We start from the raw sequence: 55,822 nt of genomic DNA, 5'->3' as shown, positions 1-55,822 counted from the left end.
AATACGGCATGCTGCCGCGCGCGACCTCGGAGCGCACCCGCCGCGAGGCCTCCGCCGGCAAGCAAAGCGGCCGCACGGTCGAGATCCAGCGCCTGATCGGCCGCTCGCTTCGCACCATCATCAATCTCGAAGCGCTCGGCGAGCGCCAGATCACGGTCGATTGCGACGTGCTTCAGGCCGACGGCGGCACCCGCACGGCCTCGATCACCGGCGCATGGGTCGCGCTTGCCGACTGCATCAACTGGATGAAGGCGCGCAACATGGTCAAGGCCAACGTGCTGCGCGACAACGTCGCCGCGATCTCCTGCGGCATCTACAACGGCACGCCGGTGCTCGATCTCGACTATGCCGAGGATTCGGAAGCCGAGACGGACGCCAATTTCGTGATGACGGGCGATGGCCGCATCATCGAGGTGCAGGGTACCGCGGAACGCGAACCGTTCACGGAAGCCGAGCTCCTGGCGCTCATGGCGCTGGCCCGCAAGGGCGTCGCGCGTCTGGTGGACTTGCAGAAACTGGCTGTGGCGTAGTCAATAGGCCATGCACCGCCGAATCACGGACAAGCTCGTCATCGCGACCCACAATCCCGGCAAGCTCGCCGAGATGAAGGAGCTGCTTGCGCCGTACGGTATCGCGGCGGTATCGGCCGGCGAGCTCGGCCTGACCGAGCCCGAAGAGACCGGCAACGATTTCCGCAGCAACGCCGCGATCAAGGCGATCGCGGCGGCGCAGGCAACCAAGCTTCCCGCCTTCGCCGATGATTCCGGCATCGTCGTCGACGCGCTCGACGGCGCGCCCGGAATCTACAGCGCGCGCTGGGCCGGCCCCTCCAAGGATTTCAACGCGGCGATGGCGCAGATCGAGCGCCTGTTGCAGGAGCGCGGCGCCACCACGCCGGACAAGCGCACGGCGCACTTCGTTTCCGCGCTCTGCGTCGCCTGGCCCGACGACCATCTCGAAGAGGTCGAGGCCCGCGTCGACGGAACGCTGATCTGGCCGCCGCGCGGAAATGCCGGATTTGGTTATGACCCGATGTTTCTGCCCGATGGTCACACGCGCACCTTTGGCGAGATGACCAGAATCGAAAAGCACGGCCTGCCGCCGCTCGGTCTCGGCCTTTCGCACCGCGCCCGCGCCTTCGTCAAACTGGCGGAGATCTGCCTTGAGCCGCGCTAGAGCGTTTTCGAGCGAAGTGGATACCGGTTCGCGCCAGGAAAACGCGTCGAAACAAGGATCCGAGGCCTTCGGCGTCTACGTGCACTGGCCGTTCTGCCTGTCGAAGTGCCCCTATTGCGACTTCAACAGCCATGTCCGCCACGCCGCGATCGACGAGGCGAGGTTCGCCTCCGCTTTTGCTCGCGAGATCGCAACGACCGCCGAGCGTGCGCCCGGCCGCCAAGTCACCTCGATCTTCCTCGGCGGCGGCACGCCGTCCTTGATGCAGCCTGCAACGGTCGGCGCGGTGCTCGACGCGATCGGCAAGCACTGGACCGTCGCCAGCGACGTCGAAGTGACGCTGGAGGCGAACCCGACCAGCGTCGAGGCCACGCGCTTCGCAGGCTATCGCAGCGCCGGCGTCAATCGCGTGTCGCTCGGCGTCCAGGCACTCGACGATGCCTCGCTGAAGGCGCTGGGTCGCATGCACAGCGCGCGAGAGGCGCTGGATGCCGTCGCCATCGCGCGCCGCTCGTTCGACCGCTATTCGTTCGACCTGATCTACGCCCGCCCCGACCAGACGCCGGCGATGTGGGCCGACGAGCTGCGTCTTGCGATCGATGAAGCGGCCGAGCACCTGTCGCTCTACCAATTGACGATCGAGGAAGGCACGCCGTTCTTCGGCCTGCACAAGGCCGGTAAATTGAAGACGCCGGACGAGGCGGTCGCGCGCGCGCTCTACGACGTCACGCAGGAGACCTGCGACAAGCTCGGTCTGCCAGCCTACGAGATCTCCAACCACGCCCGCCGAGGCGCCGAGTGCCGGCACAATCTGGTCTACTGGCGCGGCGAGGAATATGCCGGCATCGGCCCCGGCGCGCACGGCCGCCTCGACATCGAGGGCGTGCGGCACGCCATCGCCACCGAGAAGCGCCCCGAAGCCTGGCTGATGCGGGTCGAGACCGGTGGCCATGGCATCGTCACCGACGAGCTGCTCAACAGCGAGGAGCGCGCCGACGAATTCCTGCTGATGGGGTTGCGCCTCGCTGAAGGCATCGACCCCGAGCGCTACAAGGCCCTTTCGGGTCGCCCGCTCGACCCCAAGCGCATCGCGCTGCTGCGCGAGGAAGGCGCGATCACGGTGGACCCGACGGGCCGCCTGCGCGTGACCAGCAGCGGATTCCCGGTGCTGGATGCGGTGGTCGCGGATCTGGCGGCGTAAGCCTGAGCGCCTAAATCAGCGCTCCCTCGCCCGCTTGCGGGAGAGGTAAACCATCACGCCCCAAAGCTCTTCGGTGAGCCCGCGACCGCAACACCGCCACCTTGCGTCACCTTCATCACCGCGAGCCCGCGCTCGTTCGTGCCGTCGGCGCGGAAGCGGAACAGGCCGTCGATGCCGGCGAAGCCGGAAGGATTGGTGAGCACGTCGGACGAGAAGCGCGTGGTGCCTTGCGTGCGCGCGAGCGCGGCGACGAGAGCGACCGCATCATAGGCGAGCGTCGCGGTGCGGATCGGCTCTGCGCCGTATTTGGTACGGTAGCGGCCCGAGAAGGCGCGGAAGCCGGCCGGGTCGGGCGCGGCGTAGAGGCCGCCCTGAAGCGCCGGGCTCGCATAGACGCGCGGATTGTCCCACAGCCCGGTACCGAGCAGCTGGATGTTGCGCAGGTTTGCGCCTGCCGCCGTCATGGCATCCGCCACCGTCACGACGGCATCGCCGTCGTCGGCGATGAACAGCGCATCCGCGCTGCCAAGCTGCTGCGCCACGGTGCGCGCCGGGTTGGCGCGGTCGGCGCCATATCTCTCGAACGCGACGATGCGCCCGCCGCGCCGCGGCACCGCCGCCTTCACCGCGGCCTCGACGACATTGCCATAGGCATTGTCGGGCACCAGCACGGCGACGGATCGCTTTCCGATGCTGGCGGAATATTCGATGATGCGGTTGACGTCGGACTCCGGCAGGAAGCTCAGGAGATAGACACCGCGTCCGGCGATGCTGGAATCGGTCGAGAAGGCGATGACGGAAATGCCGCGCGTGCGCGCGACCTGCGCCACGGCCGGCACGGACTGTGCAAACAGCGGCCCCAGGATGATCTCGGCGCCTTCGTCGACCGCCTGCTGCGCACCGGCTTGCGCGCCTTGGGGGCTGCCATTGTCGTCCTTGATCAGGAGCTGGATGTTCGGATTCTGGAACTCGGCCAGAGCCATCTCGGCGGCGTTGCGCATGGATTGCGCGGCGAGGCCGGCATTGCCGGCCGCCGAGAGCGGCAGGATCAGGCCGACCTTCACGCCGCCGGTGCCGGCGGTCGTGGCCTGTTGCTGCGGACCCGCCGGCTGGGCCGGCGGCGCGGAACTCGAGAACGGATTGGAGAATTGGCTGAGGCTTTGCTGCACGCCGGCGCAGGCCGACAGCACGGGCGCGCCGAGCAACAGGCCGAGCGCACTCCGCCGGGTCGCTCCCGACGAGCGGAACCCCGGAACGGGAGACTTTGGATGACGCGGGCCCACCATGGCAGCTTCTCTTCTGACCGGCCGTCGCCAGCCGCTCATGACATTCCTTCCGCGACACAGGCCGCGGATTCAGGCATATAGTCGGCGAATAGTTAACCGAAACAAAAGGATAATAACCGCTTAACGCGGAAGCCTCCCCGTCCCGGCAACTGCTCGCCGTCTTCGTTCAGCATCAAGGCGGCGTTTCCGTCGTGAATATGGCGCGAAGGTCCCCATTCCCGCCCCGCGTGATCTTGATCGATCACATTCCCGTCCGTTATCCGCCCCACCTCGGCACCATCTTTTTCAGCCAGCCGGTTCCCAGCCCTGCGCATCATGCCTAAGTTGACCCATTATGCGCGCAAACCCGGCTCCGATAAATACGTCAGAAGCTCAGGACGCCGCCCCGCGCGGTTTCTCCATCGATGCCCATCGGCTCACGGCGTCGAAGGCCGCACCGGGCCTCCACCTGGTCGCAACCCCCATCGGCAATCTCGGCGACATCACGCTGCGCGCGCTGCAGACGCTCGCCGGCGTCGATGTCATCTTCTGCGAGGACACCCGCATCACGCGGCGCCTGACGGAGCGCTACGCCATTGCGGCCCAGCTCAAGCAATATCACGAGCACAACGCCGAAGCCGCGCGACCAAAGATTCTGGAAGCGCTCGCGGCTGGCGGCTCGGTCGCGCTGGTCTCCGACGCGGGCACGCCACTAATTTCCGATCCCGGTTTCAAGCTGGTGCGCGAGGTCTGCGCCGCCGGCCATGCGGTGCATGCGCTGCCCGGCCCGTCCTCGGTGCTGGCAGCCCTGTCGGTCGCCGCGCTGCCGACCGATCGCTTTTTCTTCGAGGGCTTCTTGCCGGCGAAATCCGCCGCGCGCCGCGCTCGCCTGGCCGAGCTTGCACGTATCGACGCCACGCTGGTGATGTTCGAATCGGGCAATCGGATGCAGGCCACCCTGACCGACCTCGCCGAGATCATGGGCGAGCGGGAAGCCGCAGTCTGCCGCGAGCTGACGAAATTGCACGAAGAGGTCAGGCGTGCGCCTCTGGCCGAATTCGCGCGGCAGGCCGACGCGCCTGAGACGCGCGGCGAATTCGTCCTGGTGATCGGCCCGCCTGCAGCCGACGCCGAGGTGCTGGCATCGGACGCACTCGACGATCTCTTGCGCGAGCAGCTTGCCGCTCACACCGTGAAGGACGCCGTGGCGCACGCGGTGGCGCTCTCGGGGCGGCCGCGCCGCGAGGTCTATGCCCGCGCGCTCGAGCTCGCGAAGGATCTGCGAGGCGGCGATGGCGAAGACTGAGAACCCCCGGGAACCAAAGGTCGCCTCGCCCGAGCGCGTCGCCGCGTTTCGCACCGGCATCTCCGCCGAGAGCCGCGCCGCGGCCTATCTGATGGCCAAGGGCTACCGCATCCTCGCCAAGCGCTACCGCACCCCGCATGGCGAGATCGACATCGTGGCGCGCCGACGCAATTTGATCGCCTTCGTCGAGGTCAAGGCGCGGGCGAGCCTGGACGACGCCGCGTTCGCCGTGACGCCCCGCCAGCAGCAGCGCATCATCGACGCCGCGCAAGGCTGGCTCGTGGCGCATCCCGAGCATGCCGAATTCGAATTGCGATTCGACGCCATGCTGATTGCGCCGCGCTCGCTTCCGCGCCATGTGTTGGCGGCATTCGACGCCTCGACCTGAAAGGCAGACCATGAAGCTCAACGTCGCCGTCCAGATGGACCCCATTGCCCGCATCAACATCAAGGGCGATTCCACCTTTGCGCTGCTTCTGGAGGCGCAAAAGCGCGGCCATGGCCTGTCCTATTACACGCCCGACAAGCTCTCGATGGTCGGCGATGAACTGGTCGCACCGGTTCAGCTCCTGACCGTGCGCGACGAGCCCGGCAATCACTTCACTCTCGGAGAGCCCAGGCGCGAAGCGCTGAACGGCTTCGACGTGGTGCTGCTGCGCCAGGACCCGCCGTTCGACCTCGCCTACATCACCTCGACGCATTTCCTGGAGCGCATCCATCCGAAGACGCTGGTGGTCAACGATCCCGCCTCGGTGCGCAACGCGCCGGAGAAGCTGTTCGTGATGAATTTTCCGCAGCTGATGCCGCCGACGCTGATCTCGCGCGACCTCGACGAGATCAATGCGTTTCGCGACAGGCACGGTGCCGTCGTGATGAAGCCGCTGCACGGACATGGCGGCGCGGCGGTGTTCCGCGTGATGCCGCAGGACATGAATTTCGGCTCGCTGTTCGACATGTTCTCGGTCACTTTCAAGGAGCCCTGGGTGATCCAGCAATTCATCCCGGAGGTGAAGCACGGGGACAAGCGCATCATCCTGGTCGACGGCGAGTTCGCCGGCGCGGTGAACCGCGTGCCGGCCACTGACGACCTGCGCTCCAACATGGTACGCGGTGGGGCGGCACAGGAGACCGAGCTTACGCCGCGCGAACGCGAGATCTGTGCGACGCTCGGCCCGGCGCTGCGCCAGCGCGGCCTGTTGTTCGTCGGCATCGACGTCATCAACGGCAACCTCACCGAGATCAACGTGACCTCACCGACGGGCATCCGCGCCATCGCGCGGCTCGGCGGCCCCGACGTCGCAGCGAAGATCTGGGACGTGATCGAGCACAAGCGTAAGAAGTAGCTTCTTGCGGCCCGGATGCGCGCGGCGACCTCGCGGTGCGCGCTAACCACCCGTTCACCATGGTGCCCCCGCGCCTCGCGCGGACGCGCGTGTCAAACTGCGTGAAACTACGGAGCCGCGCGCCGGTCGAATAACGCCGCGTTCACCATCTGCCGAAATCCGGCATCGCGACTGACGCGCGCGTTCCGCCTCGCAACACCCCTTATACTTTTACTCCCTACTCATCGACACGGGGGAACACGCCAGGTGCGGTTCGAGTACCCCGCGTAAGAGTAGAAGAGTATGAATACCGCACGCATTGTCGTTCTCGTCATTGCGCTGGGCGCCGGCGGCGTCGCTGCGTATCTGGCGAGCGGCTACCAGAACGCGCCCGCGCCTGTCCTGTCCGTCGCCGAGAAGCTGCCGACGGTCGAGGTCCTCGTCGCGAAGAACGACATCCAGCTTGGCCAAGCCGTCAAGCCCGACGACCTGCAATGGCAGGCCTGGCCGGCCGCGACCGCGAGCAGCGCCTTCATCCGCCGCGACAGCAGGCCCGAAGCGCAGACCCAGATCGCCGGCTCGATCGCACGCGTGCCTCTGATGCAGGGCGAGCCGATCCGCGAGCAGAAGCTGGTCAGGGCCGAGGGCTCCGGCTTCATGGCCGCAATTCTGCCGTCCGGAATGCGCGCCGTTTCCACCGAGATTTCCGCCGAAACCGGCGCAGGCGGCTTCATCCTTCCGAATGACCGCGTCGACATCGTGCTGACCCGCCGCCTGAAGAATCCGGATGGCGATAACGGTCCGACCGGCGGCAACGACCTCGTTTTGTCCGAGGTCATCCTCACCAATATCCGCGTGCTCGCGATCGACCAGGCGCCGAAGGAAAAGGACGGCCAGAACGCCGTGGTCGGCAAGACCGTCACGCTCGAGCTCCGGCCCGACCAGGTCGCCACGCTCTCGGCCGCACGCCAGGGCGGGACGCTGACGCTCGCGCTGCGCAGCATCGTCGATGCCAACGCGGTCGACGGCACGCCCGAGGATCAGGCGATCAGGCGAACGGGCGGCGTGAACGTGATCCGCTACGGCGTGCAGGCACGGCAACTGACGTCACAGAAGTGATGGGGACAGCATGAACTACGGGGGTGAAAGGTCGGGCATGCGCATTCGGGGGAAGCGCGCGCGCTCGTTCCTGGCGGGGACGGTGTTGATGCTGGGGCTGCTCGCGGCTTCCGATGTCGTCAGAGCCGCGGATGCGCCGGTCGGCGACCAGGCGCCGATGCAGGCGTCGGACCTTGGCCTGTCGCCGGTCGCGACCGTCGCCCCGGCGAGGACGCGCTTCCTGTCGCTCGGCGTCGGCAAATCCGTCGTCATCGACCTGCCGCGCGAGGTCAAGGACGTGCTGGTGGCCGATCCCAAGATCGCCAACGCGGTGATTCGCTCGGCCCAGCGCGCCTACATCATCGGCGGCCAGGTCGGCCAGACCAACGTGGTGTTCTTCACTGCCGACGGGCAGCAGGTCGCCTCCTACGACATCGCTGTGAAGCGCGATCTCAACGGCATGCGCACGGCGCTGCGCCAGTCCCTGCCAGGCGTGCAGATCGAAGGCGTCGGCGACAGCGTGATGCTGACCGGCTCGGTGTCGAGCCCGGTCGAGGCCCAGCAGGCCGGCGACGTCGCTGCAAAGCTCGTCGGCGGCTCGGACAAGGTCGTCAACAACATCGTCGTGCGCGGCCGCGACCAGGTCATGCTCAAGGTCGTGGTCGGCGAAGTCCGCCGCGATATCGTCAAGCAGCTGGGCGTCGATCTCAGCGCCAGCCTCAACGCCGGCACGGCGGTGGTGAATTTCAACAATTCCAACCCGTTCTCTGTCGCTGGCGGGCCGATCGTCGGCAGCAATGGCCTCGGCCTCGCCGGCGTTTCCAAGGGCGTCGCCACGGTCAGTGCCACGATGCGGGCGATGGAAAGCGCCGGTGTCATGCGCACGCTGGCCGAACCGAGCCTCACCGCGATCTCGGGCGAATCCGCAACCTTCATCGCCGGCGGCGAATTCCCGATTCCCGCAGGCTATTCCTGCGACCCGGTCACCCACGTCTGTACCACCCAGATCAGCTACAAGAAGTTCGGCATCTCGCTCAACTTCACCCCGGTCGTGCTCAGCGAGGGCCGCATCAGCCTGCGCGTGATGACCGAGGTCTCGGAGCTGTCGAATACGAACTCGATCACGTTGACGCAGGCGGTGTCCGCGACATCGAGCAACTCGATCACCATCCCTTCGATTCAGACGCGCCGCGCCGAGACGACGCTGGAAATTCCCTCGGGCGGCTCGATGGCAATGGCCGGCCTGATCCAGCAGCAGACCAAGCAGGCGATCAACGGCCTGCCCGGCATCGACCAGGTGCCGATCATCGGCGCGCTGTTCCGCAGCCGGGACTTCGTCAACAACGAGACCGAGCTGATGGTGATCGTGACGCCCTATGTGGTGCGCGCGGTCGCCCAGAAGGAATTGTCGCGTCCCGACGACGGCTTCGCACCGGCATCGGATGCGCAGACGGCGCTGCTCGGCCGCATGAACCGCCTCTATGGCGTCGCGCGCCGCGTCGATCCGATCAACGGCGCGCCCGATGATTTCGGCTTCATCATCGACTGAAACGAACGGTTTGGGGACCGGTAGGAACGGGGCAAGAGGGGACCAGGCGATGATGACAACATCAGCCGATCGACGTCGCAACCGACGGATCGCGCTGGCATTGACGGCCCTGTCCGTCATGCTCGGCGCCTGCAACACCACGGAGATCGTCACCCAGACGGTTCCGACCGACTATCGCCAGCGCCACCCGATCGCGGTGCAGGAAGGCAAGAAGTCGATCGTGATCTTCGTCGGCAAGGCGAGGGGCGGCCTCTCGGCCGCACAGCATTCGGACGTCGCCGGCATTGCCCGGGAATGGTTGCACGAAGGCACCGGCTCGATCGTCGTCGACGTTCCCGTCGACACCGCCAATTCGCGCGCGGCGGCCGCGACCTTTCAGGAGATCCGGTCCGTGCTCACGTCCGCGGGCGTGCCATCGCGTGCCGTCGTCCAGCATCCGTATCGCCCCGAGGACCCCGGGCTGCTGCCCACCATCCGCTTGAGCTATTCGAAGATCAAGGCAGTCGCGGGCCCCTGCGGGCTCTGGCCTGAAGACATCGGCCCCAACATCCTCGACCCCGGCTATAACGAGAACCGGCCCTATTTCAACCTGGGCTGCGCCAGCCAGCGCAATCTCGCAGCGATGATCGACAATCCGGCCGACCTCGAGCAGCCGCGCGGCGAGACGCCCGCCTATACCGCACGGCGCAACATCGCCTTCGAGCGCTACCGCAAGGGCACGCCGATCGCGACGCCCTCACCCGACGCCGACAAGGCCAAACTCAGCGATACCGGCAAATGACAGGCATCCACGACGACGCGGACGATCCGCGGCACCCCGAGGAACATATCGCACCGGTTCCCCGTATTTCGGTGCAAGCCTTTTGCGAGACCGAGCAGACGCTCGCTGCGGTGACCGCGGCGGGTCAGGATCGCCGGCTTGCCAAGGCCCACCTCACCGCGAAGGAGGGCGGCCTCGCCGCGGCGATCGAGGTCTATGAATCGATGCCGACCCCGAACGTGATCGTCATCGAATCCGACGGCACGCGCGACATCCTCGAGGGGCTCGACGACCTCGCCGGCGTCTGCGATCCCGGCACGCGCGTGGTGGTGATCGGCAACCCCAACGACACCGCGCCCTATCGCGAGCTGGTACGCCGCGGCGTCAACGATTACGTGGTCGGACCGGTCGAGACCCTCGATGTCGTCCGCTCGATCTGCAGCCTGTTCTCGGCCTCCGAGGCCATCATCACCGGCCGTGTGATCGCGGTGGTCGGCGCCAAGGGTGGTGTCGGTGCGTCCACCGTCGCGCATAATGTGGCCTGGACCATCGCCCGAGACCTTTCGCTCGATTCAGTCGTGATCGACCTCGACCTCGCCTTCGGCACCGCCGGCCTCGACTACAACCAGGATCCGGTGCAGGGCATCGCCAACGCGGTGCTGTCGCAGGACCGGCCGGATACCGCGCTGATGGAGCGGCTGCTCGCCAAATGCACCGATCGTCTCAGCCTCCTGGCAGCGCCCGCCACGCTCGACCGGGTCTACGATTTCGGCGCCGAGGCTTTTGACGCGGTGTTCGACACGCTGCGCATGACCACGCCCTGCATCGTGCTCGACGTTCCCCATCAATGGTCCGGCTGGACACGGCGCGCGCTGGTCAACGCCGACGACATCGTGATCGTGGCCGAGCCCGACCTCGCGAACCTGCGCAACACCAAGAACATGCTGAGCGTGCTGAAGGCAGCGCGCCCCAACGACCGGCCGCCGCTGTACTGCCTCAACCAGGTCGGCATGCCCAAGCGCGCGGAGATCGAGGTCAAGGCGTTCGCCAAGACCATGGAGAGCCAGCCGATCGCGGTGATCCCGTTCGACTCGAAACTGTTCTCGACCGCAGCCAACAACGGCCAGATGATCGCGGAGGTCGCCAAGAACCATCGCACCACTCTTCTGTTCCAGAACATGGCGAACCGTCTCGCCGGCCGCGGCGAGGTGAAGAAGCCGAAGCGCTCGCTGCTCGAGCCGCTGCTGAAAAAGCTGAAAGGCAGGCCGGGGCGTGGATCAGCGCCACATCGCAAGGCGTCGTAAGCGCACACCAAAAAACGCGGATTACCTGTCCGCCCGCTGCTGCTTCTTGGCCAGCAGCTGCCGCAGCGCGGTGACCTTGGCCGCTGCCTGGTCCGGCGGCAGATCGGCTTTCACGAGGATTTCGGCCTCGGCCTCGCGGCCCTGCAATCCCAGCACGAGCGCGAGATTGGCGCGGACCCGCACATCGCTCTGATTGCGCTGATAGGCGCGGCCGAGCACCTGTTCGGCCTTCGCCAGATTGTTTTGCAGCATATAGGATAGGCCGAGATTGGACAGCACGGTCGGCTCGTCCGGCACGATCTTCAACGCCGCGGCGTAATATTGCTGCGCCTCCTCGTTGCGGCCGAGCTGATCGAGCGCTGCGCCCTGCGCCGACAGGATTCGCCAGTCCGGATCCTCAGGCGCATGCGCACGGCCGAGCACGTCGAAGGCCCGCTGGAAGTTGCCGCTGTCGGCGAGCGCGCGGCCATAGCCGGCGAGCAGCGCCTTGTTGTTGGGATGGGCAAGCACGGCCTGCTCCAGCACCGCGACGGCCTGCGCGCGCTGGCCGGTGTCGCGCAGCGCCTTGCCATAGGCGAGCGCGACGCCGGGATCGCTCGGCTTGGCACGATAGCGCTCGCGCAACGCGTCCAGCTCCGGCTTGGCGTCGGACCTGGCGGCCGTTTCCGATTTGGCGCCGAGCGCGCCGGTCACATCCTCTATGCCATTGGTCTGGCAGCCGCCGAGGACAAGGACCAAGAACGCAGGAAGCAGGAATCTCGCCGAAGCAAGGGCGGGGGACGGACGCTTGGACATACTCTGATCACTCGGCGACTGATCAGAGATGCTGACCGATTAACGCTAAAGCCTCGTTAAAGAGGCGGTCCTCAAGACCTTAATCGACGAACTCGGCGCCGAACTCGCAGCCGATGCGCCAGCGCAGGCGGCATTGGCGGGAATAGTCGGGCGCGAAGATGATGGTGAACTGCGGCGGCACTTCCAGGAATTCCGCCACCACTTTCACGCCGCCATCCGAAATATCCGTGATCGTGCAATCCCGCGGCAGCGAGCCCGCGCCAAAATGGATCTTGGCGAGCCGGCTGCACACCCGACGTTCGCTTCTCCGGCGATTTACCAGCATGTTGCTACTTCACTTGTTAGACCACGGCCCATCCCGCACCCTCAGCAGTAGCGGACATTCGTTGGAATGTGCTGAGGACGGAAGCCCGCATTCGAAACGTAGTCTCCGCAACACGTTTACGATTGGTTAGGACTTGCATGGCTACGGCGAATTGTTCCCGTATTGTTCTTGCGAGGCGGGGGTCGTGCCTCAGTTTGAAATTTCTGCGGCTTGATCCCGCTTCTTGTAGGGGCCGCGCTTCTTCGGCGGGCCTTCGCGCAAGTCGATCAGTTGAACGATGTCCGTCATGGTCATGCGGTCTGAAACGAGACCGGCAGCCATCGCGGGCGTAGCGCCCTTAAGTGATTTGTGCGCCTTCACGAAATTATACCACACGAAGTAGAGCGAGAGCGCGTGATAGTGGTTCTCCACCTTTTTCGAAAAGGCGTTCGTGAGGCGAGTGAAGCGGCGCATTGACATGCGCATGGTGAGGTTCTGGCGCTCCACGTAAGACGTGGAAATGTGCGCCACGTCGGGCGAACCAAGGATCAAATCCTTATCGATGCCGATCAGCTTCGCCGGGCTGTAGCGCTTCTGCGGCTGCGGATCGCTGCCGTACAGCTTCACGAGCATTCCGTAGTCCACGCCATCCGGGCCGAATTCCTGGCTGACCGCGTGGAGGTAGGCCTTGTGGCCGTCCGTAGTGAGCTGCACGCGGTTCGCGAGGCGGGGCTTAAGGTCGGCAATGAAGGCGTTGGCGGCGCTCGCGTCGCGATCACCGACAAGCCAAGTCAGGATCAGCTTGGAGTCGGCATCAATAGCCGTCCACGTCCACACATCGCCGGAGCCGATCGGAGCGGCCTTGGCGCTCGCGACGTTCTTCGCCTTGGCATAGGCGAAGCTCCAGATTTCGTCGCATTGGATGCGCTCGGACTTCACGTTGCGAACGGTGGCGTCATGGAAGGCGGCGCAAGCGCTGCCGGCATCGACCAAGAGCTTCGTGACCGTGTTCAGGGAAACGTCCGTGACCCGAGAGATGGAGCGCATAGAAGAACCCTCGCAGAGCATCTGGAGGATTTGGGCGCGCTTCTCTGTAGGGAGTCTGTTCATGGACTGCATATGAACAGAACCCCTACAGATGTCAAGCATTTAGTTCAGTTTGGATTCCCTTGACTACTAAATCCTTGTAACCTTTTGGATTCGTAGGGTTTTTTAGTTGCGATGGGCGTAAAACTACCCCATAGTCATCCACGCGTGCCCCGGGTTGGACTCGAACCAACGTCCTCCGAGTTAGCAGCTCGGCGCTCTCTAGGCTTTTCACGGCTCCACTGAGCTACCGGGGCGCACGCAGACGAACTTGCGGCGGGTTTCCCCACCGCAAGCCGGTCACGATCAGAACTAGCTGGTGTCGTAGCGGTGCTTACCCATCGCCTTCACCTCCCTTCTAAGGACCCTGGTGTAGCAGCACCGGGGTCTTTCGCTTCTGCCGCCGACGGGACGAGGAACCAAGTTTGGCCCTCACGCCGCACCATCGGCGGTGTCTCCTTGGAGAGCCGATAGAGGCTCATCCCAATGGTTTTGTAGTGGATTTGGCGATTAAGGAAGGTCTCGACCTTCCGCCGCATCAGCGACGCTTTTTCGCCTTTGGCGCCGGCCTGCTTCAGGTAGAGCAGGATTAAGTCGCGGATTGACGGCTCTGCGCCCGCTGTGAGCGTCGTAGACGCTACGGTAGGCACGGGTGGGGCCGGAGGGGCTGGGTTGGGGATAGCTGCAGTGCCCACGATCCGCGGCGCAGCGTCCTCAAATAAGCTCGGCGCCTTTTCTGAAGGGCGCCACATGCTGGCCAGCCTATTCGAGTTCGGCGGTCTCACGATCATCGCCGGCTTCACGTCCTCCGGCAAAGCAATATCGACCCCGAATAGACGGCCGGCAGCGCGGCAATCGAACAAGGCGCGATCAAACCCACGAATTTCGCGGTCGATGTCAGACCGACGGCGAAGCGCGTCCGCGCGCTGCGTCATCAGATCGTTGTACTTATCGACGACCGCCTTGGCGGCAGTCCTGCGAACATCGTCGTCCATCTACGTCCACCCGATTCGACCGGATGGGTTCCTTGTAGATGTTCTACACAACGGATACAAGGGTAGGGTTTACGATTCCCAACGCTTTTGCGCAGCTTTCTTGCCAATCTCGCTCCGACGTTCGGGAGAAAGCGCGCCAGCCCGGGCTTTGCCGCCAACGGCGCCGCCCTTAGCCCGGTTCGGGGCCTTGCTAGGGGTGTCCTCCACCTCGCCGGTCGCGATCCTGCCGATCAGCATGGCGTTCTGTACGGTGTCGGCGTGGCGCTTCTCGCCTTTTGGACCCTTGGGCATGGAGCTTTCTCTAAGCCATTGATATTGGTTAACAAATTTTAACTTTTGGCGGTGCTTGAACCCTATTGCGGGTTTCTCGTTCTAAGCGTATATAGGCGGCTACCTCGCAGAACCTACTAGATTTAACAGGAACTGCGAGCATACAGAGGGCTCCTGCGGGAGCCCTTATTTATTTTTTGGGGGGGCGCGACATGAAACGAGGGGCGGTCTTCGTCGATGCGGGCTATCTGTTTGCCCAAGGCGGTGTGGCGCTCACGGGCAGTAAAAAACCCCGCTCCATTTTGGATTTGACGCCGGAAGCGGCCATTAGCGAGCTTCTCAGAGTTTTTACTGAGCGTGCGACGGACTGCGAATTGCTTCGCATCTACTGGTACGACGGAGCCAGCTTTAAAGGACCTACGATAGACCAAGACAGGATGGCGCACTTGGATAACGTCAAGGTGCGCTTGGGTTTACTCAACAGTGCTGGAGAGCAAAAGGGGGTCGATTCGCTGATCGTCACCGATCTAATCGAATTGGCTCGTCTGGGGGCCATAACAGATGCGGTTCTGTTGTCAGGCGATGAAGATGTTCGTGTTGGCGTTCAAATTGCCCAGAACTATGGCGTTCGCGTCCACTTGCTTGGAATAGAGCCAGCGCGAGGGTCACAATCTAAAGCTCTGATGCAAGAGGCTGATACAACATCCGTTCTGGAAAAAGCTGATGTCGCCAAGTTTCTTGTCGTGCGTCCGTCTGTACAATCAAGCGGGACATTAGGAGCTGCAACTGAGGCCTGGGCTGAAGTCGCTCACGTTGAAGTCCAAACCTCTTCTGGTGACGATCGAATCTCGCGTGTGGCCGCCTCCATCGTAGCGTCGATAGACGCCGAGGGAATTAAGGGCATTCATGAATACTGGGCCACGCAGCGTGGCGTCCCGCCGGAGTTTGATGGGAAGCTGCTTGGTCAATGCCGTGCTGAACTAGGCCGCGATCTTTCGCTTGAAGAGCGTCGCCAAGCGCGCGAGGCGTTCAGCAGCGCGGTTAGAAAAAACGGCTCGCCTCGGCGTGGCATGTTTTCCAGAAAGAACTAGCTCACAAATTCAAACTGAGGCACCACCGAGGCGGGGCGCTTGCTGCTACCCTCGATTGTGAAAGAACGGGCAGGCTGGTTCGAGCATGGTTCAGCGGGTTTCCACCGTCGCCTTTGAGGGGATCGAGGCCCGCGCGGTCGATGTGCAGGTTCAGGTCGCCCCCGGCCTGCCGGCCTTTGCCATCGTCGGCCTGCCGGACAAGGCGGTGTCGGAGGCGCGCGAGCGGGTGCGCGCGGCGCTGATCGCCTCGGGGCTGGCACTGCCGGCGCGGCGGATCATCGTCAATCTGGCCCCGGCCGACCTGCCCAAGGAAGGCAGCCATTACGACCTGCCGATCGCGCTCGGGCTGATGGCGGCGATCGGCGCCATCCCGCCGGATGCGCTGGCCGGCTTCACCGTGCTCGGCGAGCTCGGTCTCGACGGCTCGATCGCGCCGGTGGCCGGCGTTCTTCCCGCGGCGATCGGCGCCAATTCGCGCGAGGAAGGGCTGATCTGCCCCGCGGCCTGCGGCTCCGAGGCGGCGTGGGCGAGCCCGGACATCCAGATCATCGCGGCGAGTTCGCTGATCCAGATCGCCAACCATTTCAAGGGCACGCAGGTGCTGTCGCGGCCCTCGCCGAAGGTGCACGAGGCCGCCGCCTCCACGCTCGACCTGCGCGACATCAAGGGCCAGGAGAGTGCCAAGCGGGCGCTGGAGATCGCAGCCGCCGGCGGGCATCATTTGCTCATGATCGGCGCGCCAGGGGCCGGCAAGTCGATGCTGGCGGCGCGGCTGCCCTCGATCCTGCCGCCGCTGTCGCCGGGCGAGCTGCTCGAAGTCTCCATGATCGCCTCCGTGGCCGGCGAGATCGAGGGCGGCGCGCTGACGGCCAGGCGGCCGTTCCGCTCGCCGCATCATTCCGCCAGCATGGCCGCGCTCACCGGCGGCGGCATGCGCGCCAAGCCCGGCGAGATCTCGCTGGCGCATCAGGGCGTGCTGTTCCTCGACGAATTGCCGGAGTTCGATCCGCGCGTGCTGGATTCGCTGCGCCAGCCGCTGGAGAACGGCGAGGTCGCGGTGTCGCGCGCCAATCACCGCGTGACCTACCCCGCCCGCTTCATGCTGGTCGCCGCGATGAATCCCTGCCGCTGCGGCAATGCGTTCGAGCCCGGCTATGCCTGCAAGCGCGGCCGCATCGACCGCTGCACCGGCGACTACCAGGCGCGCATCTCCGGTCCCCTGATGGACCGCATCGACCTGCGCATCGAGGTGCCGGCCGTGACCGCGGCCGACCTGATCCTGCCGCCGCCGGCCGAAGGATCAGCCGAGGTCGCCGCGCGCGTGGCGGCGGCGCGCGACATCCAGCTCGCGCGCTATGCGGACGCGGGCCTGCCCCACATTCGCACCAATGCCGAGGCGCCCGCCTCCGTGCTGGAGGAGATCGCAAGGCCGGATGCGCAAGGCCAAAAGCTGCTGCGCGACGCCGCCGAAACCATGCGCCTGTCGGCACGCGGCTATCACCGCGTGCTGCGGGTGGCGCGCACCCTGGCGGACCTCGATCATTCCGACAAGATCGGCCGACTGCACCTCGCCGAAGCCTTGTCCTACCGCGCGCTCGCGGAGGATGTGCGGCAGATGGCTTGAGCGCCTTGCGCATCAACCCGGCGGTAACGAGTTTCCTTTACGCTCTGCAAACCATAAGGCCCAACGCGTTTCGGTCGTAAGTTCACAAGGGCCCGGCGAGTACAGCGTCATGTTGCGTTTCAAGTTCCTGGCCTCGGTCGTTCCCCTGTTGGCCGCTGCGGTGTTCGCCCGCGCAGAGATCGGGTCGGTTTCGCATCCCTGCATCGCGCTTGGCGAAACAACGGTGGAGCTCACGCCCCTGTTCTGGACTGCTGGCGTGCATGTCGCCTTCACCGACGATCCCGCGCGAGCCACGGTGCGGGTCCGGATCACCGACGACGCGGACACGGCGGACTTCACCGTGGTGGACGGCCTTGGTTCCGAGCCGGACTCCTGCCAGGCCAATCCGTCGACGCGACTCGTCTCGATTGCTGCCCAGCCCGTCGATGGCGGCCAGGTGATCTATCTCTCCAGCGAAGGACCGGCGGATTACCGCATCTATGTGCGCTCGAAAACGTTCTCGCAGCGCGAGGCGGCGGCACTGATCGTCGGCGCCCGCGGCGGCCAGCGCCATCTCCAGGCGGCCTCGCTGTAAAGCCGTTAACATCTCGTCAACCCTGTTTGGAGGCAGTGCGAAGGCCTCAAGTTGTTCGCAAGGTCGACGCGCCATCGTCGCCCGCGGCAGCGGGGTTTCAGGCGAGAGTCGGGGTCGATGGCGATGGGTCGGACGTTCCGGATCAAGGTGCGCATGCGCCGCTTCAGGCGCCAGCATCCCAGGCTGGCCTTCGCGATCCGCTCCTTCCTGATTTTCTCGGCGACGTTCGGCGGCGCTTATGGCTTCGTGTCCGGCAGCCGGTCCGAGAACGCCGGTTACGATCCGCACGCATTTGCGATCGGTGCGAGCTTCCTGTTCGCGCTCGCCTGCCTCGGCCTTGCGACGCTGAGCATACGTCTGCGCTTCGTCAACAAACGGCTGCGAACGCTCGCCGCCCACAATGAGGCGTTGATCGACCGCAATTGGGAGCTGAAGGAAGCGGAAGAACGAGCGCGCAGCCTGTTCGAGCAGCAGGGCGATCTCATCGTGCTGCGCGATACCAGCGGCCGCATCACCTTTGCCAACGAGGCCTATTGCGCACTCGCAGGACAGGCGCGCAGCGCGTTGGTCGGCACGCGGTTCGATTTCGACGTGCTGGAGCAGGGCGACAGCGCGCGCGAGAGCAACGGCACGCGCATCCACGACCAGAAGATCGCGACCCCGCTCGGCGCGCGCTGGATCGCCTGGCGCGAGGGCTATGTCCGCGCCGATGCCGGACAGCCCGCCGAACTGCAGAGCGTGGGGCGCGACGTCACCGACCGGACCGAGAGCGAACGCGCATTGTCCGACGCGCGCGACCAGGCCGATGCAGCCAACCGGGCCAAATCGCGCTTCCTCGCAATGGCCTCGCACGAGATCCGCACGCCCCTGAATGGCATCATCGGCATGGGCGGCCTCCTGCTCGACACCAATCTGACACCGGAGCAGGCGACCTATGCCAGGGCGGTGAAGACCTCGGGCGAAGCCCTGATGGCGCTGATCGAGGAACTGCTCGACTATTCCAAGATCGAGGCCGGCAAGCTCGACCTCGACCAACGTCCCTTCGGCCTCTCGAGTTTGGTCGAGGAGATCACCGAGCTGCTCGCGCCCCGCGCGCAGGCGAAGTCCCTCGAGATCGCAGCCTATGTCGACGAGCGCCTCCCGCTGGAGGTGGTCGGCGACGCCGCGCGGCTGCGCCAGGTGCTGCTCAACCTCGCAGGCAATGCCATCAAGTTCACCGCAAGCGGCGGCGTTGCGCTGATCGTCGAGCCAGGCATCTGGCCGAACGAGATCAGCTTCCTGGTCCGCGACACCGGCATCGGCATCGCAGCCGAGGCCCAGCAGCGCATCTTCCGCGAGTTCGAGCAGGCCGACGAGCGGGTCGCCCGCACCTATGGCGGCACCGGGCTCGGGCTTTCCATCAGCGAGCGCATCGTCAAGCGCATGGGCGGCCGGATCACGCTCGAAAGCGAACCGGGCAAGGGCTCGACCTTCGAGGTCGCGGTGCCGCTGCCGTCCTCGCAGGCCAACGCCGCGCAGACGGCTTTTCCCAGCCCCGACCTCTCTGGCAAGTCAATCCTCCTCGTCGCCGCCGGCATCGAGGCATCCTTGATCGCGCGGCGGCTCGAGCGCTGGGGCGGCCAGACCTGCATGGTTGCAGATGCGGCGGTCGCCGAGGCATTGCTGCCGGAACGCTCATGGCATGCGGTGCTGATCGATCGCGAGATCGGTCCTGCCATTGCCGACCGTCTGGGTGAGGCGGCCCGCGCGCATGCTCTGCAGCGCCTCGTGCTGCTGACGCCGAGCTCGCGCCACGACAAGCTGTCGCCGGCGTTCACCGGCTTCCTGGTGAAGCCGCTGCGCGCGGCCTCGCTTGCCGCACGCCTCGCCCTGACGGCTGAGGTCGCCTCGCCCGATCTCGCGCCGGAACCGCCGGCGTCGTCCGCCGGCATAGCACCGGCGAAAGGCCTGGCGATCCTCGTCGCCGAAGACAACGAGATCAACGCATTGCTGATGCGCTCGCTGCTGACCAAGCTCGGCCACCGCGTCGTCATTGCGATCAACGGCGAGACCGCGCTGGAATCCTGGCTCGCTGCCTCGTCCGCCGGCACGCCCTACGATCTCGTGCTGATGGACATTCAGATGCCGCAGCTCGACGGCATCGAGGCCACAAAACGCATCCGGGCCCAGGAGGCCGCCACCGGCGGCCACCAAACACCGATCCTGGCGCTCACCGCCAACACGCTCGTGGAGGATCGCTATGCCTGCTTCGAGGCCGGCATGAACGGATTCCTGATCAAGCCGCTCGATCGCGAAAAGCTCGAGGAGGCGCTGGCGGGGCTGGCGGCGTCCCGGCCGGTGGCGGTCCCGAGTCCGGCGGGAACCTGATCTCGACCGACAATCCGTAATTGAAATCGGCCACGTTGCGCGTCAACATCCTCCGGGGCATTTTGCAATAGAGGATATTGCGCATGAACGTGCTTTGCCGCCTCGCACTCATTGCTCTCTTCGCCGGCATCTCCCAACACGCCGCAGCCGATACGCCGGAACTCATCTCTTCCCTCAAGCAAGGCGGCTACGTCCTGATCTTCCGGCACACGGCGACCGACGACACCCAGAAGGATGTCTATCCCTTCAAGTTCGACGACATGAGCGCCCAGCGTCAGCTCAGCGACAAGGGCAGGGACATGGCGCGCCAGATCGGAACAGCTATCAAGGACCTCGCGATCCCGGTCGGCGATGTCTACACCAGCAGGCTGAACCGCGCGGTCGAGGCCGGCAAGCTGATCTCGGGCCGGGAGGTCAAGCCGGTGGATGCGCTCACGGACAGCAGCAACGCCAGCGCATCCGGAATGGCAAACCCGACTGGTACCAATGCTAAGGCCGGGCAGGCCGTGCGCCAGCTCGTCGATGCACCGCCGAAGCCAGGCACCAACACATTCCTGGTCACCCACAAGACGAACATTGCCGACGCCTTCGGCAAGGAGGCCGGCAACGTGCAGGAAGGCGAAGCTTTCGTCTACAAGGCCAGCGATTCCGGGCCCGCCGGCTTTGCGGGACGCATCAAGATCGTGGATTGGACCGCGAAGCCCGGCCAGTGATGGGCGGCGTAGCTCCGCCCGAACGGCCGGCGCGAAGGAAAGTCCGGACCATCTCACGGCCGATCGCCGCAAGGACGTTCTGACGCACTGTCAGAGCTGGCGGGCTGGCGGCCAGCACCGGGCGGGTTCACGAGCGAATGTTCCGGCCAGATCTCGGCAAACCGGTGCCCAAACGCCGCGGCGACGCAGCGGAACAATCGGGCCGGCGTGACTTGCCGCTCCGCCACGATGCTGTGATACGGACGTGTCATGACGAGCGACCGAAAGGCTGGCGACCACGTGAGAACATCAGAAGACCGTTCATTCCTCATCTTGCTGGCGGCGATCTCCGTTGCTTTCGGGTGGGTGCTCTGGCCATTCTCCGGCGCATTGCTATGGGCCACGCTGCTGGCCATCATTTTCGCTCCGCTTTATCGACGCGTGCTGGAAACCCTCCCGGGAAGGGACAATCTCGCGGCGTTGTTCACGGTCATCGTCGTCATCGTGATGGTCCTGATACCTGTGGCGATCGTGGTCGCTTCGCTCGTCGACCAGGGAGCGGAGCTGTATCAGCGCATCCAAAGCGGGGAGATCAGTTTCGCTCATCCCCTGCAGCAGCTGAAATCCGCGCTGCCGGGCTGGGCTGCTTCCCTGTCGGATCGTCTGGTCGGCATTGATTTTTCGGCCCTTAGGGAACGCCTGTCGGGTCTGGTCGTCCCAGCCGGGCAACAGCTTGCCGGGCATGCGCTCAACATCGGACAGTTGACGGTGGAGTTCGTCGCAAGCCTGCTCGTGATGTTGTATCTGCTGTTTTTCCTGCTGCGTGACGGTGAAGAGCTCAACGCACGCATTCGCGACGCACTTCCGCTCCGCCCAGGCCACACCAACGAGATTCTCGATGCCTTCACCCTCGCGGTTCGCGGAACGATCAAGGGGATCGTTCTCGTCGCCCTCATTCAGGGTGCGCTGGGCGGGCTCATCTTCTGGCTGCTCGGGTTGACTGCGCCGCTGCTGGCCGGCGCGCTCATGGCGCTGGTCTCGCTGCTGCCCGTGCTCGGGTCCGCCCTGGTCTGGGTTCCGGTCGCGCTCTACCTGCTCGTGTCGGGCGCAGTCACGAAGGGTCTCATCCTGCTCGCTTTCGGCACCTTCGTGATTGGCCTTGCGGATAATTTTCTCCGCCCGATCCTGGTCGGCCAGTCGATCCAGATGCCGAGCTACGTCGTTCTGCTTGCCACCTTGGGCGGCCTTGCGAGTTTCGGCGCGAACGGCTTCGTCATCGGCCCGCTCGTCGCCGCGATGTTCCTGACGGCGTGGCACATCTATGTCGGCTCGAAAGTGCCGCAGGAGGCCCGGAAGTGACCGTCATTCCGCGGCGCGAACGGACGCTCGGCACCAGCCGGGTTTGGGATCCGCCCGATCCGGAATGATGTGGCGTTGGCGATAAACCGGGGCGCGGACAGCTTGTCGGGCGGCGCCTGGCTTCCTCGGAAGATGGTGTCTGCCTGCGCCGCGCGCTTGCAGTGCGGGCACACGAAGAGATGCGCGATGACCGGGGTTGGCTCGTCTGCGAGCAGTTCCGAGCGGAACCACTTCATCTCCACATGGCAGTCTGGGCAGGTCGGGGCTTCCAGCTGCTCCGCAGCGCTCCTGAGACGATCAACCATGGTGTCCTCCCCGCCGTTTTGCGAGAGTTAGCGGAATACCGTTGGCCGGTCTGCATCAAAAGATACTCTGACTGAACTGCCAAGACCCACATTCATCGCCGTGAATTACAGCCGCCTGAGCGCCACGCTCTCGACCGTGTGGTCGGCGCCCTTCTTGAGAATCAGCGTCGCGCGTGGGCGGGTCGGCAGGATGTTGTCCTCGAGATTGGCGAGGTTGGTGCGCTCCCAGATCGCGATCGCTGTGGCGGTGGCTTCCTCGTCCGACAGCAGCGCGTAGCGGTTGAAATAGGATTTCGGATCGGTGAAAGCGGTGTCGCGCAGGGCCAGGAAGCGCTTGATGTACCATTGCCGCAGCGCCACTTCGTCGGCGTCGATATAGACCGAGAAGTCGAAGAAGTCGGAGACGACAGGCACCGCCTTGCCGTCACGCGGCAGCTTGCCGGTTTGCAGCACGTTGACGCCCTCGACGATCAGGATGTCGGGCTGGTCGATCTCGGCCCACTGGTTGGGCACGATGTCATAGGTCAGATGCGAATAGACCGGCGCGCGCACATGGCGGCGCCCGGCCTTGATGTCGGAGAGGAAGCTGAGCAGCAGCGGCAGATCGTAGCTCTCCGGAAAGCCCTTCTTCTGCATCATGCCGTGCCGCTCCAGCACCGCATTGGGATAGAGAAATCCGTCAGTGGTGATCAGCTCGACCTTCGGACGCGGCGACCAGCGCGCCAGCAGCGCCTGGAGCACGCGGGCGGTGGTGGACTTTCCGACCGCGACCGAGCCGGCGACGCCGATGATGTAGGGCACCTTGCGGTCGCGGATGTTGAGGAACTGGCGCTCTGCGTAATACAGGCGCTGCATCGCATCGACATAGATCGACAACAAGCGCGACAGCGGAAGATAGATGTCCTCGACCTCCTGGAGGTCGAGGCGATCGTGCAGCGAGCGCAGCCGGTCGAACTCGCCCGGCTCCAGCGTCATCGGCGTATCATCGCGCAAGCGCGCCCACTGCTCGCGCGTGTAGACGCGGTACGGATTATACTGCTGCTCGGGTGCGCGGATATCCATGACGCGGTCTTTCCGTTGCGAACTGTTCGCCCTAGCCTAGCCGCCCTTGCGCGACGCTTTCTCTTCCAACCCCGACATCGAGGTCCGCTTCTCCAGCGCGGCCTCGACCTCCTCCAGCTTTATGCCGCGTGCCTTCAACAGCACAAGGAAATGATAGAGCAGATCGGCACTTTCAGCTATCAGATGCGCGCGATCGTTTTCGACTGCAGCGATTACAGTTTCGACTGCTTCCTCGCCGAACTTCTTGGCGCAATGCTCGGCGCCCTTGTCGAGGAGCTTGCGGGTATAGGACGCTTCGCCGCCGGAAGCCGCGCGGGCATCGATGGTCTCGGCCAGATCATGAATCGTGAAACGCTGCATCGGACTTACTCAAAAAACACACGGGACCACGGCGGCCGTTCGCGGCTGCGAGCGTAGCATTCTTATGAACCGGAGTCGTCAGGCATCGAGGCGCATCGGCAGTCCCCGTCGCGCCATGTGCTCCTTGGCTTCGCGGATGGTGAATTCCCCGAAATGGAAGATCGAGGCGGCGAGCACCGCGGTGGCGTGCCCGTCGCGGATACCGTCGACGAGATGATCGAGATTGCCGACGCCGCCAGAGGCAATGACGGGAACGGGAACGCTGTCGGCGATCGCCCGGGTCAGCGGGATGTCGAATCCCTGCCTGGTGCCGTCGCGATCCATCGACGTGAGCAGGATCTCGCCGGCGCCGAGCGAGACCACTTCCTGGGCATATTCGACCGCGTCGATGCCGGTCGAGTTGCGGCCGCCATGGGTGAAGATCTCCCAGCGGTCGCCGCCGGGGCGCTTGACGCGCTTGGCGTCGATCGCGACCACCACGCACTGCTCGCCGAATTTCTCGGCGGCTTCCTTGACGAACTCGCGTCGCGACACCGCCGCGCTGTTGATCGAAACCTTGTCGGCGCCGGCGCGCAGCAGCGTCTTGATGTCGTTGACCTCGCGCACACCGCCGCCGACCGTGACGGGCATGAAGCAGGCTTCCGCCGTGCGCCGGACCACATCGAGCATGATGCCGCGGTTCTCATGGGTCGCTGTGATGTCGAGGAAGGTGAGCTCGTCGGCACCGGCGGCGTCATAGGCGATCGCGGCCTCGACGGGATCGCCGGCATCCCTGAGATCGACGAAGTTGACGCCCTTGACGACGCGGCCGTCCTTGACGTCGAGGCAGGGGATCACGCGCACCTTGAACATCGGATGTCTCCTAGGCGGCGCGCGCGTCGCGGATCAGAGCGAGGGCGGCGGCGGGATCGAGCCGGCCGTCATAGAGCGCGCGCCCGGCGATCGCGCCGGCGAGCTTTTTCGCGCGCGGCATCAGCATGGCTTTCACGTCTTCGATCGAGGCGAGACCGCCGGAGGCGATCACGGGAATGGAGATGGCGTCGGCCAGCGCAATTGTCGCATCGAGGTTCAGCCCCTTGAGCAGGCCATCGCGCGCGATGTCGGTGAAGATGATGGCGGCGACGCCGGCGTCCTCGAACCGCTGCGCGATCTCGAGCACCGTCACCTGAGAGGTCTCGGCCCAGCCTTCGACCGCGACCTTCCCGTCGCGCGCGTCGAGCCCGACCGCGACGCGGCCGGGAAATTTCTTCGCCGCAGACTTCACCAACTCCGGATCGCGCACCGCGGCGGTACCGATGATGACGCGGGTGATGCCCTTGTCGAGCCAGGCTTCGACGGTCTTCAGATCGCGGATGCCGCCGCCGAGTTGAACCGGAATCTTGATCGTCTTCAGCATCGCCTCGACGGCTTGCGCGTTCACCGGCTTGCCGGCGAAGGCGCCGTCGAGATCGACGACGTGGAGATACTCGAAGCCCTGCTCGACGAAGCTCTGCGCCTGCGCGGCCGGGTTGAGATTGAACACGGTCGCGCGTGCCATGTCGCCTTGCTCGAGACGCACGCACTGGCCGTTCTTGAGATCAATCGCGGGAAAGAGGATCATGTCATACCTTTTGCCGTTCTCCTCGAGAGAACGGCGCTGCCACCCATGTACCCCGTGGAAGGCGTCGTAGTCGTCACGGTTTCCATCGCAGGAAGTTCGAGATCAGGGCCAGCCCGAACCGCTGGCTCTTCTCGGGGTGGAATTGCGTACCGATGGCCGTGTCCTTGCCGACGATGGCGGTCACGGGCCCACCATAATCGGCGCGCGCGAGCACGTCCGCCTCGCTGGCGGCATTGAGGTGATAGGAATGCACGAAATAAGCGTGCTGGCCCTTCGGGCCGAGCGGCAGCTTGTTCAGGACCGGATGCTCCTGCAGCACCTCCAGCGTATTCCAGCCCATGTGCGGGATCTTCAGGCTCTCGTCCCGCGGCCTGATCTTCTCGACGTCGCCGCCGATCCAGTTCAGGCCTTCGGTGATGACGTGCTCCTTGCCGCGGCTTGCCATCAGCTGCATGCCGACGCAGATGCCGAAGAACGGCCGCGCCTTGACGCGCACCGCCTCGTTGATCGCCTCGACCATGCCGTTGACGGCATCCAGCCCCCGCCGGCAATCGGCGAAGGCGCCGACGCCCGGCAGCACCAGGCGGTCGGCCTCGTAAGCCTGATCGGGATCGCTGGTGACGAAGACCTTTTGCGGGTTCTCCAGGCTGCGCGCGGCGCGCTCGAAGGCCTTCGCGGCGGAATGCAGATTGCCGGAACCGTAATCGATGATGGCAACGCTCATCTTGATCCTCCCGGTTCCGGAAACAATCCGATGATGCCGCCGGCCGGAATCGGCGGCGGGTTCGAGAATTGCTGACCCGGCGTGCTGCGGGTCGGCGGCGGGCCGCCGCGGTCGACGGCCCATTGGTCGTTGACGATGCCGTGCTGCTTCTGGCTCCAGCGCTCGAAGAAGCGGCGTTCGGCGGTGTCGCCGTTGTCGGCAATCACGACATCGAGCTGCCGCCACTTGCCGCGCGACAACGTCCAGCGGCGCAGGCTCGATGCCTCGAAGCCCATCAGCAGCGCGACCACGAGATTGGCAAAGACGATCGAGCTGCGGCCGATCCCGAGGCTGGACAGACCCGCGCTGAACGCGGCGGTGAAAAGCACCCAGCCAATCAGCGCCAGCCAGAGCCGGTTCCACAGCAGCCAGAACGGGCCGAAGATCATCGCCCAGAAATGGAAGCCGTCGCGCACGAACACGAACTTGTCGGTCGCGCGCAGATCGGCTCCGCCAGGGGAGGGAGCATGAACTGTGTAGACAGGCATGGTGATGCCCCGTTCTGAAGAAAATCAGTGATCCGCCGGCAGCGTTTCGTCAACCGACGGAGGTTCAGCCGCCGAGCGAGCCCTTGGTGGACGGGATTTCGCCCGCCGCCTTCGGATCGATCGCAACGGCGGTGCGCAGCGCCCGCGCCAGGCCCTTGAAGCAGGACTCGGCGATATGGTGGCTGTTATCGCCATATAGGGTCTCGACGTGGAGAGTCACGCCGGCGTTGATGGCGAAGGCCTGGAACCACTCGCGCACCAGCTCGGTGTCGAACTCACCGATCTTGTCGCGGGGGAAGTCGGCCTTGAACACCAGGAACGGGCGGCCCGAGATGTCGATGACCACGCGCGTGAGCGTCTCGTCCATGGGCATGTGCACGCCGGCATAGCGCGTGATGCCCGCCATGTTGCCGAGCGCCTGCTTGACCGCCTGGCCGAGCGCGATGCCGGTGTCTTCGGTGGTATGGTGATGATCAATGTGCAGGTCGCCCACCGCCTTGACCGTGAGGTCGATGCGGGAATGGCGGGCAAGGAGATCGAGCATGTGGTCGAAAAAGCCGATGCCGGTCGCGATGTTGGCCACGCCGGTGCCATCGAGGTTCACGGTGACCTCGATGTCGGTTTCCTTGGTCTTGCGCTTGATCGTCGCGGTGCGCATTGAAAGCTGGCTTTCATCCTAGCTAGGGAGCCGAAAACGGCGGTCTTTTAACAGCCAAATGACGCCTTCGCTACTGCGGGAACGCTGCGGCAGGCCGGCACTTGCGCCTATGGTGAGCGAAATCTAGGGCCGGAACGGCCCGTTGTGCCCGTGGCCCCCACCGCCTAAATCAGGCCGGACAACGAGGATCATTCATGCAGGCTTCCCAGAACAGCTCGCCCGTCTGGCACGGCACCACGATCTTGACGGTCCGCAAGGGCGGCAGGGTGGTGGTCGGAGGCGACGGCCAGGTCTCGATCGGCCAGACCGTCATCAAGTCCAACGCCAAGAAAGTCCGCAAGCTCGGCAAGGGCGACGTCATTGGCGGCTTTGCCGGCGCCACCGCCGACGCCTTCACCCTGTTCGAGCGGCTGGAGTCCAAGCTCGAGCAATATCCGGGGCAACTGACCCGGGCGGCCGTGGAGCTCGCCAAGGACTGGCGCACCGACCGTTACCTGCGGCGGCTGGAGGCGATGATGATCGTCGCCGACAAGGACGTCTCCCTGGTGCTGACGGGCACCGGCGACGTGCTCGAGCCCGAGGCTGGCGTGATGGCGATCGGCTCCGGCGGCAATTACGCGCTGGCCGCGGCTCGGGCCCTGCTCGACACCGACAAGGACGCCGAGACCATCGTCCGCCGCTCCCTCGACATCGCCGCCGACATCTGCGTCTACACCAACCGGAATCTGACCATCGAGAGCCTGGCAACGGGGTAGGGGCTGTGGCCGGACAGCGGAGCTCCGAACTGCCTGCAACCTCTCCCGCTTGCAAGCGGGAGAGGGGGCACAGCACGGCTGTGGTCGCTAGATGATTCAAAGCTACACCTTCCGCCCGATGACCTTGGCCGACATGCCGCTGATCCGGCGCTGGCTGGACGCCCAGCATGTCGCCGAATGGTGGCACGATCCGGAGACGCTCGAATTCATCGGCGGCGACCTCGATCACCCCGACCTCGCGCAGTTCATCGTCAGCCACAACGATCGGCCCTTGGCCTATCTGCAGTGCTACCAGCTCGGCGAATGGCACGTCAGCTTCGGTCCGCACCCGGCTGGCACGCGTGGCCTCGACCAGTTCATCGGCGAGGCTGACATGCTCGGATGCGGTCACGGCTCCGCTTTCATCCGCGCCTTCATCGACCATCTCTTCGCGCGCGACGTGCCGCGCATCGTGATAGACCCGAGTCCGTCCAATACACGCGCGATTCGTGCCTATGAGAAAGCTGGATTCGTGCCGAAGCACGAGATCGTCACGCCGGATGGTCCCGCGCTCCTGATGATCCGGGACCCATGACGCTCGCCGCAAGCCCCGCCGCCAGGACCGCATTTCCGCCGCTCGCCTGGGTCGGCATCGCGCTGCTGCTGCTGGCGCTGCAGGCCTCGATCCTGCTCTTGATGGGACGCGTGCCGATCTGCACCTGCGGCACCATCAAGCTGTGGCACGGCGTGGTGAACAGCTCGGAGAATTCGCAGCACGTCGCGGACTGGTACACATTCTCGCACGTCCTGCATGGCTTCCTGTTCTACGGCCTGACCTGGCTGCTGTTCGTGCGGCTGCCGTTCCTGCCCTTGTCCTGGCCCGTCCGGCTGATCATCGCCATGCTGATCGAGGGAGCCTGGGAGATCGTCGAGAACTCACCTTTCATCATCGAGCGCTATCGCGCCGGCACGATCTCGCTGGATTATTACGGCGACAGCATCGTCAATTCGGTCTCGGACAATCTGGCCATGATCCTGGGGTTCCTTGCCGCCCGCGCGCTGCCTGCCAGTGCGACCGTCCTGCTTGGACTTGCCTTCGAGATGGTGCTGGCGCTCCACATTCGCGACAATCTGACGCTCAACATCCTGATGTTGGTCCATCCGATCGAGGCTGTGAAGCAATGGCAATCCGGGCCCCCGATCATCTGACCCAAAATGCGGCTTGTCCCAGGCCGCCTCCCGCCCTAGCTAAGCAGACATGACAGACTTCTCCCCCCGCGAAATCGTTTCCGAACTCGACCGTTTCATCGTCGGCCAGGGCGACGCCAAGCGCGCCGTCTCGATCGCGCTGCGCAACCGCTGGCGGCGCCAGCAGCTCACCGGCTCGCTTCGCGAGGAGGTGCTGCCGAAGAACATCCTGATGATCGGGCCGACCGGCGTCGGCAAGACCGAGATCGCGCGGCGACTGGCCAAGCTCGCGAACGCACCGTTCCTGAAGGTGGAAGCGACCAAGTTCACCGAGGTCGGCTATGTCGGGCGCGATGTCGAGCAGATCATCCGCGATCTCGTCGAGGTCGCGATCGCGCAGGTGCGCGAGCGCAAGCGCAAGGACGTGCAGGCGCGCGCCCAGCTTGCCGCCGAGGAGCGCGTGCTCGACGCGCTGGTCGGCGCCAACGCGAGCTCCGCCACGCGCGAGTCCTTCCGCAAGAAGCTCCGCGCCGGCGAGCTCAACGACAAGGAGATCGAGATCGAGACGCAATCGTCCGGCGGCGGCATGCCGATGTTCGAGATTCCGGGCATGCCGGGCGCGCAGATGGGCGCCATCTCGATCGGCGACATCTTCGGCAAGCTCGGCGGCCGCAGCAAGACACGACGGCTGACGGTGGAAAGCTCGCATGAGATCCTGGTGAACGAGGAATCCGACAAGCTGCTGGACACCGAGCAGCTCACGCTGGAGGCCATCAGCGCGGTCGAGAACAACGGGATCGTGTTCCTCGACGAGATCGACAAGATCTGCGCTCGCGACGGCCGCGTCGGCGGCGACGTCTCGCGCGAGGGCGTGCAACGCGACCTCCTGCCGCTGATCGAGGGCACCACGGTCTCGACCAAGCACGGCGCGGTCAAGACCGACCACATCCTGTTTATCGCCTCCGGCGCCTTCCACGTCGCAAAGCCGTCCGACCTGTTGCCGGAATTGCAGGGGCGCCTGCCGATCCGGGTCGAGCTGCAGGCGCTGACCCGCGACGACATGCGCCGCATCCTGACCGAGCCCGAGGCCTCGCTGATCAAGCAATATGTCGCCTTGATGCAGACGGAAGGCGTGACGCTCGACATCACCGACGCCGCGATCGACGCGCTCGCCGACGTCGCGGTCGCCGTCAACTCCACGGTCGAGAACATCGGGGCGCGGCGGCTGCAGACCGTGATGGAGCGGGTGCTGGACGAGATCTCCTTCACCGCTCCGGACCGCAGCGGCGAGACGGTCAAGGTGGATGCCGATTTCGTGCAGAGGCACGTCGGCGACCTCGCCAAGAACGCGGACCTGAGCCGGTTCATTTTGTGATTTGGGGCGGTCACGCTATTGATGCGGCGTGACCGTACCCATCGTGCAAAATCCGTGGCGGCTTCTGCTCGCGATTAACGCGGCGGTCATCGTTGGCGTCTTCATCCACAAGATACAGCTGCCACCTTACGTCCCCTATATCCACCTCCTCGTTGACTATCATTTCGGCTTCATCAAGCGCGCGCTGATCGGCGCAGTGGTCGCGCTATTCACCGACAAGGTGCCGGTCTGGCTGGTGTTCGCGCTCGGCGGGGCGACGTGGCTGGTGACGCTCGGGCTATATGCCAAGCTGTTCCAGAAGACCTTCGGCTTCACCGCAGGAACGCTGCCGCTGTTCGTCTTCACCGCGGGCTCGCCGTTCTTTTTGAAGAACTTCATGCACACCCTCGGCCATTTCGACATCTTTGGCTGCGCGCTGGCGATCGTCCTGCTGCTGATGCCGGCGGGCTCGCTGCTGTTCGTGGCGACGGCCGCGCTGTTCTCTATCGTTCTCGTCCTGATCCACCACATTCATCTCCTGATGTATGTGCCGGCGATCGTCACCATCGTCGTGATCAGGCATTATCTCGCCTGCGGCTGCAATCGCAGGAACGTCGCGTTCGGCGCGACCGCGCTCGCCGTCGCGTCAGCACTCTTCTTTGCGGCGCAGTTCCTGGGGACAATGCCGGTCCCCGAAGCGGACTTCGTCGGGTATCTGAAAACCCGGATGGTCGATCCGTCGCGAACCGACCTGCTGCAGTTCAGCTACATCTGGTACCAGCCACTCGCGAAGGAGATCGCCGACACGTGGGGCCGCCTGCCGCACAACATTCTCGGCGTGCCGGTGTTCGCCCTGCTGATCTGGCTGCACACGCCGCTGTGGCGCTATCTTGCGCGCCTGATCGGCGCGCTCGCGAGCGAGACACACCGCCGCCTCGTCGTCGCGGCGCTGATCGGCATCGGCCTCGCCTATGTCGTGATGTTCGCGATGGTGTTCGACTATTCGCGCTGGATCTCGAACTGGGCGGTCTGCATGTTCCTGATCCTGCATGCGGTGAAGATGCTGCCGGCAAAGCAGGAAGCTGCGCTGATCCCGGCGGAGGACCGGAAGACGAGCATCTTCGGAGTGATCATCACGCTGATCCCGCGCGTCGGAATCATCCGGCCGTTCTAGGCGAGGCTCAGTCGCAACCTCGGAAGGTGCGCTCCCTCCCCCGCGTGCGGGAGAGGGTCGGGGGAGAGGGCTTTTATCCGCGATCAGAACCCCGAGGGGAGAGAACCCTCACCCGCCGCGCTTCGCGCGACGGCCTCTCCCGCAAGCGGGAGAGGCGAGAGAGCCCGGAGCTAGGCTCATTCCTAGATCCTCGCCCGCCGGATCCGCACATACAGCGCGCCCTCGCCGCCATGGCCGATCGCGGCTTGCTCGAAGCCGACGACGAAGGCGCGGAATTCCGGCAGGCTGAGCCATTCCGGCACCTGACGGCGCAGCACGCCGCTTTCGCCGCCGCTGCGGCCCTTGCCGGTGATGACGAGCACGAAGGTCAGGCCATCATGATGGGCGCGGTGGAGAAAGCCGGACAAGGCGCGATGGGCACGCATCTGCGTCATGCCGTGCAGATCGAGCCGCGCCTCGATCTCGCTGCGGCCGCGCGACAGCCTTGTCCGCTCGCGCTTGCCGATCGGCGCAAGCGGCGGGACAGACGGTTTTGGCAGGCGCGGCGCCGGGGCCGCGGCGACCGACCGTGGCGACGACGCGGATCGCTTGGCAGGCGCGGTGGGCGGCAATTCGGCGCGCGGCGCGGCATGCGCCTTTGCAGCGCGGTGCTTCTTCAGCGGCTTGACCTGCTTTGCCACGAGGTCCCACAGCTCGCGATCCTCCTCGCTCAGCGCGCGGCGACGCGGCGAGGGGCGAGGCTCCAGCGCGGGCGGACGGGACGACCGTTTCATTGCTGCCGATGCGGGCGATTCTTCACGGGCCGGCGCGGCTCTGGAGCCGACTCGATGGCGGGACGCGGCACCGGTAGCGGGACGGGACCGGCGATGGCAACCGTTTCGTTCTTGTCCTGGGACCCGGCGGCCGCAGGCGTTGCCGCCTTGGCCGGGAGGGTTTGCGGAAACAGCTTCGCAATCTTCTCGGAGGGCCGGGGGTCCGGGACCGGCAGCTTCGCGGCGCGCGGGGCAGGATCGAGGCTCTTCGGCACCAGCATCACGAATTGCATGGGATGGCGCAGCCGGCCGGAAATGCGGCCGGCTTCCGCGCCGGCGCCGAAAAACAGATCGGCGCGCGCGGGCCCGATGATGGCGGAGCCAGTGTCCTGCGCGATCATCAGCCGGCGGAACGGGGTCTTGGCGCGGTCGGACTCGATCGGCAGCTCGCCCTCGATGAAGAACGGCGTGCCGTAAACGTGCAGCGCCTTGTCGACCGCGATCGAGCGTCCCGCCGTCAGCGGAATGCCCTGCGCGCCCACCGCCTCGTCCTTGTCGGACAGGTTGACCTCGCGGAAGAAGATGTAGGCGCGGTTGGCGCGGCGCAGCTCCTTGGCGCCGTCAGGGTTTTGCGCCATCCATTCCCTGATCTTCTGCATCGACATCTCCTCTTTCGGGATGATGCCGCGCTCGATCAGGATGCGGCCGACGGCCGTGTAGGGATAACCGTTATAGGCATCGTAATTGAGCCGAACCGAGCTGCCGTCGTCGAACCTGATCCGCGCCGAGCCCTGGATCTGGGCGAACAGGAGATCGGTCGGGTCCTTCAGCCAGGCAATCTCCAGCCCGCGGCCGGCGATCTTGCCGTCCTCGATCTCGCCGCGGTCGTAGTACGGCACCAGCTTGCGGCGGCCGATCTTGCGATAGACCGGGCCCTTGTTGGGCAGGCTGAGCGAATCCTGCTTGTAGCCGCGCACGAACAGATTGGATGGACGGCGATAGACCGGCACGTTGTAGACGTCGGTCTGGGTGCGCGATCCCTCCAGCACCGGCTCGTAATAGCCGGTGACGAAACCATCCGGCTCGCCGAGGCGCGAGATCCGTACCGGTGCGAAATTCTCCTCGAAGAAGGTCTTCGCTTTGCCGTCGTCGGCGAGGTCGAGCGTTTTGGCAGCCCGGCAAGGCTCGCTGAGCGAGTTGCCCAGGGCCTTGGGCTCGGCCGCGCCGTTCTGCGCGTTGATCGGGCGGCAGCTGGCGCGGAAGGTCTTGTAGGCGGCGAGATGATTATCGTCGTCCCAACCCTTCACGTCCGTCCAGGCCAGCGGCAGATATTGCGCGCCGGGAATCTCCAACGGCAGGGGCAGCTGCGGATAGGGCAAGGCCCGCGGCGGAGCGGCGGGCATTCGCGGAAGATGATGGTGATGGTGATGGTGATGGCTGCGATGGTGGCGACGCGCCGCCTCGGCGCCGAGCGAAAACGCTGACAGCGCGACAGCACCTGCGCAAAGCGCCGTCGCGCTGGTCTTCAGAAAGATCTTAATTCGCGCTTCCGGTGCCAACCAGCTTCCAGTTCGGATCGCGAGAGGAGGTGTCGCGGGCGAAAGTCCAGATGTCGGTGATGTCGGCGACCGTGTCGGCGCTGCCGTCCACGATGTTGCCGGCCTTGTCGCGGGTGGCCGAGATCATCTGCGAAACGAAGCGCACGGTGAGCTGGGCAGTGCGGTCGCGCATCTCGGCGCCGACGAGCTCGGCCTTGTCGATAGAGACGAAGCGCGTCTCCGTCTTCTGCTCGTTCTTCTCGCGTTCCTTGATCGCGGCGTCGAAGCTTTCATAGACGTCCGGCGACAGCAGGTCGCGGAGCGCGCGGCGGTCGCCATTGGCGAAGGCCAGCACGATCATCTCATAGGCGCCGCGGGCACCCGAGATGAAATGGCGCGGATCGAAGCTGGAATCCCTCTCGACGATGGCGTCGAGGCCCTGTGCCAGCGCAGTACCCGGCTCGGCCAGCCCCTTCCACCGATCGGCGGGCGGGGTCGGCTCGGCCGTTGGCGCCAGCGGGGCCTGATCGATCACCTTGCCCGGCATGGTCACGACGTTGTTGTCCTGGGCACCCCCCAGCGCATTGCGGGCGGCGGTACGATCGAACGGTGGCCGTTCGTTGCCGGTGCGCTGCCCCAGCACGCTACGCAGTCTCAGAAAGATAAAGACTGCCAGCGCCAGGAATATGATGGTGTAGATGTCCACGTCGTATTCGCTTTCTGGTCTTTTCAGGGCTCGCTGCCGGGAAAATCAATCCGGCCAGTAGACCGTTCCCTACGGAAACGGCAAGTCCACATCACCATTTTGGATCCACGTCAGGTCCGTGGGATGTAGGCACGAAATCTTGCTCGGCCAATGGCGCCTTTTGGCACAGCACCAAGTCTAGCGCGTTTTATGCTTAAGGGGAAACCCGATCCTGAGCGGAAATCGCGCATCTTCAAACGTTTAGGGCACAATTTCGCGGAAAGGGCACGACGAGCGTCCAAGTTACGGGCGCGGCCCCGACCCTCACATCCGGGACCGTTCGTCCTTGTGGAACGAGGCGGCCCTATGTTAGCCAACCGCCGCGAAATTCAGCCCCAATCGGGTAAGGAGAGACTTTCATGACCAACGGTAACGGCACCCCTCCCGAGGCGGCCCAGGCTCCCCAGCTCAATGTGCTGGCGCAATACACTAAGGACCTCTCATTCGAAAATCCCAACGCGCCGAGCTCGCTCCAGCAGCAGAACCAGCCGCCGCAGATCAATATCCAGATCAACGTCAGCGCCAACAATCTCAGCGAACAGGAGTTCGAGGTGACGTTGTCGATCGAGGGCAAGGCCGAGGCCGCGGCCAAGGTGATGTTCTCCTTCGAGCTCGCCTATGCCGGCGTGTTCCGGATCGCCAACGTGCCGAAGGAGAACCTGCACCCGCTGGTCATGATCGAGTGCCCGCGCCTCTTGTTCCCGTTTGCACGCGAGATCATCGCGACCGCGGTGCGGGACGGCGGGTTCCCGCCGCTGATGCTGGACCCGGTCGACTTCGTCGGTCTCTATCGCCAGAACATGGAGCGGCAAATGGCCGCTCAGGGTCAAGCCGGTCAGGCCTGAGCGGCGACCGCCGCGGCTGGAGCGGGCAGGTACTCGTTCCAGATCGCCTTGTCGCCGAGGGTTGCGATGAAGGCCCGATGGGCTTCGCGCTCGGCTTCCGTAATGCGCGGCGCGAGCGGCACCAGACGCTGCCGCCGCGGCGCATCGCCCGCGCTGGCGACCCGGATCTCCTCGCCTTCCGCAGCCAGCAGCAGCTGCGACTGCCGCGCCCCGACCAGATCGACATAGACTTCAGCCAGCAGCTCGGCGTCCAGCAGCGCACCGTGCTTGGTGCGGTGCGAATTGTCGATCGCATAGCGCGAGCAGAGATCGTCGAGCCGGTTGGACACGCCGGGATGCTTGCGCCGCGCCAACAGCAGCGTGTCCACCAGCCGCTCGCGCGGGATTGCGGCACGCTTGATGCGGTCAAGCTCGGCATTGATGAAGGCGATGTCGAACGAGGCGTTGTGGATCACCAGCGGCGCGTCGCCGATGAACTCCAGAAACTCGTCGGCAATCTCGTGGAATAGCGGCTTCGTCGCCAGGAATTCGGACGATAATCCGTGCACCGCGAAGGCTTCCGCCGGCATGTCCCGTTCAGGGTTGATGTAGACGTGGAAGCTCTGTCCCGTCGGCATGCGGTTGAAGATCTCGACGCAGCCGATTTCGACCAGGCGATCGCCGCGGAGCGGATCGAGGCCGGTGGTTTCGGTATCGAGGACGATTTCGCGCATGTCTTTAGGAAGCCGTGTGCCGCGGCGCGAATCAGGCTCGCCGCTGCGGCATCTTAACGACCTCCGCCAGGATGTGCGCGATCTGCGCCCGCACCGGTTCAAGTCCGTGTGAGCTATCCACCACGAAATCGGCGCGCTTTCGCTTCTCGGCGTCCGGCATCTGCTTGGCGATGATGGCGTCCAGCTTTGCCTCGTCCATCGTCCCGCGCGCGAGCACCCGCTGACGCTGGAGTTCGGGCGAGGTGGAGACCACGACGACGGCGTCGACCCGCTTCTCTCCGCCGGTCTCGAACAGCAGCGGGATGTCCAGCACCACGACCGGCGCGTTGGCGGTCTCGGCATCGGCGAAGAATTTCTGCCTGGAAGCACCCAGCATCGGATGAACGATCTGCTCGAGCTGCTTGATCGCGGCGGGATCATGGACGACGCGCGCCGACAGTTTTTGTCGGTCGACCTTGCCGTTCGCGGTGGTGCCGGGGAAAGCGGCCTCGATCGCGGGCGCCGCCTCGCCCTCATAGAGCTGATGGACAGCGGCATCGGCATCGTAGACGGGGACGCCGGCCTCTGCGAATAATTTCGCGGTGGTCGATTTCCCCATCCCGATCGAGCCGGTCAGTCCGAGAATCCGCATCAGCTTCCAGCCATCTCAATCATTCACACCGCAACTAGCCGTTCGCGGCGCAGGAACGCAAGCAGCGACAGCAGCGGCAGGCCGAGAATGGTGAAATGATCGCCCTCGATCCGTTCGAACAGGTGGATGCCGAGACTTTCGAGCTGATACGCCCCAACACTGGTCGTGACGGCATCGCCGGCAGCGTCGAGATAAGCCGAAAGCTCGGCATCGGTCATCTCTCGCATGCTCATGCGGGCGACCGAGACATCCTCGAAAACGATCGTGCCGTCACGCGCGACGGCCACAGCGGCATTCAGCTCGTGGGTCTTTCCGGCAAGATCGCGCAATTGCGCCAGCGCTTGTGCGCGGCCCGAAGGCTTGTTGAAGAGACGCGTTCCAAGAGCCAGCGTCTGATCGGCGCCGATCACGTAGCTCCCGGGATGACCCGCCGAAACCGCCTTGGCTTTCTCGCCCGCCAGCAGCAGGCCAATCTCGCGCGGGTTCGACAGCCTGGACGCAGCTTGAATGCCGCGCTCGTCGATATCAGCCGTGATCGCCTTGAATTCGAGGCCAGCATTGCCCAGCAGCATCTTGCGAGCGCTGCTCTGCGAGGCCAGGATCAACGGAGATGTGCCGCGCCACAGACCCATCGCCGACCCTTACTCGGAGGGCCGGTTGCGCTGGCGATCACTGTAGAGCTTCATGATCGCCGCCGCAGTCTCCTCGATCGAGCGGCGCGTGACATCCAGCAACGGCCAGTCGTGCTTGGCACTCAGCTTGCGCGCGAACGCGACCTCCTCGGTAACCGACTGCTTGTCGGTATAAGTGTCGCTGCCGGAATCGGCGCCCATGGAAAGCAGGCGATTCTGCCTGATCTGGATCAGGCGTTCCGGCGTCGCATGCAGGCTGACCACCAGCGGTCGCGTCAATGTTTCCAGTTGCGAGGGTACCGGAATGCCTGGAACCAGGGGCACGTTGGCAGTGCGAATGCCGCGATTGGCAAGATAGATCGATGTCGGCGTCTTCGAGGTGCGGGACACACCGACCAACACCACGTCGGCCTCGTCGAGACCTTCGACATGCTGACCATCGTCATGGATCATCGTGTAATTCAAAGCGTCGATCCGCTTGAAATATTCCGCATTGAGGACGTGCTGGGCGCCCACACGACCGGTGGTCGCGGCCCCGAGATAGGCTTCGAACAGCTGCATGACCGGGCCGATGATCGACAGGCTGGGAACATTGATCTCCTTGCACTTGTCCTCGAGCCTGGAGACCAGATCCTTCTCGAGCAGCGTGAACAGGACGATCCCCGGCGCCTCCTCGATCTCATCGAGCACGCGGTCGAGCTGCTTCTGGCTGCGCACCAGCGGATAAACATGCTCGACCGGCGTCACGTTGGCGTACTGGGCCGCAACCGCCCGCGCCACGGTGATGAGCGTCTCTCCCGTGGAGTCCGAGACCAGATGCAGATGGAAATAATTGTTCGAGGTCGGCACAAAAACCCTTTGAATTTCGTTGGGGTGGTTTGTGGATTTCTGTGGAGCTTAACCCCTCGTAAAGGGGTGTGCGACACCAGGGGCGGGACAACGGCCAATTTTCTTCACACCGCTGCCCATCGGAACAAGTTCGGCGCCCTGCCGAGATGGAAGCGGGATTGCGCGGACAACTCTCTTGATAAGCTGCCGACAGGCGGGAGCAAGGTCTTGAGTCCGACCGGCTTATCGGAAATCGCCGGCGCGATCCGGGATATGTGGATGGATGTGAAAAAGCACGCGTGAACTCGCGGATGGAATTGCATGAGTCCAATCCACGGTCACATAGACTCAAACCTTAAGAATCTAAGATTCTAGATTTGAGGAAGGCCCTTGGGATGGATATGTGTGCGGGGTGAGACCTTAACGAGTTCTTACTATCCCCAGCGTTCTCCGAGCTGGCATCAATCCGGGCACAGAAAATGTTCGAAGACGTCTATCTCTGGATCAAGGCGCTGCACGTGATCGCGGTCATCGCCTGGATGGCCGGCATGCTCTATCTGCCGCGGCTGTTCGTCTACCATTGCGAGGCCGAGATCGGCTCGAAGCAGTCGGAGACGTTCAAGATCATGGAGCGTCGGCTGCTGAAGGCGATCATCAACCCCGCGATGATCGTCACCTGGCTTGCCGGGCTCTATCTCGCCTGGTCCGGCCATTGGTTCTCGTTCGGCTGGCTGCACGTAAAACTGGCACTGGTCCTCGCGCTGTCCGCGGTTCACGGCTTTTTTTCGCGCTGGCTGAAGGATTTCGCCGCCGACCGTCGCCCGCGAAGCCAGAAATTCTATCGAATAATCAATGAGGTGCCGACTGTTCTGATGATTTTCATCGTCATCATGGTGATCGTGAAGCCGTTCTAGGCGACACGCGCGACGATTAGCTCAGCGCTTCGGCTTGCGGAGCGGGGAGCGATTTTCTATATTGTCGACATCCCACCCAACGCAGGCGGATGTGGTTGTGTCCGAGCTTTCCAGAGGCCGGACACCGCATCAGGTTTGAAGCCTCACCGGCGCTCACCTTGCCAGACCTGCGGACCTTACCTGCACCTGCTCGCGTCCGCATTTCAGAGCCTCCTCGCACCCCCCTCTTTTCAGGTTACCCCACAGGACCACCCCAATGCGGGAAATTAAACTTCAGGACCTCAAGTCGAAGACCCCGGCTGAGCTTGTCTCGTTCGCGGAAGAGAATGGGGTCGAGAACGCCAGCACCATGCGCAAGCAGGAGCTGCTGTTCGCCATCCTCAAGCAGCTTTCGCTGGCCGAGACCGATATCGTCGGCGAGGGCGTCGTCGAGGTTCTCTCCGACGGTTTCGGCTTCCTCCGCTCGCCCGACGCGAATTATCTGCCCGGCCCGGACGACATCTACGTTTCGCCCTCGCAGATCCGCCGCTTCGGCCTGCGCACCGGCGACACCATCGAAGGCCATATCCGCAGCCCGAAAGAGGGCGAGCGCTATTTCGCGCTGCTGAAGGTCAACACGCTCAACTTCGAGGACCCGGAAAAGGCCAAGCACAAGGTCAATTTCGACAACCTCACGCCGCTGTTTCCGAATCAGCGTTTTCGCATGGAGATCGATGATCCCACGAGGAAAGACCTGTCTGCCCGCGTGATCGACATCGTCGCACCGATCGGCAAGGGCCAGCGCGCTCTGATCGTGGCGCCGCCGCGCACCGGCAAGACCGTGCTGATGCAGAACATCGCGCATTCGATCACGCATAACCATCCCGAGTGCTATCTGATCGTGCTGCTGATCGACGAGCGTCCGGAAGAAGTCACGGACATGCAGCGCTCGGTGAAGGGCGAGGTCGTGTCCTCGACCTTCGATGAGCCGGCGGTGCGTCACGTCCAGGTCGCCGAGATGGTGATCGAAAAAGCAAAACGCCTGGTCGAGCATGGCCGCGACGTCGTGATCCTGCTCGATTCGATCACGCGCCTCGGCCGTGCCTACAACACCGTGGTGCCGTCGTCGGGCAAGGTGCTGACCGGCGGTGTCGATGCCAACGCGCTGCAGCGCCCGAAGCGCTTCTTCGGTGCCGCCCGTAACATCGAGGAGGGCGGCTCGCTGACCATCATCGCGACCGCGCTGGTTGATACCGGCAGCCGCATGGACGAAGTCATCTTCGAAGAGTTCAAGGGCACCGGCAACTCGGAACTGATCCTGGACCGCAAGGTCTCGGACAAGCGCACCTTCCCGGCGATCGATATCTCGCGCTCCGGCACCCGCAAGGAGGAACTCATCACCGATCCGCAGGTGCTCAAGAAGATGTACGTTCTCCGCCGCATCCTCAATCCGATGGGCACGATGGATGCGATCGACTTCCTGCTCGACAAGCTGCGCTCGACCAAGAGCAATTCGGAGTTCTTCGATTCCATGAACACCTGAGTGCAGTGCAGCATATCCGAGGGCGCCTCCGAACGCCCTTTTTGCTGCGCGCTCTGCTGCAGCAATCATGCAGCACGAAGGACGGGGTAAGTAGGTCTGGTTATGTTGCACTGCAATAAATGCATGCTGCGGCAACTGCTCTGGATGATCTCAGGTCGGAGATTTGCCTTTTCATCGAGAGGCGGACAAATAGGCCATGCATCCGCGTGACCAGACGATCTTTGCGCTCTCATCCGGGCGGGCGCCCAGCGCGATCGCGGTGGTACGCGTCTCGGGCGCACAAGCTGGCTCGGTGTTGACGACGCTTGCTGGCAACCCGCCGCCGCCGCGACAGGCGAGCCGGAGGTTGCTTCGGGGCGGTTCGGGCCAGCCGATCGACGATGCCGTCGTGCTCTGGTTTCCGGGACCGGCAAGTGCGACCGGCGAGGATGTCGCCGAATTTCATGTTCATGGCGGACGCGCGGTGCTCGCGGCGCTCCTCGGCGAGATTTGCAAAATTCCGAATACGAGGGCGGCTGAGCCTGGAGAGTTCACGCGGCGCGCCTTCGAGAACGGAAAGCTCGATCTGACCGAGGCCGAGGGCCTCGATGACCTCATCCATGCCGACACCGATCGCCAGCGCCGCCAGGCGCTGCGCCAGCTGCAGGGCCTCCTCGGCAATCGCGCGCGTGACTGGCGCGAGCGCATCATCGAGGCCTCGGCGCTGATCGAGGCGGGCATCGATTTTTCCGATGAGGGCGATGTGCCCGCCGAGTTGAGGGCCCCGGCGGTCAAGGCGATCAAGGCGCTGCATGACGAAATCGCAGAAGTGCTTGCGGCGCAGGGACATTCTGAACGCTTGCGCGAAGGCCTTGTGGTTGCCATCGCCGGCGAGCCGAATGTCGGCAAGTCGACGCTGATCAACCAGCTCGCGCGTCGTGAGGTTGCGATCGTCTCGCCGTATGCCGGCACGACGCGCGACGTCATCGAGGTGCAGCTCGACCTCGACGGCTATCCCGTCACGGTGATCGATACCGCCGGCATCCGCGAGACCGATGATCCCGTCGAGCAGGAAGGTGTGCGCCGGGCGCGGGCGCGGGCCGCGGACGCCGATCTCGTGCTGTGGCTGGTGGAGGGGGGGCGAGCGGGCGATCCGGACGCGATGCGCCCGCTTCGGAGATCCGGCGCCGATGATCCGTCGTCCGGCGGCGCGGTCTGGATCGTCCGCAACAAGATCGATCTCGGCAGGAACCAAGGCGCCATCGCACCGGGTGAGTTCGCTATCTCCGCCAGTCGAGGCGACGGCATCGCCGAGCTGGTCGAAGCCCTCGTGAAATTCGCCGCCAGATTCTTCGGAATGAGCGAGGGCGCATTGGTCACCCGGGCGCGTCAGCGCGATCTTCTGCAGCAGGCGCTAGACAGCTTGCACCGCAGTCTGGACCTTGTAGAACACGGCGAGGAGCTCGCGGCCGAAGAGCTGCGGGCCGCCGCCTTTGCCTTGGGCCGGCTCTTGGGCCGGGTGGATGTCGAAGACGTCCTTGGCGCCATCTTCCAGAAGTTCTGTATCGGAAAGTAGCGCTAGGTCTTCACTCTAGATTAGCCCTTGTTCCATTTCTTGTGTTTCACGTGAAACGTGGGGGTTTCGTTTCACGTGCTAGGTGGAACGCCGTCATCTTGCCAACCGGGGCGGCTCTGTTTCACGTGAAACACGAGGATGTGGTCTGCAATCGACTTGAGGAGATCGACTGGCCTAGGTGGCATCGGCAGCGCTCCATTCACTCCTCGATGCTCGTCATTGCGCGCAGCCTTTGCGAGAAAGCAGTCCAGCTTCTCGGTGCGGAGGATCGGAGGATCCGGATTGCTTCGCTGCGCTCGCAATGACGCCCTCTTTCGTTTCACGTGAAACACCGGGTTTCCCGAGGCTCCCTCTACTGTGCATGGGGTTGTTTTCGCGAAAACATCCGCCACCCGCGTGGCTCGTGTTTCACGTGAAACAGCCGCTTCCAGTTTCCGCTTCCCGCTTTTCCGCCCCTGAGCTAGAAGTCCCCTATGCGAACAGAGCGAGCAAGTTTCGACGTCATCGTGATTGGCGGCGGCCACGCCGGCTGTGAAGCTGCGGCCGCTTCGGCCCGGATGGGCGCCTTGACCGCTCTGGTAACGCATCGTTTCTCCACCGTTGGCGCAATGTCCTGCAATCCGGCCATCGGCGGCTTGGGCAAGGGGCATCTGGTCCGCGAAGTTGATGCGCTCGATGGTCTGATGGGCCGTGTCGGTGACGCCGGCGGCATCCAGTTCAGGGTGCTCAACCGCCGGAAGGGTCCGGCCGTCCGCGGTCCCCGGGCCCAGGCGGACAGAAAGCTTTATGCGGCTGCCATGCAAGCCGCCATCTTGGAGACCGAGGGTCTTTCCGTCATTGAGGGGGAAGCCGACGAGCTGATTACGGCCGACGGCCGGGTGACCGGACTGCGCCTGGCTGATGGCCGCGAGCTCCGGGCAGGGGCCGTCGTAGTCACCACAGGGACCTTCCTCCGCGGTCTGATCCATCTGGGAGAAAAGAACTGGCCCGCAGGTCGGGTTGGCGAGGCGCCGGCGATGGGTCTTTCCGGCTCCTTTGAGCGCGCCGGCTTTACACTCGGACGCCTCAAGACCGGGACGCCGCCGCGCCTCGACGGCACCACGATCGACTGGTCTGCAGTCGAGATGCAGCCCGGAGACGATCCGCCAGAGCCGTTCTCGGTGATGACCGAACGGATCACGACTCCGCAAATCCAGTGTGGCATCACCCGGACCACAGCCGTCACCCACGAGGTGATCCGGGCCAATGTGCATCGATCCCCGATGTATTCCGGGCAGATCAAGAGCTCCGGTCCGCGCTATTGTCCTTCGATCGAGGACAAGATCGTCCGCTTTGGCGATCGGGATGGCCATCAGATCTTCCTGGAGCCGGAAGGGCTCGACGACAGCACGGTCTATCCCAACGGCATCTCGACATCGCTTCCCGAGGAAGTTCAGCTCGCGATCCTCGCCAGCATTCCCGGTCTGGAGCGGGTGAAGATGGTCCGCCCGGGCTATGCCATCGAGTACGACCACATCGATCCCCGCGAGCTCGATCCGACCCTGCAGACCAAGCGGCTGCGCGGCCTGTTCCTGGCCGGGCAGATCAATGGCACCACCGGGTACGAGGAGGCCGCCGGGCAGGGCATCGTGGCCGGCCTGAATGCGGCCTTGTCCGCCAGTGGGGCCGCACTGACGGTGTTCGACCGGGCTGACGGCTATCTTGGCGTGATGATCGATGACCTCGTCACCCGCGGGATCAGTGAGCCCTATCGGATGTTCACCTCCAGGGCCGAGTATCGTTTGACGCTACGGGCCGACAATGCGGACCAGCGTCTGACAGAGAAGGGCATCGCCTTGGGATGTGTCGGCAGGGCTCGAACCCGGCACCACCGCACCAAGATGGACGCCCTGAATGCGGCCCGAGCACTGTCGAAGTCTCTGACCATCACCCCGAACGAGGCGATCAAGCACGGCCTTTCACTCAATCGGGACGGCCAACGCCGCTCCGCCTTCGAGCTGATGGCGTATCCCGAGATCGGCTGGAGCCAAGTCCGCGCGATCTGGCCGGAGCTGGCCGCGGTTGATCCGGTTATCGCCACGCATCTCGAGATCGACGCCAAGTACGACGTCTATCTGGAGCGCCAGAGTGCCGACGTTGAGGCCTTCCGGCGCGACGAGGGGTTGGTTCTGTCGGAGGTCGATTACCAGATGGTCCCCGGTCTCTCCAACGAGGTCCGTGGGAAGCTGGAGAAGGCGCGCCCGTTCACGGTCGGCCAAGCTGGCCGGATCGATGGTATGACGCCGGCGGCGCTCGGTATCCTTGCGGCGTATCTCCGCCGTGAAGCTCGGAAGAATTCCAAGGCAATCGCATAGGCGTTTCACGTGAAACAGCGCGGACCGGGTGGGGAACGACCGCTCTCGCGGCGGCCAACGGCAGGCGAGGGCGCCGGTGGGCACGCTGAGCCAGGACCGCCCAGACCGAAGATCGAGAAGGCCAGCGCCAACGATCGATCGCTCGACGCGATCATCGCGGCCGACAAGGTCGCCGCGCTCAAGCTCGCGCCTGTTTCACATGAAACAGAGGTCCGCCTCGATCGCTACATCGCGCTGCTCCGCGAGTGGCAATCCAAGACCAATCTGATCGCGCCTTCGACACTGCCAAACCTCTGGACACGGCACATCGCCGACTCCCTTCAGCTCGTCGATCTCGCGCCGACCGCAAGACGCTGGGCCGACCTCGGCAGCGGCGGCGGTTTTCCAGGCGTGGTCCTAGCCTGTGTGATGGCGGGCAAGCCGGGCGCGAGCGTCCACCTCGTCGAGCGAATCGCGAAGAAGGCTGCCTTTTTGCGCGAAGCGATCCGCGTCACCACATCTCCGGGAGTCGTACATCTCGCTGAGATCGGGGATAATGTGGATAGAATCACCGGCCCCGTCGATTGCGTCACCGCGCGTGCACTGGCTCCGCTACATCAACTCATCGGCTTTGCGGAGCCCCTCATGCGCAAAGGCGCAAAGGCATTGTTTCCGAAAGGTCAAGATGTAGAGGCTGAATTGACCGAAGCCACTAAATATTGGAGTATCCAGCCCAAGCTGCATCCAAGCCGAACTGGGGACGGGTGGATCGTGGAGCTGACGTCCGCCGAACGGCAAGGCTGAGGCGTTCAGGGGTGAGTGGGGAATTGCGATGAGCGTGATTGACGAACCAGGCCAAGAACAGTCGGCCCAGGACAAGGCAGCGGAGGTCCCGCACGGCCACCCGCGCATCCTTGCGCTGGCGAATCAAAAGGGCGGCGTGGGAAAGACAACCACAGCGATCAATCTTGGCACGGCGCTCGCTGCAATCGGCGAGCGCGTCCTGATCGTCGACCTCGATCCCCAGGGCAACGCCTCGACCGGGCTCGGCATCGACCGCCGCAACCGCTCCCTCTCGACCTATGACGTGCTGGTCGGCGAAGCCGCCTTGCGCGAAGCGGTGGTCTCGACCGCGGTGCCGCGGCTGCACATCGCGCCTTCGACCATGGACCTCTCCGGCCTCGAGCTCGAGCTTGGCACCACACCCGGCCGCGCCTTCAAGCTGCGCGATGCGATCGGCGCGCTGAACAACAACGTCTCGCCGGACGCCGACTACACCTATGTTCTGATCGACTGCCCGCCTTCGCTCAACCTGCTCACCGTCAACGCGATGGCTGCGTCGGATGCGATCCTGGTGCCGCTGCAATGCGAGTTCTTCGCGCTCGAAGGTCTGTCGCAACTCTTGCAGACCGTTGAGCAGGTGCGCTCGACGCTCAACCCGAACCTGTCGATCCACGGCATCGTGCTGACCATGTTCGACTCGCGCAACAACCTCTCGAACCAGGTCGTCGCCGATGTGCGCCAGTTCATGGGCGAGAAGGTCTACAAGACCATGATCCCGCGCAACGTGCGCATCTCGGAGGCGCCGTCCTACGGCAAGCCGGTGCTGGTCTACGATCTCAAATGCGTCGGCAGCGAAGCTTACCTGCGGCTTGCGACCGAGGTGATCCAGCGCGAGCGCGAGCTGCGAACGACGCATTGAATCCAGACGTGTCATTCCGGACAATTTGCGGCACGCGAACTGAGCCGGAGTCCCGAGATTTGGAATTGAGCAACGCCGGGAGTCCGGGTTCGCACTTCGCGCACTCCGGAACGACGGGACCAGAGTAGCAGGAGCGTTCGAGTTGAATCCAAGGGAGCTGGCGATGGCCGACGAAGCGCGTTCGCGACTGGGCCGAGGTCTTGCGAGTCTGATCGGTGATGTCGGCGGCGAGGCTCAGCATGTCGATCGTCCGCGCGCGCAGCGCAAGGTGCCGATCGAATTCATCAAGCCCAACCCGCGCAATCCGCGCCGTACCTTTTCGGACACCGAGCTGAAGGAGCTCAGCGATTCGATCAAGCAGCACGGCGTGATCCAGCCGATCGTGGTGCGCCCGGTGAAGGGCGTGCATGACCGCTACGAGATCATCGCCGGCGAGCGGCGCTGGCGCGCCTCGCAGATGGCCGGTCTCCATGAGGTGCCGATCGTCCCCGTCGATATCAGCGACAGCGATGCGCTGGAGTTCGCAATCATCGAGAACGTGCAGCGCGAGGATCTCAACCCAATGGAGGAGGCGCAGGGCTATCACGCACTCGCCAACGAGTTCAAACGCAGCCAGGAGGACATCGCCAAGGTCGTCGGCAAGAGCCGCAGCCACGTCGCCAACATGATGCGGCTGACGAAGCTGCCGGCCGAGGTGCAGGCCTTCATCGCAACCGGCGAGCTGACCGCGGGTCACGCCCGTGCGCTGATCGGCGTGCCGGATCCGCTCGCGGCCGCCAAGCGCATCGTCGAAGAGGGCCTCAACGTTCGCCAGGCCGAGGCGCTGGCGCATGAAGAGGGTGTGCCCGAGCGCAAGCCGCAGAAGGCGCGCGCCAGCGGTGGCAAGGAAAAGGATCCTGACACGATCGATCTGGAGAAGCGCGTCAGCGACGCGCTCGGGCTCAAGGTCACCGTCAACCACCGCGATCCCGGCGGCTCCGTGCAGATCAACTACCGCAACCTCGATCAGCTCGACGAGGTGATGAAGCGGCTGGCCAAGGGCGCGCTGTAGCCTGGGTCGTCGTTCCGGGCCGGCGATGCGAGTCCCGGAATATCGCACGGCGTAGTCACGTCTTTCCCTCGTCCTGGGGGAGCCGCGGAGCGGCGTCTCGAGGCGAGGGAAAGAGACGGGCCTGCATCCTTCGAGACGCGCGCAAGAGCGCGCTGCTCGGGAAGAGGGGCCACGGCAGTCACCGTGACGCGGCATTCTCTCAACACGTCATTGCGAGGAGCGTCAGCGACGAAGCAATCCAGAATCCTTCCGCGGAGGGAGTCTGGATTGCTTCGCGGAGCCTGTCATCGGGCGGCGCTTCGCGCGGACCCGTTGGCTCGCAATGACGTGGAGAGAGTTGCGTCCGCAATGACGTGGCGCGAGAGCGGCGCCTAGCCCCGGCGCTTTGCATTCGCGGCGATCGCCATCAGCGCGCGTTGGGCGATGGCGGCGGCGAGCGTGGATTGCCTGCGGGTATCGAGCGCAGCGGTTGCGAGCTGCTCGATGATGGCGGCAAGCCGGGCTGGGGTGAAATTGCGCAGCGCGGTTTCGACCGCGGGCTTTCGCGAAAAATGCAGGCGCGGGAAGCCGCCGTCGAGCACGGCGGACGCAGGCGTACCGTCGGCGATCGCGAGCGCAGACTTGTGCAGCCACGCGGCCTGGCGTTGTGCGGCCGAGATGATCACGCCGGGATAGGTGCCGGCGATCATGGCCTTTGCGAACTCGCTTTCGACGATGTCGGGCCTTCCGGCAAAGGCGCCGTCGACGATCGGGTCGAGCTTCAGCTCGGAGGCGTCGGCGACCACGGCCATCACGTCCTCCAGCGTCACCTCGCCCTTGCCGTGGGCGTAGAGCGTCAGCTTGCGCAACTCGTTGCGCGAGGCCTGGCGGTCGCCGCCGAGGAACGACATCAGCGCCGCGCGGGCATCCTGCGCGATGCGCAAATTGGCGATGCGGAGTTCGTCCTCCATCAGCCTCGCAAGATCGCGCTCGGTGTCGGGATAGCAGCCGATCGCCACGGCGGTCTTGGCCTTCTCGCAGGTCTTGCGCAGTGGCGATTCGGGACGGAGCTCGCCGGCCTCGATCACGATGCGGCAATCCCTCACGCTCATCTCGGCCAGCGTCTCGATTCCGCTGGCAAAGCTGCGCGAACCGGCGCGAACGCGGATGGCGCGGCGGCCGCCGAACAGCGGCACCGTCATGGCCTCGTCGACGAGGCGAGAGGGTTCGGCCGAGAGCTCGTCGCCATCGAGCTTGACCAGCGAAAACGGATCGTTGGGATCGTCCACGGCCGAGGCGATCAGCGCATCGGCGCGCTCGCGCACGAGGCCGGCATCGGGTCCGTACAGCAGGATGATGGGGCGGCCCGCATCGGGACGGGCGAGGAAAGCGTCGATCTCTTTTCCGCGCAATGCGACCATGGTCCAGATCGTCATTCCGGGGCGCGCGCAGCGCGAGCCCGGAATCCAGAGGTTTGGGATCAAATCCCGGGTTCGCGCTGCGGGCGCCCGGGAATGGCGGGAATGACCTACGTGCCCGCGGTGAAGAACGAGGCGAGGCGGGTCGTGATGTTCTCGGCAATCTCGTTGGCGGCGCGATCTTCGGCATCGCGCACGGCGCGGGTGCGCGAGAAGCGCTGATAAGATCCCGGCATGTCGTAGGACACGCGCGAGAAGGTCGAGCCGGACATGACGGACTTGCCGGTCACGACTTCGACCAGGTTGTACTGGGCGTCGATGCCGAGATTCTCGCTGGTCGGCAGTCCCGTCGTGGCGCTGACGATCAGCGAGGAGCGGGTGGTGGTGAAGCGGATGTCCAGCCGGTGGGTCGGCGGCATGCCGGTCGCCGTGCCGTAAAGCTTGAAGGCCAGCGCGTTGCGGATCTCGACGCCGACGCGGGCTTCGCGGGACGCGTTGGGCTTGTTGATGGGGGGCAGCTCGACCCCCATCAGCTTCTCGCGCAGGCCGGGGGTCCCGTCGTTCCGCTCGGCGTACATCGGCTGGAAGCAGCCGGCCGTCAGCGCCGCCAGGGCGGCGACCGCCAGCAAGCGGGCTGCGATGCGGATCCTAGCCGACAACATTCACGATCCTCTTGGGGACGATGATCACCTTGCGGACGGGCTTGCCGTCCAGGGCCAGCTTTACCGCATCGAGGGCCAAAACGGCAGCCTCGATTTCCGGATTCTGGGCCAGTGTTGCAACTGTGACCTCACCCCGCTTCTTGCCGTTGACCTGGACCACCAGGGTCACGCTGTCTTCAACCAGCAGATCGCGTTCGATTTTGGGCCAATTGGCCTCCGAAACCAGCCCCTTCTGGCCGAGAACCTGCCAGCACTCCTCGGCCAGATGCGGCATCATCGGGGAGAACAGCTGGACCAGGATCTGGCTGGCTTCACCGATCGCCCAGGCGAGGTCCGGGGCGGGCTGGCCGGGGCGCTGCAGCACCTCGGAGAATGCATTGGTGAATTCGCGGATATGGGCGAGGCAGACGTTGAAGTGCAGCCGCTCGATCCCGGTGGTGACCTTGTCGAGCGCACCATGGGCGGCCTTGCGCAAGGCGGTGGCGTCCGGACCGAAGCTGGCCGGCCGGGCCGCCGGCGCGGCCTTGGCGAGCGCGACGCAATCGTTCACCAGGCGCCACAGCCGCTGCACGAAGCGCGAGGCGCCCTGGACGCGCTCGTCGCTCCAGATCACGTCGCGGTCGGGCGGTGAGTCCGACAGCATGAACCAGCGGGCGACGTCGGCGCCGTAGGTCTCGATGATGTCGTCGGGGTCGACGGTATTCTTCTTCGACTTCGACATCTTCTCGATCGGACCGATCTGGATGTCTTCGCCGGTGGCCAGCAGCGTCGCGCGGCGCCCGTTGCCGCCAACCTCGACCTTGACCTCGGCCGGCTGCACATAGGAGCCGTCGGCCTTCTGGTAGGTCTCGTGCACCACCATGCCTTGCGTGAACATGCCGGCGAACGGCTCGTCGAGCGCGATGTGCCCGGTCGCCTTCATCGCGCGGGTGAAGAAGCGGCTGTAGAGCAGATGCAGGATCGCGTGCTCGACGCCGCCGATATACTGGTCGACCGGCAGCATCCGGTTGGCCACCGCGGGCGTCGTCGGCGCATTCTCGTTCCAGGGATCGGTGAAGCGGGCGAAGTACCAGGACGAATCCACGAAGGTGTCCATGGTGTCGGTCTCGCGCTGCGCCTTGCCGCCGCATTTGAGGCAGGTGACGTGCTTCCAGGTCGGATGGTGGTCGAGCGCGTTGCCGGGCTTGTCGAAGGTCGCATCGTCGGGCAGCTTCACCGGCAGGTCGGCATCAGGCACCGGCACCACGTCGCATTTCGGACAGTGGATGACGGGAATCGGGCAGCCCCAATAGCGCTGGCGCGAAATGCCCCAGTCGCGCAGGCGGAAATTGACCTGCCGCTCGCCCACCGGCGCATTGCCGCGCAGCTCCGTCTCGAGACGCCTCGCCACCTCTTCCTTGGCCTGCTCGATGGTCATGCCGTCGAGGAAGCGCGAATTGATCATGCGGCCGTCACCGTCATAGGCGGTGTCGGTGATGACGAAGGACTTGGGATCCTGGCCTTCAGGGCACACGACAGGCGTGTTGCCGAGGTCGTACTTGTTGACGAAGTCGAGGTCGCGCTGGTCGTGCGCCGGGCAGCCGAAGATGGCGCCGGTGCCGTATTCCATCAGCACGAAATTGGCGACATAGACCGGCAGCTTCCAGCTGGGATCGAACGGGTGCACCGCGCGGATGCCGGTGTCGAAACCCTGCTTCTCCGCGGTATCGATGATCTCCTGCGCGGTGCCGATCTTCTTGATCTCCGCGATGAACTCGGCAAGCTCGGGGTTCTTCGCGGCTGCGGCCTGCGCCAGCGGATGATCGGCCGAGATCGCCATGAACTTCGCACCGAACAGCGTGTCGGGGCGCGTGGTGAAGATCTTCAGCTCGCTCTCGCCTGCCGGCGTCGTCGCTGCATCGAGCGCGAAACGGATCAGCAGGCCCTCGGAGCGGCCGATCCAGTTGCGCTGCATCAGCCGCACCTTGTCGGGCCAGCGGTCCAGCCCGTCCAGCGCGCTCAAGAGCTCCTGCGAGTACTTCGTGATCTTGAAGACCCACTGGTTCATCTCGCGCTGCTCGACCACGGCGCCCGAACGCCAGCCCCGGCCGTCGATCACCTGCTCGTTGGCGAGCACGGTCATGTCGACGGGGTCCCAGTTCACCTTGCGCTTCTCGCGCTCGGCAAGCCCCGCGCGCAGGAAGTCCAGAAACATCTTCTGCTGGTGCTTGTAGTAGGAGGGATCGCAGGTCGCGATCTCCCTGGACCAGTCCAGCGACAGCCCGATGGAGCGGAGCTGCTTCTTCATCGCGGCGATGTTGTCGTAGGTCCATGCCTTGGGCGCCACCTTGCGCTCGATCGCGGCATTCTCCGCCGGCAGGCCGAAGGCATCCCAACCCATCGGATGCAGCACGTTGAAGCCCTTGGCGCGCATGAAGCGGGCGAGCACGTCGCCCAGCGTGTAATTCCGGACGTGACCGATATGGATGCGCCCGGAGGGATAGGGGAACATCTCAAGCACGTAATATTTCGGCCGCGGATCATCGTTCTTGGAGACGAAGATCTTCTGCTCGTCCCAGAGGCGTTGCCAGCGCGGTTCGGCGTCGCGGGCGTTATAGCGTTCGGAGGTCATGGAATCGTTGGGCTTTTCGTGGGTTCGGCCGGCTTAAGACGGCGGACTAGGCCATAGAAGGCCTTAAGGGGTCAATGGGTTGCCGCATTCTGGAACTTTGGCCGGGTCTCCGCATAACTACGAGGGCCCGCGTTGGCGTGTGATTAAGGGGTCGATGCCAATTTGCGGCTCGACAAGACCGCGATACCGCAAATGTATTCCAGCTTCGACGATCCCGATTACGACTATGCCGCGTCCATCGCTGGACGTGCGATGCGGAGCATGGCTGAACAGCGGATTGCGCCGACGCCGGCCAATTTTGCCGTCTGGTTCCAGTATTTCGCAGGCGGTCATGACGATTTGCGCAACGCCATTGATCTCCTGATCGATCACAATCGGCCCTTCGACGCCCGAACCAACAAGGATCTGTTCGAGACCTACGTCGCGAACCAGGTGAGCGCCGCGGTGGTCGACACCTCGGAGCGGCTCCAGGCGCTCATGGGGGCCGCGAAGGAGTTTCTGGCGACTGCGATTGCCGACAATCATTCGCAGATGCAGGCCATCAGTGAGGTGGCGGATCAGGGCAGGGCCGGCGTCGATCCAAAACTGCTGGTGGCCCAGCTCATGAACGAGCTGGCGCGGGCCGCCACACGCGCGACCCGGCTCGAGGCGGGCTTTGCGGAGAAGACGCGCGAGCTCGACGTGATCCGCGACTCACTGTCGAGGTCCGAGCAGCGCGCCCGGACTGACATGCTGACCGGGCTGGCGAACCGGAGGGCACTCGACGAATTCCTGCGCAAGGCGCAGGCGACCGCTGAATGGGGCGAGCCGCTCTGCGTCCTGATGCTGGACATCGACCACTTCAAGTCCTTCAACGACAATTTCGGCCACGGCGTCGGCGACCAGGTGCTGCGCCTGATGGCCAAGGTGCTGCGCGAGAAGGTTCGCGAGCAGGATCTGCCGGCCCGCTATGGCGGCGAGGAGCTGATCGCGGTGCTGCCGGACGCCGATCTCGCGGCTTGTGCCGAGATCGCCGAACGCATCAGGCGCGCGATCGCCGAAGCCACGATCACGCGTCGCTCGACCGGCGAGATCCTGCCCAGCATCAGCGTGTCCATCGGCGCGGCGCAATACCGCGTCGGCGAGGCGATCAGCGATCTGATCGAGCGTTGCGATCGCGCGCTCTATCTCGCCAAGAGCAGCGGGCGCAACCGTGTGGTGACGGAGATCGAGGTCGAGCGCGCGGGAGCTGCCGGCTAGGCGCTGGCCGCAAATATCACCTCGGTCGTGCCAGTCTCGATCGCCTGCACACCGTGCTCCACGACGTTGTTGCGACCGCGGTGCTTGGCGGCATAGAGCGCGGCGTCGGCGGCTTCGATCAGATCGCCTGGCCGCAAGCTCTCATTGGGCTTCGTCGCGGCGACGCCGATCGAGACCGTGACGATCATGTGGTTCGAGGTGATGTGCGGGAGGCAGAGTTTCAGCACGGCCGCGCGCACCTGTTCGCCGATTTCGACGGCACGCATGACGTCCGTGTTCGGCAGCAGCAGGCAGAATTCCTCGCCGCCATAGCGTGCCGCGAAGCCCATCGTGTCAGCGGCAATGCCGGACAGTGATTCGCCGAGCCTGGTCAGGCAGGAATCGCCTTCGAGATGGCCATAGGTGTCGTTGAACAGCTTGAAGTGATCGACGTCGATCATCAGCAACGCAAGCTCGCTGCCATATTGCTGCGCACGCATCCATTCGAAGTCGAGCCGGCTCTGGAAGCCGCGGCGATTGGCGAGGCCGGAGAGCATGTCGATCGAGGCCATCACGGTCAGGCGATCGTTGCTTGCGATCAGCTCGCGTTCGCGCTGGCTCAGCTGCGCGGCCATCGCGTTGAACGCGCGCGCCAGCGGCACGAATTCGGCCGGCAGTCTGTTGCGGGCCGCGCGCGCCGACAGGTCGCCCTCGCCGAGACGTTTGGCCATGTCGACGAGCATCTCGATCGGCTTGATGACGAGTTTCTCCGCCGCGATCAGCGCGCCGAGCAGGACGAACACCACGACGAAAGCGAACTGCAGATAGGCGGTACGGATGTCGCGGCTGACGGCAGCGGACACCTTGTCCTCGTCGATGCTGGTGATCAGGCGAGCATTGGTCCCCGCAATGCGGATGTAGCTGACTGCCCGGCGAGAGCCATCGGCAGCGAGGAAAGACAGCGAGCCCTCGTCTTGATCGGACCGAAGCGCCTTGTCGGCGATCGCGGACATCAGCGGCATGTTGTCGAGGGGCCGGCCGACCGCGCTGCGCTGATCGGCCGGGGCGGCCAGCACGGTGCCCGCGCTGTCGACCAGCACGGCGGTGATGCCGGGGCGGCCGCCCAGATTGCTCATGACCTTCGACATCCAGTCGAGGTTGACGGTGGCGAGCACGACGGCATCGGGGACGCCGCTGAAGGCGGAGACTGGATAAACCGCCATCACCGTCGGCGACAGCACCGGTCGCGACATGATGAAGTCGCTCAGTATGAAGCGGCCGGTTTGCTGTGCCTGCTGGAAGTACGGCCGGTCACTCAGATCGAGGCCGACATACATGTTGTTGGTGGCGCATTGGATGCGACCGTCCTGGCCGGCGATCAGAAGCGTGCGTATCCACGGGAGGCTCGACGGCAGGCTCGCGCGCAGCACGTCGCAGCTCTTGCTGATGCCGCCGACGGAGGCGCGGATGAAAGCCTCCGATTTCAGGATGGTCTCGACGGACGAGATCACCTCGCGTTGCGCATCGGCGCTATGCCTCGCCACCGTGGTGAACTCAGCCGCGGCCTGCGCGATCTGGCGCGTACGCGTGTCCTCGAGCGAACGGATGCGGTCGAACATCAAAGGCGCCACGAGAATCACCGCGAGCAACGCAAGCCGCGCCCGGATTCCGAGAACCTGCTTGAGTTTCGCTCGCTTGCGGTTGAGACTGACGCTGGCCATCTTCGCTACCCACCCCGTGGCCCAAGGTAAAGCGAAGGGTTCAAAAACTGTTTCTTGAACTCGGTAAAATTGGACTTAACTCGGTTGGGAGCACAGCCAAGAGACGTCATGACGGAAGCCAACACCGCGCCGGTAACCGGCCATTCACCAAACGCGCTTGCCGCGGTCGAAGCCGAAATCGCGCGCGCCTGCAAGGACGCGGGGCGCGACCGCGCATCCGTGACGCTGATTGCGGTTTCCAAGACGTTCGTCGCGGATGCGATTACCCCGGTCATCGCCGCCGGACAGCGCGTATTCGGCGAGAATCGGGTGCAAGAGGCCAAAGGCAAGTGGCCGGCGCTGACGTCTGTTTACCCCGATATCGTGCTGCATCTGATCGGGCCGCTGCAATCCAACAAGGCGAAAGAGGCGGTCGCGCTGTTCGACGCGATCCATTCGGTCGATCGTCCGAGCATTTGCCAAGCGTTAGCCAAGGAAATCGAATCCCAGAACAAGCACCCGCAACTCTTCGTCCAGATCAATACCGGCGAGGAGCCGCAGAAGGCCGGCGTCGCACCCGACGAAGCCGATGCATTCCTCGCGAGTTGCCGGGACACCTACGGGCTGACAATCTCCGGCCTGATGTGCA

General features: G+C 64.6%; 56 protein-coding genes and 1 tRNA gene (2 of these 57 only partly in view). 31 read left to right on the top strand and 26 right to left on the bottom strand.

What is annotated here, in order from left to right; genetic code table 11:
• The 3 genes in view from rph to hemW are tightly spaced (at most 16 nt apart) and all read left to right on the top strand, a layout consistent with a single transcriptional unit that may run on beyond the window.
• Positions 1 to 530 carry the 3' portion of a ribonuclease PH gene (rph, locus tag ASG57_RS30950; RefSeq protein ID WP_057198797.1) on the top strand. It extends 184 nt beyond the left edge of the window, so only the last 530 of its 714 coding nucleotides appear in the window; the start codon falls outside the window, past its left edge; the stop codon is at positions 528 to 530.
• A gap of 10 nt (positions 531 to 540) precedes the next feature.
• Positions 541 to 1,176: an RdgB/HAM1 family non-canonical purine NTP pyrophosphatase gene (rdgB, locus tag ASG57_RS30945; RefSeq protein WP_057198796.1), complete on the top strand. Its 636-nt coding sequence runs from the start codon at positions 541 to 543 to the stop codon at positions 1,174 to 1,176.
• Positions 1,177 to 1,192: 16 nt separating this feature from the next.
• Complete coding sequence (hemW, locus tag ASG57_RS30940; RefSeq protein WP_057198795.1) at positions 1,193 to 2,377, top strand: radical SAM family heme chaperone HemW; 1,185 nt, start codon at positions 1,193 to 1,195, stop codon at positions 2,375 to 2,377.
• A gap of 53 nt (positions 2,378 to 2,430) precedes the next feature.
• Here the strand turns inward: hemW and ASG57_RS30935 are convergent, their stop codons facing one another.
• Complete coding sequence (locus ASG57_RS30935) at positions 2,431 to 3,663, bottom strand: penicillin-binding protein activator (RefSeq protein WP_057198794.1); 1,233 nt, start codon at positions 3,661 to 3,663, stop codon at positions 2,431 to 2,433.
• A 334-nt stretch (positions 3,664 to 3,997) separates the two neighbouring features.
• Between ASG57_RS30935 and rsmI the strand changes: the two genes are divergently transcribed.
• The 7 genes from rsmI (at position 3,998) to ASG57_RS30895 (ending at position 10,981) form a co-directional block, all read left to right on the top strand.
• Positions 3,998 to 4,948: a 16S rRNA (cytidine(1402)-2'-O)-methyltransferase gene (gene rsmI / locus ASG57_RS30925; protein ID WP_024338662.1), complete on the top strand. Its 951-nt coding sequence runs from the start codon at positions 3,998 to 4,000 to the stop codon at positions 4,946 to 4,948.
• Positions 4,935 to 5,336 carry a YraN family protein gene (locus ASG57_RS30920; protein WP_024338663.1) on the top strand — a complete coding sequence of 134 codons (402 nt, stop codon included), beginning with the start codon at positions 4,935 to 4,937 and terminating at the stop codon, positions 5,334 to 5,336. The genes rsmI and ASG57_RS30920 overlap by 14 nt, the downstream gene beginning before the upstream one ends.
• Before the next feature lie 10 nt (positions 5,337 to 5,346).
• Positions 5,347 to 6,291 carry a glutathione synthase gene (gene gshB, locus ASG57_RS30915; protein ID WP_024338664.1) on the top strand — a complete coding sequence of 315 codons (945 nt, stop codon included), beginning with the start codon at positions 5,347 to 5,349 and terminating at the stop codon, positions 6,289 to 6,291.
• 282 nt (positions 6,292 to 6,573) lie between these two features.
• The gene (gene cpaB, locus ASG57_RS30910) at positions 6,574 to 7,389 is read left to right on the top strand and encodes a Flp pilus assembly protein CpaB (RefSeq protein ID WP_024338665.1); all 816 of its coding nucleotides are present in this window, start codon (positions 6,574 to 6,576) and stop codon (positions 7,387 to 7,389) included.
• 10 nt (positions 7,390 to 7,399) lie between these two features.
• Positions 7,400 to 8,917: a type II and III secretion system protein family protein gene (locus tag ASG57_RS30905; RefSeq protein ID WP_057198792.1), complete on the top strand. Its 1,518-nt coding sequence runs from the start codon at positions 7,400 to 7,402 to the stop codon at positions 8,915 to 8,917.
• Positions 8,918 to 8,966: 49 nt separating this feature from the next.
• A complete protein-coding gene (locus tag ASG57_RS30900; RefSeq protein WP_024338667.1) occupies positions 8,967 to 9,698 on the top strand; it encodes a CpaD family pilus assembly protein in 732 nt (243 codons plus the stop codon).
• Positions 9,695 to 10,981 (top strand): CpaE/TadZ family protein, encoded by a 1,287-nt coding sequence (locus ASG57_RS30895; RefSeq protein WP_057198791.1) that lies wholly within the window; start codon positions 9,695 to 9,697, stop codon positions 10,979 to 10,981. Before ASG57_RS30900 ends, ASG57_RS30895 begins: the two co-directional genes overlap by 4 nt.
• 21 nt (positions 10,982 to 11,002) lie before the next feature.
• On the opposite strand, the gene ASG57_RS30890 is transcribed toward ASG57_RS30895, so the two are convergent.
• The 6 genes from ASG57_RS30890 to ASG57_RS30865 all read right to left on the bottom strand — a co-directional run bounded on the left by ASG57_RS30890 (position 11,003) and on the right by ASG57_RS30865 (position 14,452).
• A complete protein-coding gene (locus ASG57_RS30890) occupies positions 11,003 to 11,776 on the bottom strand; it encodes a tetratricopeptide repeat protein (protein ID WP_057198790.1) in 774 nt (257 codons plus the stop codon).
• Positions 11,777 to 11,855: 79 nt separating this feature from the next.
• Complete coding sequence (locus ASG57_RS30885) at positions 11,856 to 12,101, bottom strand: PilZ domain-containing protein (RefSeq protein ID WP_028145870.1); 246 nt, start codon at positions 12,099 to 12,101, stop codon at positions 11,856 to 11,858.
• A 189-nt stretch (positions 12,102 to 12,290) separates the two neighbouring features.
• The gene (locus ASG57_RS30880) at positions 12,291 to 13,190 is read right to left on the bottom strand and encodes a DDE-type integrase/transposase/recombinase (RefSeq protein WP_200948594.1); all 900 of its coding nucleotides are present in this window, start codon (positions 13,188 to 13,190) and stop codon (positions 12,291 to 12,293) included.
• A 145-nt stretch (positions 13,191 to 13,335) separates the two neighbouring features.
• Positions 13,336 to 13,423 (bottom strand) — tRNA-Ser (locus ASG57_RS30875).
• Between the two features lie 90 nt (positions 13,424 to 13,513).
• A complete protein-coding gene (locus ASG57_RS30870) occupies positions 13,514 to 14,161 on the bottom strand; it encodes a hypothetical protein (RefSeq protein WP_057198788.1) in 648 nt (215 codons plus the stop codon).
• A 69-nt stretch (positions 14,162 to 14,230) separates the two neighbouring features.
• Positions 14,231 to 14,452, bottom strand: a complete 222-nt coding sequence (locus ASG57_RS30865; protein WP_057198787.1) for a hypothetical protein — start codon at positions 14,450 to 14,452, stop codon at positions 14,231 to 14,233.
• A 191-nt stretch (positions 14,453 to 14,643) separates the two neighbouring features.
• Between ASG57_RS30865 and ASG57_RS30860 the strand changes: the two genes are divergently transcribed.
• From ASG57_RS30860 to ASG57_RS30835, 6 genes are all read left to right on the top strand, one after another.
• Positions 14,644 to 15,522 (top strand): NYN domain-containing protein, encoded by an 879-nt coding sequence (locus ASG57_RS30860; RefSeq protein ID WP_057198786.1) that lies wholly within the window; start codon positions 14,644 to 14,646, stop codon positions 15,520 to 15,522.
• 85 nt (positions 15,523 to 15,607) lie between these two features.
• Positions 15,608 to 17,146, top strand: coding sequence for a YifB family Mg chelatase-like AAA ATPase (locus tag ASG57_RS30855; protein WP_057198785.1), 1,539 nt, complete (start codon positions 15,608 to 15,610; stop codon positions 17,144 to 17,146).
• Positions 17,147 to 17,255: 109 nt separating this feature from the next.
• Positions 17,256 to 17,720, top strand: a complete 465-nt coding sequence (locus ASG57_RS30850) for a hypothetical protein (RefSeq protein ID WP_057198784.1) — start codon at positions 17,256 to 17,258, stop codon at positions 17,718 to 17,720.
• 123 nt (positions 17,721 to 17,843) lie between these two features.
• On the top strand, positions 17,844 to 20,087 hold the full coding sequence (locus tag ASG57_RS30845; protein ID WP_057198827.1) for an ATP-binding protein: 2,244 nt from the start codon (positions 17,844 to 17,846) through the stop codon (positions 20,085 to 20,087).
• An 83-nt stretch (positions 20,088 to 20,170) separates the two neighbouring features.
• Complete coding sequence (locus tag ASG57_RS30840) at positions 20,171 to 20,800, top strand: histidine phosphatase family protein (protein WP_057198783.1); 630 nt, start codon at positions 20,171 to 20,173, stop codon at positions 20,798 to 20,800.
• A gap of 312 nt (positions 20,801 to 21,112) precedes the next feature.
• The gene (locus ASG57_RS30835; protein WP_349510072.1) at positions 21,113 to 22,138 is read left to right on the top strand and encodes an AI-2E family transporter; all 1,026 of its coding nucleotides are present in this window, start codon (positions 21,113 to 21,115) and stop codon (positions 22,136 to 22,138) included.
• On the opposite strand, the gene ASG57_RS37300 is transcribed toward ASG57_RS30835, so the two are convergent.
• The 8 genes from ASG57_RS37300 to hisB form a co-directional block, all read right to left on the bottom strand.
• Entirely contained in the window at positions 22,099 to 22,443 is a 345-nt protein-coding gene (locus tag ASG57_RS37300; RefSeq protein WP_230646615.1) for a hypothetical protein, read from the bottom strand. The genes ASG57_RS30835 and ASG57_RS37300 overlap by 40 nt on opposite strands.
• A 105-nt stretch (positions 22,444 to 22,548) precedes the next feature.
• Positions 22,549 to 23,505, bottom strand: coding sequence for a type I pantothenate kinase (coaA, locus tag ASG57_RS30825; protein ID WP_024338679.1), 957 nt, complete (start codon positions 23,503 to 23,505; stop codon positions 22,549 to 22,551).
• A gap of 36 nt (positions 23,506 to 23,541) precedes the next feature.
• Complete coding sequence (locus ASG57_RS30820; protein WP_024338680.1) at positions 23,542 to 23,865, bottom strand: phosphoribosyl-ATP diphosphatase; 324 nt, start codon at positions 23,863 to 23,865, stop codon at positions 23,542 to 23,544.
• A gap of 78 nt (positions 23,866 to 23,943) precedes the next feature.
• Complete coding sequence (gene hisF, locus ASG57_RS30815) at positions 23,944 to 24,717, bottom strand: imidazole glycerol phosphate synthase subunit HisF (protein WP_057198781.1); 774 nt, start codon at positions 24,715 to 24,717, stop codon at positions 23,944 to 23,946.
• Between the two features lie 10 nt (positions 24,718 to 24,727).
• Entirely contained in the window at positions 24,728 to 25,465 is a 738-nt protein-coding gene (hisA, locus tag ASG57_RS30810) for a 1-(5-phosphoribosyl)-5-[(5-phosphoribosylamino)methylideneamino]imidazole-4-carboxamide isomerase (protein WP_057198780.1), read from the bottom strand.
• A gap of 73 nt (positions 25,466 to 25,538) precedes the next feature.
• Positions 25,539 to 26,189 (bottom strand): imidazole glycerol phosphate synthase subunit HisH, encoded by a 651-nt coding sequence (gene hisH / locus ASG57_RS30805; protein WP_057198779.1) that lies wholly within the window; start codon positions 26,187 to 26,189, stop codon positions 25,539 to 25,541.
• Positions 26,186 to 26,716, bottom strand: coding sequence for a DUF2628 domain-containing protein (locus tag ASG57_RS30800; protein ID WP_024338684.1), 531 nt, complete (start codon positions 26,714 to 26,716; stop codon positions 26,186 to 26,188). Before ASG57_RS30800 ends, hisH begins: the two co-directional genes overlap by 4 nt.
• Before the next feature lie 64 nt (positions 26,717 to 26,780).
• A complete protein-coding gene (gene hisB, locus ASG57_RS30795) occupies positions 26,781 to 27,374 on the bottom strand; it encodes an imidazoleglycerol-phosphate dehydratase HisB (protein WP_024338685.1) in 594 nt (197 codons plus the stop codon).
• Positions 27,375 to 27,568: 194 nt separating this feature from the next.
• Here hisB and hslV point away from each other — a divergent pair, with 194 nt between their 5' ends.
• From hslV to ASG57_RS30770, 5 genes are all read left to right on the top strand, one after another.
• A complete protein-coding gene (gene hslV / locus ASG57_RS30790) occupies positions 27,569 to 28,129 on the top strand; it encodes an ATP-dependent protease subunit HslV (protein WP_024338686.1) in 561 nt (186 codons plus the stop codon).
• Positions 28,130 to 28,220: 91 nt separating this feature from the next.
• Entirely contained in the window at positions 28,221 to 28,703 is a 483-nt protein-coding gene (locus ASG57_RS30785) for a GNAT family N-acetyltransferase (RefSeq protein ID WP_057198778.1), read from the top strand.
• The gene (locus tag ASG57_RS30780) at positions 28,700 to 29,317 is read left to right on the top strand and encodes a DUF2585 domain-containing protein (RefSeq protein WP_024338687.1); all 618 of its coding nucleotides are present in this window, start codon (positions 28,700 to 28,702) and stop codon (positions 29,315 to 29,317) included. Before ASG57_RS30785 ends, ASG57_RS30780 begins: the two co-directional genes overlap by 4 nt.
• Positions 29,318 to 29,366: 49 nt before the next feature.
• Entirely contained in the window at positions 29,367 to 30,671 is a 1,305-nt protein-coding gene (hslU, locus tag ASG57_RS30775; protein WP_024338688.1) for an ATP-dependent protease ATPase subunit HslU, read from the top strand.
• Between the two features lie 28 nt (positions 30,672 to 30,699).
• A complete protein-coding gene (locus tag ASG57_RS30770) occupies positions 30,700 to 31,824 on the top strand; it encodes a hypothetical protein (protein ID WP_057198777.1) in 1,125 nt (374 codons plus the stop codon).
• A 182-nt stretch (positions 31,825 to 32,006) separates the two neighbouring features.
• On the opposite strand, the gene ASG57_RS30765 is transcribed toward ASG57_RS30770, so the two are convergent.
• The 3 genes from ASG57_RS30765 to ASG57_RS30755 are packed head-to-tail and all read right to left on the bottom strand — an operon-like array spanning position 32,007 to position 34,820.
• Entirely contained in the window at positions 32,007 to 32,597 is a 591-nt protein-coding gene (locus ASG57_RS30765) for a Smr/MutS family protein (RefSeq protein WP_057198776.1), read from the bottom strand.
• The gene (gene mltA, locus ASG57_RS30760; RefSeq protein ID WP_057198775.1) at positions 32,594 to 34,135 is read right to left on the bottom strand and encodes a murein transglycosylase A; all 1,542 of its coding nucleotides are present in this window, start codon (positions 34,133 to 34,135) and stop codon (positions 32,594 to 32,596) included. The genes ASG57_RS30765 and mltA overlap by 4 nt, the downstream gene beginning before the upstream one ends.
• Positions 34,113 to 34,820, bottom strand: coding sequence for a Tim44/TimA family putative adaptor protein (locus ASG57_RS30755; RefSeq protein ID WP_024338692.1), 708 nt, complete (start codon positions 34,818 to 34,820; stop codon positions 34,113 to 34,115). The genes mltA and ASG57_RS30755 overlap by 23 nt, the downstream gene beginning before the upstream one ends.
• A gap of 398 nt (positions 34,821 to 35,218) precedes the next feature.
• Between ASG57_RS30755 and secB the strand changes: the two genes are divergently transcribed.
• Positions 35,219 to 35,704, top strand: coding sequence for a protein-export chaperone SecB (secB, locus tag ASG57_RS30750; protein WP_024338693.1), 486 nt, complete (start codon positions 35,219 to 35,221; stop codon positions 35,702 to 35,704).
• On the opposite strand, the gene dnaQ is transcribed toward secB, so the two are convergent.
• From dnaQ to ASG57_RS30730, 4 genes are read right to left on the bottom strand one after another with little or no spacing between them, the layout of a single operon-like run.
• Positions 35,695 to 36,417: a DNA polymerase III subunit epsilon gene (gene dnaQ / locus ASG57_RS30745; RefSeq protein ID WP_024338694.1), complete on the bottom strand. Its 723-nt coding sequence runs from the start codon at positions 36,415 to 36,417 to the stop codon at positions 35,695 to 35,697. The genes secB and dnaQ overlap by 10 nt on opposite strands.
• Positions 36,418 to 36,448: 31 nt before the next feature.
• Complete coding sequence (coaE, locus tag ASG57_RS30740) at positions 36,449 to 37,048, bottom strand: dephospho-CoA kinase (protein WP_024338695.1); 600 nt, start codon at positions 37,046 to 37,048, stop codon at positions 36,449 to 36,451.
• Positions 37,049 to 37,071: 23 nt separating this feature from the next.
• The gene (locus tag ASG57_RS30735) at positions 37,072 to 37,680 is read right to left on the bottom strand and encodes a Maf family protein (RefSeq protein ID WP_057198774.1); all 609 of its coding nucleotides are present in this window, start codon (positions 37,678 to 37,680) and stop codon (positions 37,072 to 37,074) included.
• Between the two features lie 9 nt (positions 37,681 to 37,689).
• Entirely contained in the window at positions 37,690 to 38,529 is an 840-nt protein-coding gene (locus tag ASG57_RS30730; protein ID WP_024338697.1) for a pyruvate, water dikinase regulatory protein, read from the bottom strand.
• A gap of 458 nt (positions 38,530 to 38,987) precedes the next feature.
• Between ASG57_RS30730 and hemJ the strand changes: the two genes are divergently transcribed.
• The 7 genes from hemJ (at position 38,988) to ASG57_RS30690 (ending at position 47,585) form a co-directional block, all read left to right on the top strand.
• The gene (gene hemJ / locus ASG57_RS30720; RefSeq protein WP_024338699.1) at positions 38,988 to 39,422 is read left to right on the top strand and encodes a protoporphyrinogen oxidase HemJ; all 435 of its coding nucleotides are present in this window, start codon (positions 38,988 to 38,990) and stop codon (positions 39,420 to 39,422) included.
• A gap of 256 nt (positions 39,423 to 39,678) precedes the next feature.
• Positions 39,679 to 40,944, top strand: a complete 1,266-nt coding sequence (rho, locus tag ASG57_RS30715) for a transcription termination factor Rho (RefSeq protein ID WP_011083462.1) — start codon at positions 39,679 to 39,681, stop codon at positions 40,942 to 40,944.
• Between the two features lie 196 nt (positions 40,945 to 41,140).
• Positions 41,141 to 42,499, top strand: a complete 1,359-nt coding sequence (mnmE, locus tag ASG57_RS30710; protein ID WP_057198773.1) for a tRNA uridine-5-carboxymethylaminomethyl(34) synthesis GTPase MnmE — start codon at positions 41,141 to 41,143, stop codon at positions 42,497 to 42,499.
• Between the two features lie 473 nt (positions 42,500 to 42,972).
• Positions 42,973 to 44,853: a tRNA uridine-5-carboxymethylaminomethyl(34) synthesis enzyme MnmG gene (gene mnmG, locus ASG57_RS30705; RefSeq protein WP_057198772.1), complete on the top strand. Its 1,881-nt coding sequence runs from the start codon at positions 42,973 to 42,975 to the stop codon at positions 44,851 to 44,853.
• Positions 44,854 to 45,003: 150 nt separating this feature from the next.
• Positions 45,004 to 45,636, top strand: coding sequence for a 16S rRNA (guanine(527)-N(7))-methyltransferase RsmG (rsmG, locus tag ASG57_RS30700; RefSeq protein WP_230646616.1), 633 nt, complete (start codon positions 45,004 to 45,006; stop codon positions 45,634 to 45,636).
• Between the two features lie 28 nt (positions 45,637 to 45,664).
• Positions 45,665 to 46,534, top strand: coding sequence for a ParA family protein (locus ASG57_RS30695; RefSeq protein ID WP_024338703.1), 870 nt, complete (start codon positions 45,665 to 45,667; stop codon positions 46,532 to 46,534).
• A gap of 163 nt (positions 46,535 to 46,697) precedes the next feature.
• Complete coding sequence (locus ASG57_RS30690; protein WP_057198770.1) at positions 46,698 to 47,585, top strand: ParB/RepB/Spo0J family partition protein; 888 nt, start codon at positions 46,698 to 46,700, stop codon at positions 47,583 to 47,585.
• Between the two features lie 371 nt (positions 47,586 to 47,956).
• Here ASG57_RS30690 and holA read toward each other — a convergent pair whose 3' ends face one another.
• The 3 genes from holA to leuS form a co-directional block, all read right to left on the bottom strand.
• A complete protein-coding gene (gene holA / locus ASG57_RS30685; RefSeq protein WP_024338705.1) occupies positions 47,957 to 48,985 on the bottom strand; it encodes a DNA polymerase III subunit delta in 1,029 nt (342 codons plus the stop codon).
• A gap of 107 nt (positions 48,986 to 49,092) precedes the next feature.
• Complete coding sequence (gene lptE, locus ASG57_RS30680; protein ID WP_024338706.1) at positions 49,093 to 49,644, bottom strand: LPS assembly lipoprotein LptE; 552 nt, start codon at positions 49,642 to 49,644, stop codon at positions 49,093 to 49,095.
• A complete protein-coding gene (gene leuS / locus ASG57_RS30675) occupies positions 49,631 to 52,255 on the bottom strand; it encodes a leucine--tRNA ligase (protein ID WP_057198769.1) in 2,625 nt (874 codons plus the stop codon). The genes lptE and leuS overlap by 14 nt, the downstream gene beginning before the upstream one ends.
• Before the next feature lie 192 nt (positions 52,256 to 52,447).
• On the opposite strand from leuS, the gene ASG57_RS30670 reads away from it, so the two are divergent.
• Entirely contained in the window at positions 52,448 to 53,494 is a 1,047-nt protein-coding gene (locus ASG57_RS30670) for a GGDEF domain-containing protein (protein ID WP_200948593.1), read from the top strand.
• Here the strand turns inward: ASG57_RS30670 and ASG57_RS30665 are convergent.
• Positions 53,491 to 55,194: a sensor domain-containing diguanylate cyclase gene (locus ASG57_RS30665; RefSeq protein ID WP_024338708.1), complete on the bottom strand. Its 1,704-nt coding sequence runs from the start codon at positions 55,192 to 55,194 to the stop codon at positions 53,491 to 53,493. The genes ASG57_RS30670 and ASG57_RS30665 overlap by 4 nt on opposite strands.
• Positions 55,195 to 55,302: 108 nt before the next feature.
• Between ASG57_RS30665 and ASG57_RS30660 the strand changes: the two genes are divergently transcribed.
• Positions 55,303 to 55,822 carry the 5' portion of a YggS family pyridoxal phosphate-dependent enzyme gene (locus ASG57_RS30660; protein ID WP_057198768.1) on the top strand. Its footprint extends 170 nt past the window's final position, so the window shows 520 of its 690 coding nt (coding positions 1-520); it begins with the start codon at positions 55,303 to 55,305; the stop codon falls past the right edge of the window.

The sequence above is a fragment of the Bradyrhizobium sp. Leaf396 genome (assembly GCF_001424605.1).
Classification (GTDB): domain Bacteria; phylum Pseudomonadota; class Alphaproteobacteria; order Rhizobiales; family Xanthobacteraceae; genus Bradyrhizobium; species Bradyrhizobium japonicum_C.
This window is presented reverse-complemented; position numbering and strand designations above follow the sequence as displayed.

Excerpts from the sequence above, each read along its gene's own strand:
- rdgB (WP_057198796.1), top strand. The coding sequence starts at position 541 with ATGCACCGCCGAATCACGGACAAGCTCGTCATCGCGACCCACAATCCC.
- ASG57_RS30935 (WP_057198794.1), bottom strand. The coding sequence starts at position 3,663 with ATGGTGGGCCCGCGTCATCCAAAGTCTCCCGTTCCGGGGTTCCGCTCG.
- rsmI (WP_024338662.1), top strand. The coding sequence starts at position 3,998 with ATGCGCGCAAACCCGGCTCCGATAAATACGTCAGAAGCTCAGGACGCC.
- ASG57_RS30920 (WP_024338663.1), top strand. The coding sequence starts at position 4,935 with ATGGCGAAGACTGAGAACCCCCGGGAACCAAAGGTCGCCTCGCCCGAG.
- gshB (WP_024338664.1), top strand. The coding sequence starts at position 5,347 with ATGAAGCTCAACGTCGCCGTCCAGATGGACCCCATTGCCCGCATCAAC.
- cpaB (WP_024338665.1), top strand. The coding sequence starts at position 6,574 with ATGAATACCGCACGCATTGTCGTTCTCGTCATTGCGCTGGGCGCCGGC.
- ASG57_RS30905 (WP_057198792.1), top strand. The coding sequence starts at position 7,400 with ATGAACTACGGGGGTGAAAGGTCGGGCATGCGCATTCGGGGGAAGCGC.
- ASG57_RS30900 (WP_024338667.1), top strand. The coding sequence starts at position 8,967 with ATGATGACAACATCAGCCGATCGACGTCGCAACCGACGGATCGCGCTG.
- ASG57_RS30895 (WP_057198791.1), top strand. The coding sequence starts at position 9,695 with ATGACAGGCATCCACGACGACGCGGACGATCCGCGGCACCCCGAGGAA.
- ASG57_RS30890 (WP_057198790.1), bottom strand. The coding sequence starts at position 11,776 with ATGTCCAAGCGTCCGTCCCCCGCCCTTGCTTCGGCGAGATTCCTGCTT.
- ASG57_RS30885 (WP_028145870.1), bottom strand. The coding sequence starts at position 12,101 with ATGCTGGTAAATCGCCGGAGAAGCGAACGTCGGGTGTGCAGCCGGCTC.
- ASG57_RS30880 (WP_200948594.1), bottom strand. The coding sequence starts at position 13,190 with ATGAACAGACTCCCTACAGAGAAGCGCGCCCAAATCCTCCAGATGCTC.
- ASG57_RS30870 (WP_057198788.1), bottom strand. The coding sequence starts at position 14,161 with ATGGACGACGATGTTCGCAGGACTGCCGCCAAGGCGGTCGTCGATAAG.
- ASG57_RS30865 (WP_057198787.1), bottom strand. The coding sequence starts at position 14,452 with ATGCCCAAGGGTCCAAAAGGCGAGAAGCGCCACGCCGACACCGTACAG.
- ASG57_RS30860 (WP_057198786.1), top strand. The coding sequence starts at position 14,644 with ATGAAACGAGGGGCGGTCTTCGTCGATGCGGGCTATCTGTTTGCCCAA.
- ASG57_RS30855 (WP_057198785.1), top strand. The coding sequence starts at position 15,608 with ATGGTTCAGCGGGTTTCCACCGTCGCCTTTGAGGGGATCGAGGCCCGC.
- ASG57_RS30850 (WP_057198784.1), top strand. The coding sequence starts at position 17,256 with ATGTTGCGTTTCAAGTTCCTGGCCTCGGTCGTTCCCCTGTTGGCCGCT.
- ASG57_RS30845 (WP_057198827.1), top strand. The coding sequence starts at position 17,844 with ATGGGTCGGACGTTCCGGATCAAGGTGCGCATGCGCCGCTTCAGGCGC.
- ASG57_RS30840 (WP_057198783.1), top strand. The coding sequence starts at position 20,171 with ATGAACGTGCTTTGCCGCCTCGCACTCATTGCTCTCTTCGCCGGCATC.
- ASG57_RS37300 (WP_230646615.1), bottom strand. The coding sequence starts at position 22,443 with ATGGTTGATCGTCTCAGGAGCGCTGCGGAGCAGCTGGAAGCCCCGACC.
- coaA (WP_024338679.1), bottom strand. The coding sequence starts at position 23,505 with ATGGATATCCGCGCACCCGAGCAGCAGTATAATCCGTACCGCGTCTAC.
- ASG57_RS30820 (WP_024338680.1), bottom strand. The coding sequence starts at position 23,865 with ATGCAGCGTTTCACGATTCATGATCTGGCCGAGACCATCGATGCCCGC.
- hisF (WP_057198781.1), bottom strand. The coding sequence starts at position 24,717 with ATGTTCAAGGTGCGCGTGATCCCCTGCCTCGACGTCAAGGACGGCCGC.
- hisA (WP_057198780.1), bottom strand. The coding sequence starts at position 25,465 with ATGATCCTCTTTCCCGCGATTGATCTCAAGAACGGCCAGTGCGTGCGT.
- hisH (WP_057198779.1), bottom strand. The coding sequence starts at position 26,189 with ATGAGCGTTGCCATCATCGATTACGGTTCCGGCAATCTGCATTCCGCC.
- ASG57_RS30800 (WP_024338684.1), bottom strand. The coding sequence starts at position 26,716 with ATGCCTGTCTACACAGTTCATGCTCCCTCCCCTGGCGGAGCCGATCTG.
- hisB (WP_024338685.1), bottom strand. The coding sequence starts at position 27,374 with ATGCGCACCGCGACGATCAAGCGCAAGACCAAGGAAACCGACATCGAG.
- hslV (WP_024338686.1), top strand. The coding sequence starts at position 27,569 with ATGCAGGCTTCCCAGAACAGCTCGCCCGTCTGGCACGGCACCACGATC.
- ASG57_RS30785 (WP_057198778.1), top strand. The coding sequence starts at position 28,221 with ATGATTCAAAGCTACACCTTCCGCCCGATGACCTTGGCCGACATGCCG.
- ASG57_RS30780 (WP_024338687.1), top strand. The coding sequence starts at position 28,700 with ATGACGCTCGCCGCAAGCCCCGCCGCCAGGACCGCATTTCCGCCGCTC.
- hslU (WP_024338688.1), top strand. The coding sequence starts at position 29,367 with ATGACAGACTTCTCCCCCCGCGAAATCGTTTCCGAACTCGACCGTTTC.
- ASG57_RS30765 (WP_057198776.1), bottom strand. The coding sequence starts at position 32,597 with ATGAAACGGTCGTCCCGTCCGCCCGCGCTGGAGCCTCGCCCCTCGCCG.
- secB (WP_024338693.1), top strand. The coding sequence starts at position 35,219 with ATGACCAACGGTAACGGCACCCCTCCCGAGGCGGCCCAGGCTCCCCAG.
- dnaQ (WP_024338694.1), bottom strand. The coding sequence starts at position 36,417 with ATGCGCGAAATCGTCCTCGATACCGAAACCACCGGCCTCGATCCGCTC.
- coaE (WP_024338695.1), bottom strand. The coding sequence starts at position 37,048 with ATGCGGATTCTCGGACTGACCGGCTCGATCGGGATGGGGAAATCGACC.
- ASG57_RS30735 (WP_057198774.1), bottom strand. The coding sequence starts at position 37,680 with ATGGGTCTGTGGCGCGGCACATCTCCGTTGATCCTGGCCTCGCAGAGC.
- hemJ (WP_024338699.1), top strand. The coding sequence starts at position 38,988 with ATGTTCGAAGACGTCTATCTCTGGATCAAGGCGCTGCACGTGATCGCG.
- rho (WP_011083462.1), top strand. The coding sequence starts at position 39,679 with ATGCGGGAAATTAAACTTCAGGACCTCAAGTCGAAGACCCCGGCTGAG.
- mnmE (WP_057198773.1), top strand. The coding sequence starts at position 41,141 with ATGCATCCGCGTGACCAGACGATCTTTGCGCTCTCATCCGGGCGGGCG.
- mnmG (WP_057198772.1), top strand. The coding sequence starts at position 42,973 with ATGCGAACAGAGCGAGCAAGTTTCGACGTCATCGTGATTGGCGGCGGC.
- ASG57_RS30695 (WP_024338703.1), top strand. The coding sequence starts at position 45,665 with ATGAGCGTGATTGACGAACCAGGCCAAGAACAGTCGGCCCAGGACAAG.
- ASG57_RS30690 (WP_057198770.1), top strand. The coding sequence starts at position 46,698 with ATGGCCGACGAAGCGCGTTCGCGACTGGGCCGAGGTCTTGCGAGTCTG.
- holA (WP_024338705.1), bottom strand. The coding sequence starts at position 48,985 with ATGGTCGCATTGCGCGGAAAAGAGATCGACGCTTTCCTCGCCCGTCCC.
- lptE (WP_024338706.1), bottom strand. The coding sequence starts at position 49,644 with ATGTTGTCGGCTAGGATCCGCATCGCAGCCCGCTTGCTGGCGGTCGCC.
- leuS (WP_057198769.1), bottom strand. The coding sequence starts at position 52,255 with ATGACCTCCGAACGCTATAACGCCCGCGACGCCGAACCGCGCTGGCAA.
- ASG57_RS30670 (WP_200948593.1), top strand. The coding sequence starts at position 52,448 with ATGTATTCCAGCTTCGACGATCCCGATTACGACTATGCCGCGTCCATC.
- ASG57_RS30665 (WP_024338708.1), bottom strand. The coding sequence starts at position 55,194 with ATGGCCAGCGTCAGTCTCAACCGCAAGCGAGCGAAACTCAAGCAGGTT.